The organism is Nostoc sp. UHCC 0870 (genome assembly GCF_022063185.1).
Classification (GTDB): Bacteria; Cyanobacteriota; Cyanobacteriia; order Cyanobacteriales; family Nostocaceae; genus Trichormus.
In genome coordinates, this window is the sequence record NZ_CP091913.1 from 2,335,857 (window position 1) to 2,393,527 (window position 57,671).

Annotated in this window: 49 protein-coding genes (2 of these 49 cut by a window edge); 22 read left to right on the forward strand and 27 right to left on the reverse strand. The window is 40.5% G+C overall.

Annotated features, from left to right (window positions below; translation table 11 throughout):
* From L6494_RS10160 to L6494_RS10170, 3 genes are all read left to right on the forward strand, one after another.
* Positions 1 to 216: the 3' portion of an AAA-like domain-containing protein gene (locus tag L6494_RS10160; protein ID WP_237994405.1), read on the forward strand. It extends 1,089 nt beyond the left edge of the window; 216 of the gene's 1,305 nt are visible here — the last part of the coding sequence; its start codon lies beyond the left edge, outside the window; the stop codon is at positions 214 to 216.
* Positions 217 to 239: 23 nt separating this feature from the next.
* On the forward strand, positions 240 to 3,170 hold the full coding sequence (locus L6494_RS10165; RefSeq protein WP_237994409.1) for an ABC transporter substrate-binding protein: 2,931 nt from the start codon (positions 240 to 242) through the stop codon (positions 3,168 to 3,170).
* A gap of 184 nt (positions 3,171 to 3,354) precedes the next feature.
* The gene (locus tag L6494_RS10170; protein WP_237994411.1) at positions 3,355 to 4,857 is read left to right on the forward strand and encodes an AAA-like domain-containing protein; all 1,503 of its coding nucleotides are present in this window, start codon (positions 3,355 to 3,357) and stop codon (positions 4,855 to 4,857) included.
* 3 nt (positions 4,858 to 4,860) lie between these two features.
* Here L6494_RS10170 and L6494_RS10175 read toward each other — a convergent pair whose 3' ends face one another.
* The 4 genes from L6494_RS10175 to L6494_RS10190 all read right to left on the reverse strand — a co-directional run bounded on the left by L6494_RS10175 (position 4,861) and on the right by L6494_RS10190 (position 8,614).
* The gene (locus tag L6494_RS10175; RefSeq protein WP_237994414.1) at positions 4,861 to 5,193 is read right to left on the reverse strand and encodes a DUF5615 family PIN-like protein; all 333 of its coding nucleotides are present in this window, start codon (positions 5,191 to 5,193) and stop codon (positions 4,861 to 4,863) included.
* The gene (locus L6494_RS10180; protein ID WP_237994418.1) at positions 5,190 to 5,408 is read right to left on the reverse strand and encodes a DUF433 domain-containing protein; all 219 of its coding nucleotides are present in this window, start codon (positions 5,406 to 5,408) and stop codon (positions 5,190 to 5,192) included. The genes L6494_RS10175 and L6494_RS10180 overlap by 4 nt, the downstream gene beginning before the upstream one ends.
* A gap of 57 nt (positions 5,409 to 5,465) precedes the next feature.
* Positions 5,466 to 7,805, reverse strand: coding sequence for a WD40 repeat domain-containing protein (locus L6494_RS10185; RefSeq protein ID WP_237994421.1), 2,340 nt, complete (start codon positions 7,803 to 7,805; stop codon positions 5,466 to 5,468).
* Between the two features lie 419 nt (positions 7,806 to 8,224).
* Positions 8,225 to 8,614 (reverse strand): hypothetical protein, encoded by a 390-nt coding sequence (locus L6494_RS10190; RefSeq protein ID WP_237994424.1) that lies wholly within the window; start codon positions 8,612 to 8,614, stop codon positions 8,225 to 8,227.
* 167 nt (positions 8,615 to 8,781) lie between these two features.
* Here L6494_RS10190 and L6494_RS10195 point away from each other — a divergent pair, with 167 nt between their 5' ends.
* Both L6494_RS10195 and L6494_RS10200 read left to right on the forward strand, forming a co-directional pair.
* A complete protein-coding gene (locus L6494_RS10195) occupies positions 8,782 to 11,955 on the forward strand; it encodes a DEAD/DEAH box helicase (RefSeq protein WP_237994427.1) in 3,174 nt (1,057 codons plus the stop codon).
* 4 nt (positions 11,956 to 11,959) lie between these two features.
* On the forward strand, positions 11,960 to 12,799 hold the full coding sequence (locus tag L6494_RS10200; RefSeq protein WP_237994429.1) for an SWIM zinc finger family protein: 840 nt from the start codon (positions 11,960 to 11,962) through the stop codon (positions 12,797 to 12,799).
* 191 nt (positions 12,800 to 12,990) lie between these two features.
* On the opposite strand, the gene L6494_RS10205 is transcribed toward L6494_RS10200, so the two are convergent.
* The 5 genes from L6494_RS10205 to L6494_RS10225 all read right to left on the reverse strand — a co-directional run bounded on the left by L6494_RS10205 (position 12,991) and on the right by L6494_RS10225 (position 16,655).
* Positions 12,991 to 13,413, reverse strand: coding sequence for a putative toxin-antitoxin system toxin component, PIN family (locus L6494_RS10205; RefSeq protein WP_442946991.1), 423 nt, complete (start codon positions 13,411 to 13,413; stop codon positions 12,991 to 12,993).
* Positions 13,400 to 13,621, reverse strand: a complete 222-nt coding sequence (locus tag L6494_RS10210) for a hypothetical protein (RefSeq protein WP_237994434.1) — start codon at positions 13,619 to 13,621, stop codon at positions 13,400 to 13,402. Before L6494_RS10210 ends, L6494_RS10205 begins: the two co-directional genes overlap by 14 nt.
* A 292-nt stretch (positions 13,622 to 13,913) precedes the next feature.
* Positions 13,914 to 15,209 (reverse strand): adenylosuccinate lyase, encoded by a 1,296-nt coding sequence (gene purB / locus L6494_RS10215; protein WP_237994437.1) that lies wholly within the window; start codon positions 15,207 to 15,209, stop codon positions 13,914 to 13,916.
* A gap of 139 nt (positions 15,210 to 15,348) precedes the next feature.
* Entirely contained in the window at positions 15,349 to 16,233 is an 885-nt protein-coding gene (locus L6494_RS10220) for a YihY/virulence factor BrkB family protein (RefSeq protein ID WP_237995936.1), read from the reverse strand.
* A 185-nt stretch (positions 16,234 to 16,418) separates the two neighbouring features.
* Complete coding sequence (locus tag L6494_RS10225; protein ID WP_237994439.1) at positions 16,419 to 16,655, reverse strand: hypothetical protein; 237 nt, start codon at positions 16,653 to 16,655, stop codon at positions 16,419 to 16,421.
* Positions 16,656 to 16,931: 276 nt separating this feature from the next.
* On the opposite strand from L6494_RS10225, the gene L6494_RS10230 reads away from it, so the two are divergent.
* A complete protein-coding gene (locus L6494_RS10230) occupies positions 16,932 to 17,933 on the forward strand; it encodes a cyanophycin synthetase (RefSeq protein WP_237994442.1) in 1,002 nt (333 codons plus the stop codon).
* A gap of 161 nt (positions 17,934 to 18,094) precedes the next feature.
* On the opposite strand, the gene L6494_RS10235 is transcribed toward L6494_RS10230, so the two are convergent.
* From L6494_RS10235 to L6494_RS10265, 7 genes are all read right to left on the reverse strand, one after another.
* A complete protein-coding gene (locus L6494_RS10235) occupies positions 18,095 to 18,781 on the reverse strand; it encodes a PHP domain-containing protein (RefSeq protein ID WP_237994445.1) in 687 nt (228 codons plus the stop codon).
* A gap of 339 nt (positions 18,782 to 19,120) precedes the next feature.
* Positions 19,121 to 20,143 (reverse strand): phosphoribosylformylglycinamidine cyclo-ligase, encoded by a 1,023-nt coding sequence (gene purM / locus L6494_RS10240; protein WP_237994448.1) that lies wholly within the window; start codon positions 20,141 to 20,143, stop codon positions 19,121 to 19,123.
* Positions 20,144 to 20,285: 142 nt separating this feature from the next.
* Positions 20,286 to 20,492 (reverse strand): hypothetical protein, encoded by a 207-nt coding sequence (locus L6494_RS10245; protein WP_237994450.1) that lies wholly within the window; start codon positions 20,490 to 20,492, stop codon positions 20,286 to 20,288.
* A gap of 159 nt (positions 20,493 to 20,651) precedes the next feature.
* On the reverse strand, positions 20,652 to 21,254 hold the full coding sequence (locus tag L6494_RS10250; RefSeq protein WP_237994452.1) for a superoxide dismutase: 603 nt from the start codon (positions 21,252 to 21,254) through the stop codon (positions 20,652 to 20,654).
* A 740-nt stretch (positions 21,255 to 21,994) separates the two neighbouring features.
* Positions 21,995 to 23,590 carry a bifunctional pantoate--beta-alanine ligase/(d)CMP kinase gene (locus tag L6494_RS10255; protein ID WP_237994454.1) on the reverse strand — a complete coding sequence of 532 codons (1,596 nt, stop codon included), beginning with the start codon at positions 23,588 to 23,590 and terminating at the stop codon, positions 21,995 to 21,997.
* A 74-nt stretch (positions 23,591 to 23,664) separates the two neighbouring features.
* The gene (locus tag L6494_RS10260) at positions 23,665 to 24,474 is read right to left on the reverse strand and encodes an IS5 family transposase (RefSeq protein ID WP_237994456.1); all 810 of its coding nucleotides are present in this window, start codon (positions 24,472 to 24,474) and stop codon (positions 23,665 to 23,667) included.
* Between the two features lie 302 nt (positions 24,475 to 24,776).
* Positions 24,777 to 25,889, reverse strand: coding sequence for a septal ring lytic transglycosylase RlpA family protein (locus tag L6494_RS10265; protein ID WP_237994459.1), 1,113 nt, complete (start codon positions 25,887 to 25,889; stop codon positions 24,777 to 24,779).
* A gap of 826 nt (positions 25,890 to 26,715) precedes the next feature.
* On the opposite strand from L6494_RS10265, the gene glsA reads away from it, so the two are divergent.
* The 4 genes from glsA to L6494_RS10285 all read left to right on the forward strand — a co-directional run bounded on the left by glsA (position 26,716) and on the right by L6494_RS10285 (position 30,235).
* On the forward strand, positions 26,716 to 27,690 hold the full coding sequence (gene glsA, locus L6494_RS10270) for a glutaminase A (RefSeq protein WP_237994461.1): 975 nt from the start codon (positions 26,716 to 26,718) through the stop codon (positions 27,688 to 27,690).
* Positions 27,691 to 28,037: 347 nt separating this feature from the next.
* Positions 28,038 to 28,706, forward strand: coding sequence for an AIM24 family protein (locus tag L6494_RS10275; protein WP_237994463.1), 669 nt, complete (start codon positions 28,038 to 28,040; stop codon positions 28,704 to 28,706).
* Positions 28,707 to 28,873: 167 nt separating this feature from the next.
* Positions 28,874 to 29,839 (forward strand): acetamidase/formamidase family protein, encoded by a 966-nt coding sequence (locus tag L6494_RS10280; RefSeq protein WP_237994465.1) that lies wholly within the window; start codon positions 28,874 to 28,876, stop codon positions 29,837 to 29,839.
* Between the two features lie 24 nt (positions 29,840 to 29,863).
* The gene (locus L6494_RS10285; protein ID WP_190696129.1) at positions 29,864 to 30,235 is read left to right on the forward strand and encodes a sulfite exporter TauE/SafE family protein; all 372 of its coding nucleotides are present in this window, start codon (positions 29,864 to 29,866) and stop codon (positions 30,233 to 30,235) included.
* A gap of 175 nt (positions 30,236 to 30,410) precedes the next feature.
* Here the strand turns inward: L6494_RS10285 and L6494_RS10290 are convergent, their stop codons facing one another.
* On the reverse strand, positions 30,411 to 31,652 hold the full coding sequence (locus tag L6494_RS10290; protein ID WP_237994468.1) for an HhoA/HhoB/HtrA family serine endopeptidase: 1,242 nt from the start codon (positions 31,650 to 31,652) through the stop codon (positions 30,411 to 30,413).
* A 178-nt stretch (positions 31,653 to 31,830) separates the two neighbouring features.
* Here L6494_RS10290 and menB point away from each other — a divergent pair, with 178 nt between their 5' ends.
* Positions 31,831 to 32,664, forward strand: coding sequence for a 1,4-dihydroxy-2-naphthoyl-CoA synthase (gene menB / locus L6494_RS10295; RefSeq protein WP_237994470.1), 834 nt, complete (start codon positions 31,831 to 31,833; stop codon positions 32,662 to 32,664).
* Between the two features lie 266 nt (positions 32,665 to 32,930).
* On the opposite strand, the gene L6494_RS10300 is transcribed toward menB, so the two are convergent.
* Together L6494_RS10300 and L6494_RS10305 are read right to left on the reverse strand one after the other, a co-directional pair.
* Positions 32,931 to 33,251: a hypothetical protein gene (locus tag L6494_RS10300; protein ID WP_237994472.1), complete on the reverse strand. Its 321-nt coding sequence runs from the start codon at positions 33,249 to 33,251 to the stop codon at positions 32,931 to 32,933.
* Positions 33,252 to 33,604: 353 nt separating this feature from the next.
* Entirely contained in the window at positions 33,605 to 34,162 is a 558-nt protein-coding gene (locus L6494_RS10305; RefSeq protein WP_237994474.1) for a DUF721 domain-containing protein, read from the reverse strand.
* A gap of 123 nt (positions 34,163 to 34,285) precedes the next feature.
* Here L6494_RS10305 and L6494_RS10310 point away from each other — a divergent pair, with 123 nt between their 5' ends.
* The 5 genes from L6494_RS10310 to L6494_RS10330 all read left to right on the forward strand — a co-directional run bounded on the left by L6494_RS10310 (position 34,286) and on the right by L6494_RS10330 (position 39,248).
* Positions 34,286 to 35,500 (forward strand): hypothetical protein, encoded by a 1,215-nt coding sequence (locus tag L6494_RS10310; protein ID WP_237994476.1) that lies wholly within the window; start codon positions 34,286 to 34,288, stop codon positions 35,498 to 35,500.
* Positions 35,501 to 35,735: 235 nt separating this feature from the next.
* Entirely contained in the window at positions 35,736 to 36,401 is a 666-nt protein-coding gene (locus L6494_RS10315; RefSeq protein WP_237994478.1) for a PspA/IM30 family protein, read from the forward strand.
* 172 nt (positions 36,402 to 36,573) lie between these two features.
* Entirely contained in the window at positions 36,574 to 37,353 is a 780-nt protein-coding gene (locus L6494_RS10320; protein ID WP_237994480.1) for a PspA/IM30 family protein, read from the forward strand.
* Positions 37,354 to 37,620: 267 nt separating this feature from the next.
* Positions 37,621 to 37,956 (forward strand): thioredoxin family protein, encoded by a 336-nt coding sequence (locus tag L6494_RS10325; RefSeq protein ID WP_237994482.1) that lies wholly within the window; start codon positions 37,621 to 37,623, stop codon positions 37,954 to 37,956.
* Between the two features lie 89 nt (positions 37,957 to 38,045).
* Entirely contained in the window at positions 38,046 to 39,248 is a 1,203-nt protein-coding gene (locus tag L6494_RS10330; RefSeq protein ID WP_237994485.1) for an LL-diaminopimelate aminotransferase, read from the forward strand.
* 136 nt (positions 39,249 to 39,384) lie between these two features.
* On the opposite strand, the gene L6494_RS10335 is transcribed toward L6494_RS10330, so the two are convergent.
* From L6494_RS10335 to L6494_RS10350, 4 genes are all read right to left on the reverse strand, one after another.
* Complete coding sequence (locus tag L6494_RS10335; RefSeq protein ID WP_237994487.1) at positions 39,385 to 39,813, reverse strand: hypothetical protein; 429 nt, start codon at positions 39,811 to 39,813, stop codon at positions 39,385 to 39,387.
* 20 nt (positions 39,814 to 39,833) lie between these two features.
* Positions 39,834 to 40,253: a type II toxin-antitoxin system VapC family toxin gene (locus tag L6494_RS10340; protein WP_237994489.1), complete on the reverse strand. Its 420-nt coding sequence runs from the start codon at positions 40,251 to 40,253 to the stop codon at positions 39,834 to 39,836.
* Entirely contained in the window at positions 40,250 to 40,531 is a 282-nt protein-coding gene (locus L6494_RS10345) for a hypothetical protein (protein WP_237994491.1), read from the reverse strand. Before L6494_RS10345 ends, L6494_RS10340 begins: the two co-directional genes overlap by 4 nt.
* Positions 40,532 to 41,476: 945 nt before the next feature.
* On the reverse strand, positions 41,477 to 44,011 hold the full coding sequence (locus tag L6494_RS10350) for a tetratricopeptide repeat protein (RefSeq protein ID WP_237994493.1): 2,535 nt from the start codon (positions 44,009 to 44,011) through the stop codon (positions 41,477 to 41,479).
* A 155-nt stretch (positions 44,012 to 44,166) separates the two neighbouring features.
* Between L6494_RS10350 and L6494_RS10355 the strand changes: the two genes are divergently transcribed.
* Together L6494_RS10355 and L6494_RS10360 are read left to right on the forward strand one after the other, a co-directional pair.
* The gene (locus L6494_RS10355) at positions 44,167 to 44,538 is read left to right on the forward strand and encodes a helix-turn-helix domain-containing protein (RefSeq protein WP_237989128.1); all 372 of its coding nucleotides are present in this window, start codon (positions 44,167 to 44,169) and stop codon (positions 44,536 to 44,538) included.
* A 19-nt stretch (positions 44,539 to 44,557) separates the two neighbouring features.
* The gene (locus L6494_RS10360; protein WP_237989127.1) at positions 44,558 to 45,091 is read left to right on the forward strand and encodes an HARBI1 family protein; all 534 of its coding nucleotides are present in this window, start codon (positions 44,558 to 44,560) and stop codon (positions 45,089 to 45,091) included.
* Positions 45,092 to 45,191: 100 nt separating this feature from the next.
* On the opposite strand, the gene L6494_RS10365 is transcribed toward L6494_RS10360, so the two are convergent.
* Positions 45,192 to 46,427 carry a CHAT domain-containing protein gene (locus L6494_RS10365; protein WP_237994495.1) on the reverse strand — a complete coding sequence of 412 codons (1,236 nt, stop codon included), beginning with the start codon at positions 46,425 to 46,427 and terminating at the stop codon, positions 45,192 to 45,194.
* A gap of 138 nt (positions 46,428 to 46,565) precedes the next feature.
* Here L6494_RS10365 and L6494_RS10370 point away from each other — a divergent pair, with 138 nt between their 5' ends.
* Complete coding sequence (locus L6494_RS10370) at positions 46,566 to 47,684, forward strand: succinylglutamate desuccinylase/aspartoacylase family protein (RefSeq protein ID WP_237994497.1); 1,119 nt, start codon at positions 46,566 to 46,568, stop codon at positions 47,682 to 47,684.
* A gap of 507 nt (positions 47,685 to 48,191) precedes the next feature.
* Entirely contained in the window at positions 48,192 to 49,148 is a 957-nt protein-coding gene (era, locus tag L6494_RS10375) for a GTPase Era (RefSeq protein WP_237994499.1), read from the forward strand.
* 125 nt (positions 49,149 to 49,273) lie between these two features.
* Here era and L6494_RS10380 read toward each other — a convergent pair whose 3' ends face one another.
* The gene (locus tag L6494_RS10380) at positions 49,274 to 51,892 is read right to left on the reverse strand and encodes a U32 family peptidase (protein ID WP_237994501.1); all 2,619 of its coding nucleotides are present in this window, start codon (positions 51,890 to 51,892) and stop codon (positions 49,274 to 49,276) included.
* A gap of 236 nt (positions 51,893 to 52,128) precedes the next feature.
* On the opposite strand from L6494_RS10380, the gene L6494_RS10385 reads away from it, so the two are divergent.
* Both L6494_RS10385 and L6494_RS10390 read left to right on the forward strand, forming a co-directional pair.
* Positions 52,129 to 54,549, forward strand: a complete 2,421-nt coding sequence (locus L6494_RS10385) for an ATP-dependent helicase (RefSeq protein ID WP_237994503.1) — start codon at positions 52,129 to 52,131, stop codon at positions 54,547 to 54,549.
* Between the two features lie 215 nt (positions 54,550 to 54,764).
* Positions 54,765 to 56,327, forward strand: coding sequence for an NAD(P)H-quinone oxidoreductase subunit N (locus L6494_RS10390; RefSeq protein WP_237994505.1), 1,563 nt, complete (start codon positions 54,765 to 54,767; stop codon positions 56,325 to 56,327).
* Between the two features lie 357 nt (positions 56,328 to 56,684).
* Here the strand turns inward: L6494_RS10390 and L6494_RS30950 are convergent, their stop codons facing one another.
* Entirely contained in the window at positions 56,685 to 57,314 is a 630-nt protein-coding gene (locus L6494_RS30950) for a sensor histidine kinase (RefSeq protein WP_330911073.1), read from the reverse strand.
* Between the two features lie 4 nt (positions 57,315 to 57,318).
* A protein-coding gene (locus L6494_RS30955) for a hypothetical protein (RefSeq protein WP_330911074.1) crosses the window boundary here: on the reverse strand, positions 57,319 to 57,671 show its 3' portion. The gene runs 52 nt beyond the window's last position; only the last 353 of its 405 coding nucleotides appear in the window; its start codon lies off the right edge, out of view — the gene reads right to left on this strand; it ends in the stop codon at positions 57,319 to 57,321.

Consider the following 57,671-nt stretch of genomic DNA (forward strand, 5'->3'; position numbering starts at 1 on the left):
TTAATGGAGAAATGGGTACTTCAAGAAATTTGGAATTCTAATGAAGATTCATTAAAACAAAGACAGAAGGAGTTTCTAAACCTCATGAGTCACCAGCAATCTGAAAATATGAAGAATGCTATTGTTTGGATAGGTAAAAATAAAAATGATGTCATGGCATCTCTGCAATTTGCTGGCAATATAGTTCAAAAAATAATGCAGTTTCTGGCAATTTAAATAATCCCAATAAACAAAATATCATGGCTAATAATCCTTACATATTTGGGATTCCTGTGGAAACCTCAGATAGTTTCTTTGGCAGAGAATCTCTTTTAAACAATATAAAAGATAGTTTAGTACAAAATACAAAATTTATTGTATTGCATGGACAAAGACGTATAGGTAAATCATCGGTATTAAAAATAATTCCTCTGGTAGTATCTCCAGATGAATTTTTATTTGTATATTGTGATTTGCAAGCTCACGGGCATTCTAATTTAAATGAAATTTTCTATGCGATATTTTGTGAAATATTCCATGAAATTGGACTAGATAGTAATCAATTAGATGATTTATTAAATACAGATTCAGAAAATATTCTGAAACATATCCGGCGTTTATTAGCTCTAGAAGTTTATCATTTGGTAGGACAAAAAAAATTAGTATTACTGTTAGATGAATTTGATGTTGTGACCTATGATGACACGAAACAAGCAGTCAAATTATTACAACTTTTAGAAAATTTAGTCAAACGAGAAGATGAATTATTTGTAGTTGCAGTAGTTGGTAGATATCTCAATTCTATGCCTAGTTTATTGCAAGTATTTAAAAATGCAGCCTCTCAAGAAATTGGTTTATTGGATAGTAACAGTGCTGAACAGTTGATTCGTAAACCAGCTAGTAATATTTTGGAATACCCACAAAAAACTATAGCAGAGATTTGCAAACTTTCATCAGGACATCCTTTTTATACACAGGCTTTATGTTATGCAATTTTTCAAATAGCTACAAGTTCTAAAAATGAGACTAATAAAATTTCTAATATTTTAACTGATGATGTAATTGAGGCTTTACCTCAAGCAATTGAAAGTGCTGAAGGGGGATTAGGTGGTTTTTGGGAAGGTTTGAATATTCACGAAAGGGTGGTGATGGCAACTGTTGCTGAGGCTCAAGAGTCTAACAATACAAATATCACCAACGATCCATTAAAACTACTGGAAGACTATGGGTTAGTGATCACAGATGATTTAGAAGAAGCCATCAAAACACTAACTAATAAGGGTTTTTTAGATAGTAACCCGATTAAAGTCAAAGTAGAAATAGTAAGACTTTGGCTAAGGAAACGTCACCCCTTATGGGATGAGGTTAGGAATTTAGAAGAAATAGGAGCAGATAATATTGAATCAGTTCTGAGTGTGGCTCGTAGTTTGTCAGAACAAAAGGGTAAACAAACGAATGCTTTAATTTTATATGAACAAGTTTTGCACCTAAATCCCAATCATTTTAGTAATGTAGTGGAGTTAGCAGAAAAATACTTGGAAGTAAAAGAATTTGAGCAAGCTTTAAAACTTTATGAGCGAGCTTACAAAGTAGATAGATTTAGCTATGAACAAGCACTTATCCAGGCTTTAGAAGAATATGGACATTGGTTGATAACTCAAGATAATTTTACGATTGCAAAGCAGCAGTACGAGAAAATTTTACAGATTGAGCCTGATAATAGTTTAGCTAAACAAAAATTAGTAGAAATTAAAGCCTTCCAATCGAAAAATAAAAATACAAGTGTTAATTTTAGACGTTTTGTAGTATCACCGATAGCGTTGACAATTTTAGGATTGATTAGTGGTACTGGGATTTTATTTGCTGGTTTTCGGGTGTTTAATATTTGCTTACCAATTATCTGTGTACCTCCGAATACTATACAACAGAGCAATAATATAGAAAATAGCATTAGTAGTGGCGATCGCACTTTATTCCGTCAGATACTAAACCCGGCTCGTGACAGAGGAATTAAAAGTTTTCATGAAGGTAATTACTCCAAAGCGGAGGAAGAGTTTAAAGATGCTTTCAATAATACTACACCTAAAGACCCGGAAGTGTTAATTTACCAAAACAACGCTCTGGCTCGTCAAAGGGGTAATCCTTTAACTTTAGCCGCAGTAGTACCGACTACAGGTAAAACTGACCTGTCTCAAGAAATGTTACGGGGTATTGCACAGGCGCAAGATCAGTTTAATCAACGGGGATTAAAAGGTCGATTCTTAGAGATTGTGATTGCTGATGATGCAGGACAAAAAGAGCAGGGAGCAAAAGTTGCAGAGAAACTTGTTACAGATGAATCCCTCTTAGGCGTTATCGGACATCTGTCTAGTGGAGTCACAGCTACAACCTTACCGATATACGAAAAAGCTAATTTACCGATCATCTCACCTACTAGCACTAGTACAGAGTTAAGAAGCTCTGTATTTTTCAGAACAGTACCTTCAGATAAAGCAACTGGTGAAAAGCTTGCTACATATGCTTTCAGAAATAATTTAAGAAAAGTATTAATCGTCTGGAATCCTGGTGATGGATACAGTAGAAGTATTAAATCAGCATTTAGTGAAGAATTTAGAGTCCAGTTTGCCAAAAAACAGATTGATGTAGATTCTCCTGCTGAGATTAAATTAGCTACCCCAGATAAAATGATGGAAGACTTAGCAAGTATAACTTCGGATGAATCGCCATTACAAGCGATAGTATTTTTCCCCGATACCAATAATCGTCCGAATGCTATGGAGTTTGCGAAGATGATTCAACAAGATCAGAATCTTCAAGGAGTGCAACTATTGGGAGGTGATTCTCTTTATACACGAGAAGCTCTTTCTATAGAAGGATTAGTTTTAGCTGTGCCTTGGTTTCGGAATACAAAGTCATCAAATAACTTTGCATACATAGCTGATACACAATGGAGGGGTAAGGTGAGTTGGCGTACAGCAACTAGCTTTGATGCTACCCAGGCTTTTATTAATTCTTTAAGAATATCTACTACTATCTCTAAATACACAGTCTTAGAAAACTTAAAAAATGTCAATCTTTCACTTAGAGAAACATCTGGAGAACCTCTTACATTTAACAAAAGTAGTAGAGAAGTTCAGCGAGAAGCTATTCTATTGCAGGTTAAAAAAGAAACGTTTGATGTTATACAGTAATCAAAACGGGGAAAACTTAACATGAGCATTGTCAGCTGGTTAACCATAAATGATCAATAATAAAGCTTATAGCAAAAAATGGAGTCAAGACTTCCCTTTTCTTTGCTGTGCTATGAGGGCGTATGGGTAACTGCTGCATAATGAACCACTGCTTAGTAAACCTATCGCAAATAATTATTTATTTATGATATCTCTAAAGTCTCAGAGAAATCCTTATATAATCGGTCGTCCCATCAATGAACCAGAACTGTTTTGTGGGAGACAGAAGCAATTGTCGTTTGTTGAGGAAAATCTGAGGCGAGGCGAAAAAGTAATAGTGCTGCATGGAGAAAGACGAATTGGTAAGTCATCTCTGTTGCAAAATATCCCTAAATTCGTAAAATTAGACAAATTTAAGTTTGTTAGCTTTGATTTAGAGTATCATAGCCAAGAAACACTAGAATCTCTGTTAGAGAAACTAGCAGAAGCTATTGTTGAACAGTTAAGTATAAATACTCAACAAGTTGAAATACCAAGGGCAGAAAAAATAAAAGTCCAGAAGGATATTTTCTGCAATAAATTTCTACCCCAAATTTATGCCAGATTAAAAGATACTAAATTAGTCTTGTTATTAGATGAATTTGATGCTTTAGAACCTACATATATAGGTGCAACACTCGAATCATTATTCGGGCAATTAAAAAGCGTTGTTGAAAATAATAAAAGGCTTTTCGCAGTTATCTTTGCTGGTAGAAAGTCTACAGACATAACAAATTTATTAAAAATATTTAAATCTGTACCAATTGCAGAGGTTGGTTTATTAGATGAGACAAGTGTGCAGCAGTTAATTATTGACCCCGCTTCTAACTTACTGAAATACACACCAGAGTCTATACAGGCGATTATTAAGCTATCTTCAGGACATCCCTATTTTACTCAAATTATCTGCTTTGCAATTTTTAGTAGAGCGAGAGAATTAGAAAAATGGGAAGTAAATCAAGAAGATGTAGAAGCTATTGTAGAAGCATCCGTTGAACTAGCTGAAGCTGGTTTAGCGTGGTATTGGGAGGCTTTATCTATACCAGAAAAGGTCGTATTTTCTGCTGTAGCTGAAGCCGAAAGAATAGTTAATGAAAAACACGATCAACGTCTGAGCCAAGACCCATTGATGCTACTAAAAAGTTATAATCTTTTATCTAAAAATGAATTAAAATTAGTCACTAAAGAACTAGTATCGAGAGGCTTTTTAAACGCAGAGGGTAATAAAGTAAAAATAGAATTAGTGGCGCGTTGGTTAGTGAAACGTCACCCATTATGGCAGGAAGTGAGGGAATTCGAGAAACGAGATCAACAAGAAATTAAGGAAAGTTATGAAATACTGAATCAAATACATCAAGTAAATAAAAAAGGAATTACAGCCAAGATATTTCAACATCAACAAGAAAGTAATATCTTGGAAAATCATATTTTAAATGAATCTCTTCAGAGTGTGTCTGAGGGTGTTTTCTCATTCAAAGGTAAAGATAATACAAAAGCTTTAGTAAATAAAATTTATCTGGCTACACAGGAAAATAAATTACTTATTTTAATACTCGGTTTGGGTATAGGAGCGATCGCAGCTTTTATAGCCATAATTTCCCCCATGATGAACGATCATCCCAATGACGAGCATAGCTCACCGCCGATAGAAAGCAACGGTAGTCGCTAATCTTCAAACTATGTTGTTTTCATTAACTATTATTGCCTGTCCTTGAACTACCTTTGGTAAAACAGCTAAAATGTTTGGGACTAAAGGCTTGAGATCGGCTAGACGATTCGATTTTGCTTGCAGGACTATTACCGCAATATCGAACTGTAATAGATTTTGTTGAAAAGATAAGTTGCGATCAACCGTGATGAAAATGTCAAACTCTGCTTGTGCAAGAGTAAGAAGTTGACCATTCTTAACTCCTGCCCATCCCATCTGGGAAACTGTTTTCACTTCATAGCCAACAAATTCTCTGGTAAATTTGCGGTCAATACACTCATCCACTAGCAACTTCATGCTACCATACCAAGAATTTGTTTCCCAGTTTCTTCTAAAAATGCGATAACTTGCTCTCTAGTCACAGTTGGAAATCCATCTAAAAAATCGTCAATAGATTCTCCTGCTTTGAGATAGTCTAAAAGTGTCTCCACGGGAACTCTAGTACCAGCAAAAACAGGTGTTCCGCCCATAATCTCTGGTGATGTTCTAATGATTGAGGAGTATTTAAGCATAGCTCTTTGACCTCCAGTTTCCGTACTCAATACTTTATCAATAATCTAGCTCAGATGTTAATGTATTTTATCTATCTGCCAAATCTTGATGCTTTGATCGGAACTCCCACTGGCGAGAATTTTACCATCGGGACTCAGAGCAATGGTATTAACTTTTTTGGAATGTCCAGTCAGGGTTTCTATGGCTTCACAGCTGGAAATACGCCAAATTTTGATGGTTGTATCTGTACTGCTACTAAAGAGGGTTTGTCCATCAGAACTCACGGTTAAGGATGTAATTTCGTCGGTGTGTTCTGTTAAGGTGTAAAGTAGCTTACCTGTGATTAAGTGCCAAATTTTGATGGTTGTATCTGCACTACCACTAAAAAGTAACTGTCCATCAGGACTCATAGCGATCGCTTTCACATCACCAGCATGACCGATAAGTGTGCGTAAAGGGTCGCCTGTCTGGGGATTCCACAGTCTGATTTTGGTGTCGGAACTCCCACTAGCAAGGATTTTACCATCGGGACTGATAGCTATGGCGTGAACTGCTGATGTATGCCAAAGGGTGGAAATGCGATCGCCTTTTTCTAAATTCCAGATTTTGATTTTATTGCTACCGCTTGCTAAAATCTGTCCATCTGGACTAATCACTACAACATTGACGGGTTTTTGATGTCCTAGGAGTGTATGCAGTAGTTTGCCTGTTTTTAAATCCCAGACTTTGACGTTACTTCTGGGGTGTTCGCAGCTACCCACAGCAACAAAATCACCTTTGGGACTGACGGCGACTGATGAAACTTCGCCTAAATTCCCGGCTAGAGTGCGGATGAATTTACCATTATTAATATCCCAGACATTGACATTTTGGTCTGTACACCCACTGACTAAAAATTCACCCTCTGGACTAATGGCGACAGATGTGACTTTACCGGAATGTCCTGTGAGGGTGTAACCTAGATCGGGGGCTTCTAAAGTGCGTTTGTGTTTGAGATGTGCGATCGCTGCTAATAATTTTTCCACATCTAGAACACTTTGCCTATCATTGACTGTGAGGAAATATTCCTTTAACTTCTGCACATATTCCTCATCTTCGATTTTGATGGCTGATTGCATCGCCTCTAGGGGGTTAGCCAACTCTTGGAGTGAGACTTGATGTAAATCTAACCAAGTATTTATGGAGTAGTTTACCTGTTCTTGTGACCAGGTGCGATCGGGTAAATGAGCTAAACTCTGAGCTAACTGTAAAGCTAACTCTGGTATCCAATAAAGCCGCTCTTTTTCTAAAGCTTGGTAAATTTCCTGATAGCTTGTAGCGATCGCTTGCACTGATTGTAAATCAAAAGTCTCTTTGAGTAAAGTTGATAGTAACTCTGGTAGCAAGGGAGGAACATCATGATGCACCAGATGATAGATATCTGCTACCCATGCAGCCACTAAACTATGACAGGTAATTAATACTTGAGAAAGTTGCTCAAAATCTTGATGATTAACTTGATATTTTAAGCCTAATTTACTGATATCAATTCCCTGCATTTGCCATTTTTCGGCTTTTTCTAAAATAGCTAAATTAACTACATTATCTTTGCCATATTTGTTGATTTCTTCAATATTTTCTCCCAACTCTAATAAATTATCGCGGATTTTTCGCCACTCTAAAGCCCGATTTTTAGCGGATTGCTGAATAATCTCTCTGTAAGGGATACGAGAAATAGTTTTATAGTAATAATTTGTTTGTCCTAAACCCCAATAAGCAATACGAAAATTTAAATAATCACCATCATTTTCTGTTTCTAAAATTAAAACTGGCTCTGATTTTAATGTGCCAAATAAAGCTTTGATGCTAGATTCACTATGAAACCGTTTACTATCCCAAGCACCTGCTAGAAACTCCGTTGGTCTAATGGGGTTATGTAAGGAGTAGTGGTTATTGATGAACTCCCTTAAACCTTCCGCCAACATTGTTTCTATACCAGCATTTTCTGCCTGATTCTGGTCGAATTCATCAAATTTTACTTGCGGTGGTGCTAAGAAAATCTTTAACGGTGTGCGACCATAATCTATGTGAGATTCTAATATTTGTGAAGGATATAATCTTAAAGGCCAGCTATCGAGAATTTTATTAATTTCTGGTATATTGAGAGCCGTATCTCTTGCTTGTTTAGCTACTTCTAATTGGGTTTCACGGTGATAAACTGCTAGTTGCTTTTGTAAAAGTTTTTCTTTCTCAAATCCTGTATCTCCACTTTTTTTAGGTTTGGCTGTATTAGCAATTTCAATAAATGCTTGAATTGCTTGAGGAATTGGGTATTTAGTTGTATCTAGACTTTTTTCCGTTCTCTTTTGGATGAGAGTAACAACCACAGGTGCAAACTCTATCACTAATTGAATGAGTAGCCTTAATCCTTGCTCCATAAGGAGATTCCTATTAAATCAATAACTTTAATGCTTTACTTGTAACTCCAGTATTAGCTAGCCACGGGACATAACTGATACTTTTCTTCACACTTTGTTTTATTCTGACATCTATCTAAAGATATCTCTATATATGGCCTATCCTACTACTGGACGGAATCCTTTTGCCATAAAAGTTTATTTCCCAAAAAATTAGCATCATAAAAGAAAAAAAGAGAAAGATAGAGCATTTGCTTCTTATCCTTCTCTTTTGCTAATTAAATGGTAATTTATACAGAGTTTACATGATTGACATCAAATGCAAATAGCTTGAGGAGATAAGTCTTCTCTGTGTCTTTGTGTCTCTGTGTTGAAAAAGTAATTTTTGTACCAACAAGCCACAGAGACACCAAGAAAAATTCGTATCTAGTCACGATAGATTAAAATCGGATTCCCAACTGTCCATTGACTCCCCGTACAGAATTATAACCAGCACCGATGAAGAAGCGATCGCCTGCATTTACCTGCATACCACCAGACAACGCCACGCCTTTATCTTGGGAATAGTATCCCACTCCCACATAGGGAGAAACCACTGGTAAACGCAGAAATCTCAGCACATCTACCCCTGTAGCACCATCTGCGCCTGTACCTAACTCTACACCCAAATTTAACGCTCTTGCTCCCACTGCATAAGTTGTATCCCCATCTTTAGCACCAACTGAAACCCAAGGTTGAGGGATAATTTGCGCTGCTGCGGGACTGGGAGCAAATAAAGCTAAACATCCTATTGATGTGATAATTGATTTGACGATAATTGCTCTGTTCATACTTCCTCCTCACTCCCTACCAAGTTGACACAAGAAAGTGACTAAACTAGATGTAAAAAAGTTTCTAGTTTTTGGTAAAGTAAGGGGAAGGTGTGACACTTTCTAAAAAGTCCACAGATACCAATATTCTTAATAATATTACCTAAAGGACTCCAAAGGAGGTTTAGATGAAAGTCCTGCATGGTTCGTGGATACCAAATACAGCATCGGATTTTATTCAGTCGGGTTCGTTTTACCTATGGATAGAAACTCCTATAAGTCAAAAAAAGCGTACTCACCCACAAGTTCATCCTGGACATCTATCTTCAGATGAATTAATTACTTTTTTAACTGAAAGTTTGGGTATTAAAGAACGTGAATTACTATTAAAACAACGTATATCCTCCAAATATTTTGCCCTACCCACATCTAATAATCAGCCCTTACCTTCACCAGAATTAATCAAGTATCTAGAAATCGAAGTTCCTGAAGAATATGAAGATTTTCAATATTGGGAAGTAACTTGTTATGAAACGGTTGGCTCTCTCAAATCAGTAACAGCGATTAATATTATTAAATTACTCAAAGATATTCATTTTTTAGCCCTATATAATGGTAATGAATTTCAACTAGGCTCAGATTTATTATTTTGGTATCATTACACTCAAGAATTTAGACAAATAATTCTCAAAGACCAATATATTCCGTCTCTTAAATATAGACCTATAGCGGCAGCTACAACAACTAAGAAAAAAAGTAAATCCCCACAACCACAGGAATTTGAGATATATGCTGGGTGGGAGATAATTTCTGAGCAATACGAAACAAATATTCAAAAGTATATTGAATATATGCCACTAATTTGTGTGGCAGGAAATACTATACAGAGCGATAAAATAGAATTTTTTGATCAGGAAACTCTATTACGGCACTTTTCTGAATGTCTCCTCAACAATTTAGTTACCAATACACCCTCTACAGCCGCTTTTGACAAACAAATTGCCGATTCTCTGATTTACTATTGTCTTTATCCCCAAAAGCACAATCCACTGAGAACTGATACTGCCCTCCAAGAATATCAGCAATGGTTAGCATGGAAAAATAGAATTACTCGTAGTCAAGCTGATTCACCGTTTCATCTGTGTTTTCAGTTGCATTCTCCCACGGCGGAACAAATAGACAATTGGCAGATGCAATTTTTGGTATCTAGTAAAAAAGACCCTTCTTTAAAGCTGGCTTTGGCTGATTACTGGACGATGAACCAAAAAACCAAAACTGGTGTAAACAAAGAATTTGGTAAGGATTTTGATACTAATTTGCTGCTGAATTTAGGGTATGCAGCACGAATGTATCCTAAACTTTGGCAAGGTTTGGAAACGGACTCTCCCACAGGAATGCAGCTGACTTTAGAGGAGGCGTTTGATTTCCTCAAAGACAGTGCTTGGGTATTGGAAGACTCAGGATTTAAGGTCATTGTCCCGGCTTGGTATACTCCGGCTGGTCGTCGCCGTGCGAAAGTTCGCCTCAAAGCGTCAAGTCGCAAGCAGGCTGCAACTAAAGGTGAAAGCAAAAGCTATTTTGGTTTAGACTCACTGGTGCAGTATCAGTATGAGTTAGCAATTGGTGAACAGCCTGTCACACCCCAAGAGTGGGAACAGTTAATTAATGCTAAAGCACCGCTAGTGCATTTTCGCGGTCAATGGATGGAATTAGACCGGGATAAAATGCAGCAATTACTAGAGTTTTGGCAATCCCACGGCGATGAACAGCCGGAAATGAGCTTGCTGGAGTTTATGCAACGCAGTGCGGAAGCTGGGGACGAATGGGAAATTGAATATGACGCAGGTTTATCAGAAATTATGGCGAAGTTGCAAGATAAAAGTCAGTTAGAACCGATTTCTGAAGACTTAAATCTGCAAGGCAACCTGCGAGAATATCAAAAGCGGGGTGTAGCTTGGTTACAATATTTAGAAAAATTGGGGTTAAATGGCTGTTTGGCAGACGATATGGGACTTGGTAAGTCCGTGCAGGTAATTGCGAGGTTAGTCCAGGAGAAAGATAGCCAAAATTCCCCATTACCCACATTATTAATCGCGCCGACTTCCGTTGTCGGTAACTGGCAAAGAGAAATTGCCAAGTTTGCACCCCATTTAAAAACTATGGTGCATCATGGTAGCGATCGCCTGCAAAATCCTACCGATTTTAAAGCCGCCTGTAAACAGTATGATGTGATCATTAGCTCCTTTACTCTGGCGCGCAAGGATGAAAAACTCCTGGGTAGTATTGAATGGCAACGTCTAGTTTTAGATGAGGCGCAAAATATTAAAAATCCCAAAGCGGCGCAAACTAAAGCAATTCTCAAAATCTCAGCGAAACACCGACTAGCTTTAACCGGTACACCAGTCGAGAACCGCTTACTTGATTTGTGGTCTATTTTTAATTTTCTCAATCCTGGTTACTTGGGTAAAGAAGCACAGTTTCGTAAATCCTTCGAGATTCCCATTCAGAAGGACAACGACAAAGTTAAATCAACTACCTTAAAGAAACTCGTAGAACCTTTAATTTTACGGCGCGTCAAAACAGACCAATCTATTATCAATGACTTACCAGATAAAGTTGAACAAAAGCTCTATACTAACCTGACGAAAGAACAGGCTTCATTATATGAAGTAGTAGTCAAAGATGTCGAAGAGAAATTACAAGAGACCGAGGGGATAAAACGCAAAGGCTTAATTCTCTCCACACTGATGAAATTGAAACAGATTTGCAATCATCCCAGACAGTTCCTTCAAGATAGTAGCGAATTTTTACCGGAGCGATCGCACAAACTTTCCCGCTTAGTAGAAATGGTAGATGAGGCGGTGTCTGAAGGGGAAAGTCTGCTGATATTTAGTCAATTTACAGAAGTCTGCGAACAAATAGAAAAATATATCAAACACAATCTACATTGTAATACTTATTACCTACACGGTGGTACAAGTCGCCAACGTCGGGAACAAATGATTCATGACTTCCAAAATCCTGATACAGAACCATCTGTATTTGTTCTCTCCTTAAAAGCAGGCGGTGTGGGTATCACTTTAACGAAAGCTAATCATGTCTTCCATTTTGACCGTTGGTGGAATCCAGCCGTGGAAGACCAAGCTACAGACCGCGCTTTTCGGATTGGTCAAAAAAAGAATGTCTTCGTCCATAAATTTGTGGCGATTGGAACTTTAGAAGAAAAAATCGACCAAATGATTGAAGATAAGAAAAAACTCTCTTCCGCAGTTGTGGGAAGTGATGAATCATGGCTAACAGAATTAGATAATGAAGCCTTTAAACAACTAATTGCCCTGAATAAAAGCACAATTTTGGAGTAAATATATGAATAAGTTTAGCAGAACTTGGTGGGGCGATCGCTTTATCAAAGCACTAGAAGATTTTACCGATGACAGCCGCTTGCAAAGAGGACGTTCTTATGCTCGTGGTGGTAAAGTTAAAAGTTTTGCAATTGATAAAAATATTATCACGGCTAAAGTTAGAGGTTCAGTTAATCCCTACTTTGGAGTTTACAAAGAACCTACATATAATATAGTCATTGAAATTACCCCAATTGCCAAAACTCGCTGGAATGAAGCGATAAAAAGCCTTTCGTCTAAAGCTAGCATTGTTTCACGGTTGTTATTAAACGAAGTTCCCGAAAATATTGAAGAAAATTTTTCCCAAATGGGGTTACATTTATTACCCCATAGTAGTAAAGACTTCAAAACTAAATGTTCTTGTCCAGATTATGCTAATCCTTGCAAGCACATTGCTGGAGTTTATTATTTAGTAGCTTCTCAACTGGATAACAACCCATTTTTATTATTTGAATTACGGGGACTCTCGAAAGTAGAACTACAAGCAAAGCTAGCGGATTCTCCTTTGGGTAAAGCACTATCTACAGTATTAGATTCTCAAGAGTTAACTATTGAACCTAGCGAATCTTTTTATCCAAAGTTAGAAAAACAATCTGTGAGTGAAAAGCCAAATTTAAGAGAGTTTTGGTTAGGGACAAAGCGATTACCTTCTACTATTGAAGTCGCCAATGATAGCGGCGTGTCAGCAATTTTGGTGAAGAAAGAAGGTGATTTTCCAGCTTTTTGGCGAAAAGATAATTCTTTTCTTGAGACAATGGAGGAACTTTATCAACGAGTGAAAACTAAAAATCAAAATTTAATGTAAGAGGTTGTTTAAACACACATTCCACACTTCATAATGTAGCATTAATTGCTACACAATGACTCTTTGGCACTGAGTCGTTGTGAATACCGAGAAGTGTTTCTCTATGCTATTAAAAAAGCTAATGTGCAACAAAGTATCGCGGTTTTTGTAAATAGGATTACACAAAATTTTTTATTTCATAGTTTGGGCGTTTAATTTGAAGATACACTATCTAAAAACTGGCTCGGTGTAACAATCAAGATATCTCGAAAAGGATGCAGTTCTAATAAATCTTTGTCTCCTGTGATAATATGAGTGGCTTTTCCAGAAATGGCTAATTCTAAGAATTTATTATCTTTAGGATCTCGACAAATATCTATTGTTTCATTAATTGTGATTAATTCTGTTTCTCTGGCTAAACTGGCTAAAAAGTCTTCACGAATTTCTCTCAATAGATAGCGGTCAAATTTTTGACGACTGAGTACATCAATTAATTCTGATAAAATTTCCACAGAAATTAAGATTAATCCGTTTTGTTTGGCTTCTCTAAAAGCTTGCATTGTGGTAGATTTAGAGAAGATTAATGCACTAACAATTACATTTGTATCAATTACGATACGGTTAGTTTTCATCATTGAGAATTGATTCTAAAATTTCTGGGGTCATTCCGTTAGCAATTGCTTGTTGACTCGCTTCTTCCATGATATCTAAGAGTGGTTTTTGACTGACTACTTTTTGCAGCATTATGTTCAGAAATATTTGGATTTTTTGCTGTTTTTCTGGTTCTGCTTCTCGGTACGCTTTGGCAATTTCTGGGTCAACTTGAATGGTAATATTTTCCATGATAAATTAAACATTAATTAGTCTATGTTTATTATAGCAATTGCTAGTTTTTTCTGTTTTACACTATCTTCAATTATCGTAAATTCAAGGGTTTAAGACCCCTACCTCTACACTTAGTATCAGTTGAGTTGGGGTTTAAATCCCCGACTCCAACTGTCTTTAATTTTGAATTTTGTTAGCGCAGCGTAAAGCCTTCGGCATAGCTTCGCTTAGAGCGAGTCCGCGAGCGTCATTTTGAATTTTCAAACAACTTCTTAGAGGCTAACACATGTTAACCTCTCATAGTTTTTGCCTAAATTCCTAACCTTTGGTAAACCTCATCTAAATGACGCAGATGTTGCTGGGGGTCAAAACATACAGCAATTTCTGCTGGTGATAGCTTTTGAGTTACACGGGGGTCTTGGGTAATTAAGTCGTGGAAGTTTCCTTCTGGCTTGTTCCAAGCGTTGTGGGCGTTTTGTTGGACGATCGCATATGCTTCTTCTCGACTCATTCCTTTGTCTACTAAAGCCAATAGCACTTTTTGGCTGAATACCACCCCACCATAGCAGTTGAGATTCCGCGCCATGTTTTCTGGGTAGACTAGCAAGTTTTTCACCAATTCGGTGATTTCCTTAAGCATGAAGTGCGTCAAAATACAAGCATCTGGGAGAACTACCCGTTCTACAGAACTGTGGGAAATGTCCCGTTCATGCCACAAAGCGACGTTTTCTAAAACTGCACCAGCATGACTTCTAACTAATCTCGCCATCCCCGTCAATCGTTCAGAACGGATGGGGTTGCGCTTATGTGGCATAGCACTAGAGCCTTTTTGACCTTTCGAGAAGAACTCTTCCACTTCCAGAACGTCTGTTTTTTGCAGATTGCGAATTTCTACAGCAAAGCGTTCAATGGAGGCGGCGACTAAGGCTAATTGCTGCACATAATCGGCGTGGCGATCGCGCGAAATAACTTGTGTCGAAGCGGTATCCGGTTGGAGTCCCAATTTTTGACAAGCGATCGCTTCTACTCTCGGCTCAATATTGGCATAAGTTCCCACCGCGCCAGAAATCTTCCCGACTGCAATGGTTTCGCGGAGAATTTGCAGGCGTTGTTGATGACGCAACACTTCCGCCAACCACCCAGCCAGCTTAAACCCAAAGGTAATGGGTTCAGCATGAATCCCGTGCGATCGGCCAGCCATGACTGTATAACGATGTTCCCGTGCTTTTTCGCGAATTACCTGAATTAAATCTTCCAGGCGTTGCGCTAAAACATCCAGACTAGCAACCATTTGCAATGCTAAAGCCGTATCTAATACATCTGAACTGGTTAATCCCAGGTGAATGTAACGTCCTGCATCACCTACGTATTCATTGACATTCGTCAAAAAAGCAATCACATCATGGCGGACTTCCGCCTCTATCTCTAACACCCGTTGCGGATCAAAATTTGCCTTAGCTTTAATTTCCTCAACAGCCGCAGACGGAATATAGCCCAATTCAGCTTGGGCTTCACAAACTGCAATCTCTACCTGAAGCCAGGTTGTTAACTTATAAGATTCAGTCCACAGGTTGCCCATTTCGGGCAAAGTATAACGCTCAATCAACGTTCGCGGCAGAATACAACTGTCATATTCTACATTCTATTTACCCCATCTCAATCGCCTTTTTGTAGTGCGATGGCATTGAACATTGGGCATTAGTTACTCTTTACCCTGTCCCCTATCCCCTGTCCCCTGTCCCCTATCACCTGTCACCTTTTATAGACACAGCGTTATGATTCGGAACAATGCGTCTACCGTACTTCCTAGCATAAACCTGGGTAAATTCAGCCCCAAAAAACAAAATTTGGGCAGTATAGTAAACCCAAATCAGAAGAACTACCAGTGAACCAGCCGCACCATAAGCCGAGTCAAAGCTGCTACTACCTAAATATTTTCCTAATAAAAAATTACCGATAGAAAATAACAGTGAGGTCAAACTAGCACCGATTAACACATCACTCCAAGCTAGTCTCACATCAGGTAGGACTTTAAAAATTAGCCCAAACATGATTGTAGCGATCGCAAAGGAAATAACAAAGCTCAGTATCTGCCAGAGATAACCAATCCCTGGTAATACGCCACTAAAATAATTCACGACTGCTGCTAATACTGCACTAATTACCAAAGAAGCTAACAGCAGAAAGCCAATCACCAAGATCATGGCAAAGGATAAAAGACGTTTGCGAATGATGTTCTTCACACCACGTCCTGGTTTTGTTTTTACTTCCCAAATTGTGTTAAGAGAATCTTGTAACTCAGTAAACACACCAGTCGCACCCAATAGCAGCACTACCAAACTAATCACAGAGGCGATTGTTCCAGCCTGTGGCCTACTGGCATTTTGAATGGCTATCTCGATGAATTCTGCCCCTTGTCTACCAACTACACTTTGAATTTGGTTAACAATCTCACCCCTGGCGGCCTCTTCACCAAATATTGCACCTGCGATCGCAATTATAATAATTAGCAACGGTGCGATCGAAAAAACCGTATAGTAAGCCAAAGCAGCAGCCAAGCGCGAAGCCTGATCCTCATTCCATTCTCTAAATGCTTCCTGAAAAAGTTGCCAAATCGCCTGCAAGTTCATTAAATCAGTCTCCCTGGAATAAGATGCCACTTTTTGCCCTGATATATTGGATACTGATTTACTCAGTAATGGCATCTTCCCCAAGGTACTTATAAAGCTTTCTTAAGGCATAATTTAGACTCATTTAACCCAGAAATAGAAGCACCCCCATACCCTTTACTCTTAGCTTTTAACCTCATCACACTCTAAATCGCTGCTTCTTGAGGCTGACAATCAAAAACCACCATGAAGGAAGCATTTGGGACTACTTGATTCAGATGCTGTATATAACCATCGGCATCATAACGACTACGAAAACGCGCCACAATCTCACGACTGGCATCAGGAAGTAACCGTGCGATCGCCCACGAATTTAGGCGTTGTTTGTAATCCTTGGCTGGAGTTTCAGAGCTTGGTGCTTTGTATTCAGTATTTTGTGGCATGATTATCTTAACCGTATTAAGTTTCAGTAAAGTTGTTAGTGAATCTTCTTACAGAAATTCACTAGCTCCTTTTTTATAGTGCTGCCACCTTGTTATTCGATTATTTATAAATTGTCAACACCGAGGGCTATATTTTAGACTAACTAATTTGAAAATCCCAATTCAGTATGAAATTCAAAATCTCGGCTTGTAGAGGTTGGAAGGATCACCAATTAGTTGACCAATAGTTCTAGGTTAGTTAAAATCTGAGCAACAAATTATACTTTAAAAACATAAATGCCATTAGTAACATCAATAATTCAAAAAATTGCACCCCAAATAGGTGCAGTAGTTGTCATAGATCCAGAATATCAATTGGTGGGACATATTACTTTTAAAAATGGGCATAAAACATTTTTTAGCACGACGAAATTAAATATTAATGGTTTTGGATCAGCCGAGATAGCAAAAGATAAAGGTTATTCTAATTTTTTTCTCAAACATTTTGGATATAAAGTTACTGAAGGCAAAACATTTTTTAGCCATAAGTTGTGTGAAAAGATTAGTAATGATAGAAATATAGATGTCGGATTTGAATATGCTCAAACTTTAGGATTTCCTGTAATAGTTAAACCAATTAATCTCAGCCAGGGAAAACTAGTTACTAAAGTTCATAATAAAACAGAGTACTATCAAGTAGTTAGAAAAATATTGCAAATTAATTCAGGGCTAATTGTAGAAAAATTTTATGTGGGTAAAGATTACAGAATTGTAGTCATAGATAATGAAGTAATTGCAGCATATCAAAGACTGCCTTTATCCGTGATCGGTGATGGTGAATCTACTATTTTAGAGCTACTTCACCAAAAGCAAGAAAATTTTATGCAAAGTGGTAGAAAAAAAATAATAGATTTTGATGATTTCCGCATCAAACGTAAACTAAAAAGACAGAATCTCAATTTCAGCAGTATTATTCCTAATGGTAAAATTATCTACATTTTAGACAACGCTAATTTATCTAGTGGTGGAGAAGCAGTAGATGTCACCGAAAGTATCCACCCTGACTTTCAAAAACTAGCTTTAAATGTCGCCAAAGATATGGGCTTGAGATTAATAGGTTTGGATATCATTACCCATGATCTAACCAGACCAATGGTAGATTATGTCATCATAGAAGTTAACGGTTCGCCTAGCTTAACTCACTATGCCTCAATAGGAGATGTCCAAATTCAAAGAGTTGAACAGCTATATCTCAAGATTCTTCAGGCATTAGAAAAAGATTATCACAGCCAGAATTGAGTAGCGACTGGGGACTAGTACCGCTACGCGGAAGTCAAAAATCAAAAGTCAAAAGTCAAAATGAGTGATGACTATAAAATTAACGGAAACATCATCATTTCCTTAATCCCTACACCCCTACACCCCCACACCCCTACACCCCTACACCCCTACACCCTAGTTTACAGCCGTTGCAGGAGGTTTAAACCGTGAGTGTCAGTACCACAAGTATTTAACAGCCCATATTCTTGAGCTAGTTGTTGTACCTGCTGTGATTCTTTGACGCTGGGTTTCCAGGGGTTGGGGTTGTTGTAAGCGTAGAATGTTTCTACACCATCAATCCCATATTCTACGGCTGCGGGAATTAAGTCAAAGTGCGATCGCTTGTAACGTGCTGGATGGGCTAATACAGCCAATCCCCCAGCCGAATGAATCGCCGCAATCACATTACCTGCTTCATATTCTTGATCAGTAGTTACCTTTCTTTGTAAATAAGGTCTCATACTTAGGTGTGCTGGCTGAAAATCATATGCCAAAATATGAACTTCCACATTCAATAAATTGGCGTTCACTTCTACACCACTCCATAGGTGCGGAGTAGTTACGCCGGGATTTGTCCACTTCCAGTCTTCTAGCCAAGCTTTTGCCGCTTCGTAGCCACCGATAGTATGATGGTCGGTAATCGCCAAGCCATTTAAGCCAATAGCGATCGCTTGCTCCATCAACACACTAGGCTGTAATCTACCGTCTGAGTAGACCGTGTGCATATGAAAGTTAAATAATTTCGGACAACTTTGGGCATCTATATTCTGGAAAACTTCCTGTAGGAGTTCCCTAGAAGCAGATGTCCGGGCAAAATTTACTACCATAACCCTCTCTGAATAAAAATACGTGATTCCTGACACACCAACACGCCAAATCCAGAAATGAGCATTTAACAGCACCTTTAATTAGTGCTGAAAGCTATTTTCTCAGTTTTATCAGTCAGATTTTTTCAATATGTTAAGACTACGTTAGCAAATCTAAATGCTTACGGTCATGAGTATATCCAATTGCCTTCATAAGTATCAGTAACAAATATTTGAATATCGTGTTTTAGATACTTAGATAAATACTGAGTTAATTATCTCCAAATCCTCGATTTGGTAGAACTATTCCGCCCTACCAATCTAGAAACCTCTTTGATTATTGTATCAAAATTAACTTTTTTACAATCCTACCAATATACCTTCACCAGCAATCACTTCACCAACCACACAAGCTGGAATCTTCTCTGCGTCAAAGAATTTAATAGTCTGTTCTACTTCATGGGGTGGGATGAGCAAGACAAAACCAATACCCATGTTGAAAGTGTTATACATGGCTTCCGTACTGACAGAACCGGCTTCAGCTAGCCATTGAAAAATCGGGGGAATAGTCCAACTGTTGGGGTCAATTTTCAGGGATTGACCTTTGCCCAAACACCTAGGTAAATTTTCCGGCAAGCCACCGCCTGTAATATGTGCCATCCCGTGAATTTCTATGCCGGCTTTTCGTGCAGCCAAAACAGATTTGACATAGATGCGTGTAGGTTGCAGAAATGCTTCGCCGATAGTTGCACCACCTAATAATTCTGGTGTGTCATCCCAACTAAAGCCCCCATCACTGACAACCTTACGAACTAAGCTTAAACCATTACTGTGTACCCCAGAACTAGCAAGTGCGATCGCTACATCGCCAACTTCTACCTGAGAACCGTTGAGCATTTGGCTTTTTTCCACAATTCCCACACAGAAACCAGCCAAATCATACTCACCAACTTGGTAGAAACCAGGCATTTCTGCTGTTTCTCCTCCCAACAAAGCACAACCCGCCAGCTTACACCCAGAGGCGATACCCGCCACTACTTGAGTTAGCTGCTCTTTATCTAGTTTGCCCGTGGCGACATAATCTAAAAAGAACAATGGTTCAGCCCCTGATGTCAACACATCATTAACACACATAGCGACTAAATCAATGCCAACAGTGTCATGACGGTTGAGAATGTGAGCAATTTTCAGCTTTGTCCCCACACCATCAGTTCCAGAAACCAATACAGGTTGTTTGTAACCGCCTGGAAGTTCAAAACAACCACCAAAACCACCCAATCCGCCCAGAACTTCTGGTCTAAAAGTGCTGTGAACCAAATTGCGAATTTGATCTACAAAAGCTCGACCAGCTTCTACATCAACCCCTGCATCCCGATAATCCATAAGAGTTAGTTATTAGTCATTAGTCATTAGTCATTAGTCCATAGTCCATAGTCCATAGTCAATAGTCTATAGAACTAATGACTAAACCCTTCTTAATCAAGTAGATTCCGCCTGTCACCTGTCACCTGTCACCTGTCACCTATTAAAAAACTTCTTCTTCAATACCGCGCCACCATTCACCTAAATTCATTAAATCTTGGTGGATATCTGCTAATTCATTAGCATAGGTATCTTCAGAAATAGTAGCTTTGCGTTCTTGGAGTTTTTTCAGCCGCAACTGTACCAATAGCCAGGGTTTGGCAATACCATTGGTTGCTTCCATGAATTGTGCGAGTTCTTTGCTATTCATTGGTAATAATTGTTGCACTAGTTATTTAACATAATATTAAATTATAGGAGGATGCGATCGCTACCCATGCTAATGAGATAACAAAACAGCCACGATTTGAGCCGTGACTGTTGATTTATGGAAATATTGGCAACATCTCAAAAGATGATTAACTACAAATTAGGCTTTAGCTAGATTTGCAGCCACAAAGTCCCAGTTTACTAATTGATCTAAGAAGTTTTTGATAAATCCTGGACGAGCATTTCTGAAGTCAATGTAGTAGGCGTGTTCCCAAACATCTATGGTTAGGAGTGCCTTCTTACCATGAGCTAGGGGGTTTTCTGCGTTTGGTGTTTTCATTACTTTTAGTGTCCCACCATCATCAACCAACCAAGCCCAGCCACTACCGAACTGAGTTGCAGCCGCATTAGAAAACTCTTCTTTGAATTTGTCAAAGCTACCAAAATCTTTCTCAATCTTAGCTGCCAGTTCACCAGTAGGTGCGCCACCGCCTGCGGGTTTCAAACAATTCCAGAAGAAGGTATGATTCCAAACTTGGGCGGCGTTGTTGAATATTCCAGCTTTAGAAGAGTCTTTAAAGGAGATTTGAATGACTTCTTCTAAGGATTTGTCAGCCAATTCTGTACCGTCGGTCAGCTTGTTGAGGTTATCTACATAAGCTTTATGATGCTTGCCATAGTGATACTCAAAGGTTTCAGCTTTCATGCCATAGTTCTCTAAAGCATTAAAGTCGTAAGGTAACGCTGGTTGTGTGAATGCCATTTTGTCAAGTCCTCTCTTTACTGTGTTCTAGTTAAAACCTATTGCGGCAGCTTACAAAGTTACAGGTTTTGCGCCTAGCCATTTTATATCCCTAATACTTAGGATATAAAACTTAACATCGTCATTCTACTACCAAAGTGAATATTCAGCCCAAGTAATTTCTCAATCAGTTAAATTACTAGGAATTCATGATGATAAATAAAAACAGCTAATACTTGCTAGATGTAGCTATTTGAAGTAGGAGGCATGAGAGAGGGGCAGCCGGCCAGAGCATAATCTGAACCTTAAGTGGCAAAGTGCCATTTATCTATTGTTACTAATTTTTTATTAGAGGCATCTATCTATAGTTTAAATATATTTAACTCAATGGAAGAAATCAGCATTGGTGATGATGAGTTTTATTTCTACTAATTTAAAAAGTAGTAATAGAAGTCAGAATTGATTCCGAAGCGGGATTGATACTAGTGCGTTAAGTTTAAATTGATGGATAAGCAAGTTCGTAGTAAGGACTTTAGTCCTGATTTTTCTAAGGACTAAAGTCCTTACTACGAACCGTCAAGCCTAACTTGACCAGTAATAAGCTGTAAACGGTGAGGGGTACAATGCCTGTAGGAATCATAACTAATTAACAGGACTTGATATTAGTATTTTTACTCGGCATCGGCTAAACGCCGCGCTACCGCTAACAGCACTCATTACTCATTACTCATTACTCATTACTCAGCACTCATTACTCAGCACTAAGATAAGCGTTGCTGATAGTAGTTAACAATTTCTTGTGTAACGTCAGATATGGTGAGACCATCGGTTTGCAGTTCAATGGCATCTGCTGCTTTTTGCAAGGGGGAGACTTTGCGAGTGCTATCTTTCCAGTCACGTTCGGCAATATCTCGTTCCAGTTGTTCTAGATTGACTTCTGGTTGTCCTTGTTTTTGAAAGTCTTCTTGACGACGACGGGCGCGTTCACCAACGGAGGCGGTTAAAAAGATTTTGATTTCTGCATCGGGGAATACATGAGTACCAATGTCTCGACCTTCAGCGACTAAACCACCTTTTTTGCCCCAGATTTGCTGTTGTTTTACCAAGGCTTCCCGAACAGCACCTTGGGCAGCGATCGCAGATACTTGAGATGTGACTGCAATAGAACGAATAGCTTGAGTCACATCAGTTTCATTAATCCAAACCCGCACGGGAGACTGTAAATCTGGGCTGGGAGTCAGTTCAATTTTACATTCATTAGCTAATTGGGCGATCGCACACTCATCATCAATGGCAATACCTTGTTCTAGCACTAACCAAGTCATAGCACGGTACATCGCGCCTGTATCTAGATACACTAGACCTAACTTTGCTGCCACCTGTCGGGCTACTGTGGATTTTCCAGCCCCGGCTGGCCCATCAATAGCGATGATAGGTTGGCGATCGCGCAAGATGGTATTATCAATCAACCGTGTAGACCCAAGACGAGCTGCGATCGCAAGCATTCCTTCCTCCGTAACTTTATCTAAAAACATCAATGTAGTCGGTTCAACTAATTCAATATATTCCACTGAGACTGTACTGACCTTGGCTAATTCCTGTTGGACGGCGGCTATCAATTGATGGCGATCGCTTACACCTGCACGAAAAGCCTTTTCAGCTTGTTGCAGACCGCAATACAATACTGCTGCTTGCTGTTTTTCTTCGGCAGTCAAATACTGATTACGAGAACTCAAGGCCAGACCCGAAGCTTCCCGCACTATCGGACAAGCAATAATCTCTACCGGCAAATTTAAATCAGCCACTAACTGTTTAATAATAGCTAGCTGCTGACCATCCTTTTGACCAAAGTAGGCTCGGTCAGGTTGTACTAAGTTCAAAAGCTTAGTCACAATCGTCGCCACACCTTGAAAGTGACCTAACCGAGAACGACCACACAAGCCAGATATCATAGCAGATGGAGGGATTACTTGTGTTACCTTATATTCTTGTATATTCTTGTAAATTCCCATTTCTTCCGGAGTAGGCGCAAAAATGGCATCTACCCCAGCTTGTTCACACAATTTTCGGTCTTCTGCCAAAGTTCGAGGATAGCGTTCAAAATCCTCATTAGGGCCAAATTGCAGGGGATTAACGAAAATACTGACAATTACCGTCGAATTTTCTTGTCGCGCCCGTGCAATCAAGCTTAAATGCCCTTGATGTAAACTGCCCATAGTGGGTACTAGACCAATGGCTGTCTGATACCAACCGCTCATTCCATCCAGGACTAGATCATCTGTTCCTGTAAGCTGAGTTTCCCAGCGATGTTTATTTAAATAGCAACGTAAAGCTGCAACTTTTGTCAGCAGGCGCACAAAAAAAATACCCCTAGTTCTTCTTTAGCCTCTCCTCCGTTAGTTTATCTAAGAGGGTGTTTATAAAATAATTCTTAAGCGGTTGAGCGACTATGATTACGGGCTAATCGACGTAACATTAAATGCGTCATAGCGGCGTATATCATGGTTTCACTTGTTTGGGGATGATACTCGTAATCTTTACTGAGACGACGATAACGACCTAACCATGCAAGTGTACGTTCCACAACCCAACGTCGAGGTAATACTTTAAAGCCTGAAGTGTCATCAGAGCGTTTAACAATCTCAATTGCACAGCCAATAAAATACCTGACCCAATCAACTAGTTTTCCAGCATATCCAGCATCTGCCCAAATTAAATGCAGTTTGGGGAATGAGTATTGAATTTTATCTAGTACCAGTTTTGCTCCGTCACGGTCTTGAATTGAAGCTGTATGTACAACAACCATCAAAATTAAACCCATCGTATCAACAAGGATATGGCGTTTGCGACCATTAATCTTTTTTCCGGCATCATAGCCCTTCACCCCTCCTTTCTCAGTTGTTTTCACTGTTTGTGAGTCTATAATTCCTGCGGATGGTTCTACATCTCGTCCTTCGAGTTGCCTGAGTTGCGCTCGCAGAACTGAATGAATTTTTTGCCATATACCTTTGCGCTGCCAACGTTGAAAATATGAGTATACAGTTTGCCATGCTGGTAAATCGTGAGGCATCATTCGCCATGAGCAGCCAGCGCGCAAGATGTAAAAAATCGCATTTACCACTTCCCGCATCTCGATTTCACGCTTTTTTCCACGTTTGTGCTTACGTTCTGCTGGAATCATTGATTTAATCAAATCCCATTCGGTATCGGAAATGTCTGTGGGATAAGGTTTTCGACTCATGGCATCCGATTCAAATATGACGACTGTCTTTTTTAAAATACCTGTCCTGCGAAATGACTGCGATCCTCTTTATTTTTTATTTATAAACACCCTCTAAGGACAAGAGAAAGAACTAGGGGCGATTGGGGATTGGGGATTGGGGATTGGGGATTGGGGATTGGGGACTGGGGACTGGGGACTGGGGACTGGGGACTGGGGACTGGGGATTAGTTTGAATCCAAAATCCCCCTGTCACCTGTAACCTGTAACCTGTAACCTGTCACCTGTAACCTGTAACCTGTAACCCGTCACCTTCCCCCAAACTACCGACCCAGAACTTCAATTTTCACTGGTGCAACACCACTACCGATCATGCCTATCATTCTGGCTGCACCGGTCGATAAGTCAATCACTCTACCCCGAATGTATGGGCCTCTGTCGTTGATTCGCACTACAACAGAACGACCGTTGCGGGTATTGGTTACACGCACTCTTGTACCAAAGGGTAAGCTACGATGAGCGGCGGTCATGGCTTCTGAGTTGAATCTCTCGCCTGTTGCAGTGGGTCTACCATGAAAACCCCGACCGTAAAAGGAAGCTATCCCTTGGAAGCTAAGTCTAATATTGCTAGCAATTTGTTGGGGCAAATTGGCTACAGGCTGTGATGAACGTGAACGTGATGGTAAGTTAGCAATCTCTGTGAGAGGAGAGGCGTTGCCGATTAGTCTCCGTAGGCGGTTTGTGGCTTGCAACGCGTCTTTTGCTAGGTCATTGGTGGTATCTGCCAGGCGGGTATTTTGATTAATTTCCACCAATTCTTGATTGTTGATTTTGATGGTGTAGCGATCGCCTGGCTGTTGTTGGACTGAGACACCTTTGTTCTGAGATGGATTGGCAACTCTCGCTTCGCCTTGTCCCTTCCAACTGACGCTGATTTGATCAGCCTTCACATTATTTCGGATCATCTGGTTGATCTTGGCTGCTATCAGACCGGCTTTATGCACTGGGTCATCTTGCAGCGAGCCAGTGGGAATCTTGGCATTTGCTATATTGCCTAGACTCGCCACCTGAAATGAGTTTTCAGTATTAAGGGCGTACAATTGCACGCCCTGATCATTTGCTCCTATGACACCTACTTTCTTTTCGGTGCTAGCAATTGGTTTAGAACTCAAAAATGTAATAACTGGAATGTTTCGGATATAAAGGGTCGCCGCCCTCCGACCGCCAACCTTGTGAGGATGAATGCTCGTATTCACAGCATCAGAGGTATTTCCCCCTGTTGAAGTTTTCAACTCCCCTACCTTAACTACATCACCAGCTGCTGCTTTTGGTGCAGCTGGTGTATTTAGCTTGGTGGTTTGAGTACGACCAACTGAGGGTGTCCCCATAACGGTCAGAGATAAGGCAACAATAGTCCAAAAATGTCTTTGATTCATGCGTCCGATTTTAAAGCGACTATAGAACAGCAGTTTCTTAGTAATTGGGAGCGTGTAACAAATTTTAGTTATTAGCAAACTCTCCTAAGATGCGAACTCGTTCCGCTTCTACTTTCTGTTTATAACTGCAACAGACTAACATGAAGTTCTCAGCTTGGGGATCAGGGTTTTAGCGTAGGAATTTCCATGATTTTCTAATTTAAGTTCTGAGGACAAGGGCAAAACCTTGTTCGTATGCGGATTTCGCCTATGTAACGTTTTTTTCAAACTACTAACATTTTCTTATCAAAACTTAAGATTTCCCGGATTTGAAAATGCTGGGATGAATAATAAATATATCAGGGTTTTTACCGGGAAATTTTGTAATATTTTAGACTAATAAAGTTTAGTAATATTAGTAATCATAATCAAATATAATACAAAAAAACATCAATAATTTTACTGTATTTAATTTAGTTTATATTTTTTTTACATTATCTTACAAGCTAGTCACATAAAGATTTATAGCCAGAATAGTTTTATATTCCACTGCAATAGTGATTCATATTTATATGTTTTTTATAATGTAGAATATGTAATAATACTTTGTAAGTAGCCTCAAGATGTAGTAGCAGTGACATAACACTACAGTAATCATGAGTAAAAAAAAGTGCTTGTTACTGTAGCAGATATTTTATTTAATCAAAATAAAGTTGTTCAGGGAAAAATCAAAAATTATCCTCAAGAGTGTGTAGACTATTTTTCGTATGTATTAAAAATTACATCCAAATAGTGATTTTTAACTCAGTTGATCAATTAAGTTTTTAAATATCAAGCTATTAGCCTCATGTCCAACCCAGAAAATCAAGAAAAGATAGAAATAAATTCCTCTCCACTGTTAAAGGTGATTAATGAATTGCACCTTAAATACAAATCATTGACGGAAGGAACATTAGCAAACTACATTCCCGAACTAGCAAAAGTCAACCCAGATTTATTTAGTATTTGTATTGTTACCGTAGACGGTCAGATTTACGAAGTTGGGGATTCTCAACAGCTATTTACTATCCAATCAATTTCTAAAGTATTTGCTTACGGACTGGCCTTAGAGGATCATGGACGGGATTATGTACTGACTAGAGTGGGAGTAGAACCAACTGGTGAGGCATTTAATGCGATTATCCTGGATGAGCAATCAAAGCGACCGTATAACCCAATGGTAAATGCTGGCGCGATCGCCACTACCAGTTTAATTAAAGGAGCGGGAGCAACAGAACGCCTTAATCGGTTACTAGATATGTTTCGACGCTACATTGGTCATGATGTATTTGTTGATATTTCCGTCTTTACCTCCGAACGCAGCACCGGACATCGCAACCGCGCAATGGCGCATCTAATGCTTAACTTTGGCATGATTAACCAAAATATTGAAGAAGCCTTAGACCTATATTTTCAACAATGCGCCGTAATGATGAACTGTCGTGACTTAGCCGTGATGGCTGCGACTTTAGCCAACAGAGGTGCAAACCCAATTACAGGCGAACAAGCTGTAGATAAGCGTTACATCAAAGATATTCTCAGCGTCATGTATACCTGCGGGATGTATAACTTTGCCGGTGAGTGGGCTTACAAAATTGGTATCCCTGCCAAAAGTGGTGTTTGTGGCGGTATTATGGCTGTTGTCCCCCATCAAATGGGAATTGCTGTGTTTTCACCACCTTTAGATAGCCGTGGTAACAGTGTTAGGGGAGTAAAAGTCTGTGAAGAACTATCTCAGCGTTTAGGCTTACATCTATTTGATTGTTCCGGTTCACAAATTTGAAGGATACCCTCTTAGAGAAGCTATATCTATATATATAGGGGTGTAAGGGTGTAAGGGTGTAAGGGTGTAAGGGTGTAAGGGTGTAAGGGTGTAAGGGTGTAAGGGTGTAAGGGTGTAAGGGTGTAAGGGTGTAAGGGTGTTGGATGGGGATTGAAAAAGAACCCAACACGTCAGAACTCAGCACTCAGCACTCAGAACTCAGCACCGGCTAAACGCCGCGCTACCGCTAACAGCACTCAGAACTCAGCACTCAGCACTCAGCACTAAATGTCTGACTTGCCATCTAGAAAAAGAGATGCCAAAACTATAGGTAAATTCTGCGACTTGGGTAAAGTCAGGAAAGTACAATGGCAAATTTTGAAATTATTGAGCGCGAAAGTTTACGTTTAGTGAAAGTAACATTGCAAAACGAAACAGTGCGTACTGAATCTGGGGCAATGTATTATATGCGTGGCAATATTACCATGCAATCTAAAGCACCTTCAGCCGGGGGATTTTTAAAATCTCTAGCCACAGGAGAAAACATTTTTCGCCCCACGTACACAGGTACAGGTGAATTATATTTAGAGCCTTCTTTGTCTGGATATCACATTTTAGAATTAGACGGTAATGAATGGATATTAGACAGTGGTGCTTATTGGGCTAGTGATGGCAATATTGAAGTCGGAATTGAGCGCAATAAATTAGTATCTGGTTTAATTGGTGGCGAAGGTTTGTTTCAAACCAAAGTCAAAGGTAGAGGGACAGTAGTGATGGTGACGCAAGGGCCTGTAGAGGTGGTAAACTTACGCAATGAGCGATTAGTAGTGGATGGTAATTTTGCGATCGCCCGAACAAATACAATAAATTATCGCGTTGAAAAAGCTACTAAATCTATCTTAGGTTCAATGACCTCTGGTGAGTTTCTAGTCAATACCTTTGAGGGAACTGGTACTGTCTTACTTGCTCCTATACCTTATTGGCAAGTAATGATGTTACGCCAAATTACAGCAGCAATTCCCAACACTTCGCGGTAATAATTATTTATTTGTTGGTTGCACCAACAAGGAATTAAATTTTGAGCATTTCCGATGAGATGATTTTTGACTTAAAATTTTAATTCCTTTTATCAGCTAAAGATATTTATAACCGTTACAAAACCGCTATTCTAACCAATAATACTGAGCAACTAAACATAGCGGTAATGACCCACCACATTTTAAAAGCCACCAAATCAACTGTGCATCTAGGGGGTTTCTCTCACCTACTAGACCCTGTACTGACTATTGATTCTGGCGACACAATTGACGTAGAAACCTATACAGGTTACTACATTTACGATAAAGCACCACCAGAATTTATTACATCTGAATTTTTAGATATCTGCAAAAACTTACCCCCAGAACGCAAAATTGCCGCAGGGCCGCATTTACTCACAGGGCCAATTTACATTCGAGAGGCAAAACCGGGGGATGTTTTAGAAGTAGAATTAGAAGCGATCGCACCTAGTTTACCAGTCGGGTTTAATGCCATTCGTTCAGGTTGGGGAGCATTACCCAATCAGTTTACTCAACCTGCTTTGCGATTTATCCCCCTAGATTTAGTCAACAACACCGCCGAATTTCCTTTTAATAGCGGGATTAAAATTCCCCTGAGACCTTTTTTTGGGATTCTTGGTGTCGCCACCCCAGAAAACGAGCGATCGTCTGTTCCTCCTGGCTGTTATGGTGGTAATATCGACAACCGCGAACTACAAGCCGGCTCACGTATATTTTTACCGGTTTTCGTTCCTGGGGGATTATTTTCCCTTGGTGATGGACATTCTGCACAGGGAGATGGGGAAGTAAATGTCACCGCCATCGAAACTTCCATGAACGGCCGCATCAAAATTACACTCCGTCAGAATTTACCAATTAAAACACCCATTGCAGAAACACCGACTGATATTATCACAATGGGTTTTGCTCCCACATTAGATGCAGCTTTAGAAATGGCTCTGAAAAATATGATTGATTTTCTAGAGCATTTTGTCAATTTGTCCCCAGAAGATGCTTATGTTTTGTGTAGTTTAGCAGTCAATTTCCGCATTACCCAAGTTGTTAATAGTCCCAACAAAGGTGTACATGGTATGCTTCCCAAAGCGATATTGTCATCTAAAATCAGTTTATAGTTACAACAAAACTCACAGTTTTCTATGTCTAATTTACTCATTCAACTGTTGCTAATTGGTTTAGCTGCTGGCGTTGCTGGTGGAATGTTTGGCATCGGTGGCGGTGCAATTATGGTACCGGCAATGGTGTTATTGATGGGGATGGATCAAAAATTTGCTACTGGTACATCCATCGCCGCCCAAGTATTACCAATTGGGATTTTAGGAGCAGCAGTTTACTATCGTAGCGGCAAAATTGATATTAAATATGCAGTGATTATAGCTATTGGGCTAGTAATTGGTAATCTGTTTGGAGCAATGTTTGCTAATCAGCCATTTATTAGCAGTGCAATAATGAAAAAGCTTTACGGCATATTTTTGTTAGCTATTGGTATACGGTATTTATTCATACGTTAGGGGATTGGGATCATCAGTTATCATTTACCAGTCACTTGATAACTGATAACTGATAACTGATTTAACACCCCTTATAGCAATTCTCTATGAAGTTGCACGAAATAAATGATGTAGAGACGTTGCATACAACGTCTCTACAGTCCAGAATAAAGCGCATCTTCATTAAGAAACGGTATTACTGCACTTTCTGAGTGGGGAAAGCACCCGGTCTGATAGCTATGTTGACATTTTGCCCTTTACGTTTTAATGCTAATTGCAACTGTCCGCCGACTTGTGTATTTTCTACCGCTCTTTGAACACTACTAGCATCGGTGACTGATTGACCATTCAGTGATTGTATGACATCACCTGCTCGTATTCCGGCTTGAGCAGCTGGTGAATTTGGCATAACTCTGACAATTAAGACACCTTTATCTTCATCGATAGTCAAACCACTGTTAGGGTCAGAGTTGATATTTTCCCTGATTTGCGGTGTTAACCCGACCATTTGAATACCCAAGTAAGGGTGTTGTACTTTACCTGTAGCGATTAATTGGTTAGAAATTCGTTGTACTGTTTTAATCGGGATAGCAAAACCTAGTCCTTGTGCGCCTTGGATGATGGCTGTGTTCATCCCAATCACCTCACCACGCGCATTGAGTAATGGACCGCCAGAGTTACCGGGGTTAATGGCTGCGTCAGTTTGAATATATTCTACGCGCTTATCGGGTGCGCCAATTTGATTACTAGAGCGTCCAGTTGCGCTGATGATACCTGTAGTTACTGTATTATCTAAACCTAAAGGATTACCGATCGCGATCGCCCATTCTCCTGGTTGTAGTTGGTCAGAGTTACCCAATTTTACTGTTGGTAAATTCTCAGCCTGAATTTTGATTACCGCTACATCCGTTAATTCGTCTTTGCCTAAAACCTTACCTTGAAAGCTACGCCCATCTTTGAGTATGACTCTCACTGTATCAGCACCATTAACTACGTGAGCGTTGGTGAGAATACTACCGTCTGCACTAATGATAAAGCCAGAACCAGTACCCCGTTGTACTCTCTCTTGGCGTTGTGGTAGTTGAGAACCAAAGAACTCGCGGAAAAATGGGTTGTTAAATTGTTCAGGTAAGGAAGTTCTCACAGTGCGAGACGCTTCAATTCTTACCACAGCCGGCCCCACTGTCTGCACTACCTGAGTCACAAAGTTAGCACCTGTCAAAGTGGGTAAAGGTGGTGCTGCATCAACTCGACTCACCGCTAAGTTAGATGCACTCTTGGTTAACTGCTGATGGTTTCCAGCTATATAACCACCCGCTAAAGTCATCCCCGAACCCAAAAACACTAATGATAGAGAAGCGGCTGTTTTTTTCCAAGGTGCGTAATTATGACGTTTATTATTTAATGGGTGAGAATCGTCTTGTACTTGGTTTTGCATGGCTATCTTAAACAATATCAATATGTATTACTAATGTAGCTATGCTTTATTACAGTTATGTTGCGCTGGTATTGCGGCGTTATGAAGCCAATATTAATAATAGAAGTTTTTCGTTAGCGATCGCAACACCCTACGTCCGCGATAAAATTCTCAAGCACCAGAGCGGACTTCATTACCCATGCAAATCAACTGGCAACCTGTGAAAGCCTATGAAGATATCCTATATCACAAAACCGACGGTATCGCTAAAATCACCATCAACCGTCCCCATAAACGTAATGCTTTTCGACCGAAAACTGTCTTTGAACTCTATGATGCTTTCTGCGATGCCCGCGAAGATACTACTATTGGCGTAGTTTTATTTACGGGTGCGGGACCTCATACTGATGGCAAATATGCCTTCTGTTCAGGTGGCGACCAAAGTGTGCGAGGACAAGCAGGTTATGTAGATGATGCTGGCGTTCCCCGCTTGAATGTGCTGGATTTACAACGCCTGATACGTTCCATGCCGAAAGTCGTGATTGCCCTTGTCGCTGGATATGCGATCGGGGGTGGACACGTTCTTCACTTAATTTGTGACTTAACTATTGCCGCAGATAATGCAATTTTCGGTCAGACTGGCCCGAAAGTTGGTAGCTTTGATGGAGGCTTTGGTGCTAGTTATATGGCCCGGATAGTTGGACAAAAAAAAGCACGAGAGATTTGGTTTCTTTGTCGTCAATATGATGCCCAACAAGCTTTAGATATGGGTTTGGTAAATTCTGTTGTCCCAGTCGATGAATTAGAAACAGAAGGAATTAAATGGGCGGAAGAAATTTTAGAAAAAAGTCCGATTGCTATTCGTTGTTTAAAAGCTGCATTTAACGCCGATTGTGATGGACAAGCTGGTTTGCAAGAACTGGCTGGGAATGCCACCTTGTTATATTACATGACCGAAGAAGGCTCTGAAGGTAAGCAAGCTTTTCTAGAAAAACGCCCGCCGAATTTCCGCAGTTTTCCTTGGCTACCTTAAGCCAATTCCGATAAAACACATCGCTGCATAAGCAAAAGAAGCAGGAGGGAACAAAGAAAATAGAGGAAATATAGGAATAAAACTATGATTATCCCCTGCGTTCTCAAAATTGGATAATTTAATTTTAGGCATTCCTGAAACTAAAAAATCGCACCTTGCCTAGAGGTGCGATTTTCTAAATGGTGAACTTGACAGCACTAAAAATTTAAAAATCAAATTTTAATTCAACACCGACTGCACATAGAGTCAGGTACTATTAAGGTTGGTTAGATAAATACTGTCTCAACTTTTGTTTGTTCAGAAGTGGCGGCAGTCTTTTCCTCAGCAGAAACAAAAGTATCATTATCTAAATCTAAAGTTGATATTTGACAATCAGATTTATTTAAAATTGGTGTGGCATCCGGTAAGCTCCAAGCATCTTCCAAAGTTTCCCAAGAAGGGGCAAAAGGTGGTAGTGCTAAAGAACAAGCCTTCCAACTAGCTTGGACTGGTGCGCCCAACTGTTGGCAATTTCCACCACGACGGCCTTCTGGCTTGTAGTGGCGGCAATATCGACAGGCAGATGTCAAATAATTAATAGGTTTCATTTGGGTTCATCTTTAACGCCGTCTAGGGCTAATTTCTGTCCTCTTATTTTCCTTCTACATATAAATACGTAATGAACCCATAACACGTGATTATATCTAGGTCATAGCCTTTTTACGCTAAAATAAACTTTAGATTGTTTTTAGATTTGTGTTATATTTTTCAATGTTTGTTGTAGTGTTTGCATATAAATTATTGCCTATAACTGATTGGGGATCAACGGTAAAAACAAAGTTTTAAATGTTGTACAAATTTTCAAGTAATGTGTAAAATGTACCTTTTGAGCTAGTTACTACCATATTTATATTATATACAAGTAAATTTAAATACTAAAAGTGTTTTTTGACTCAAGCACTCAAATATTGGTTGATGACTGTTTAACACTACATAAGGCACATACACCCCAACGCTGAAGTTCACCGGGTGGTGTGGGAGATTGACATTGAGGACAGAGGGGTAAGCCTTGCGATCGCGCCTGCCTGATCCTAGACCAAGACGCAAAAGCTTGATTGGCATTTTGCTCAGTATTATTACTAATAGTTGAATAATTATTGATGTCACCCAAATAACTAGGATGTTCACGGGGTGAGAAGCTAGGTTGTGACTGCGATCGCTCTGGGGACTTTTGCCAGCCAGCAGTAGAAAAGCGAATATCTGCCAAAGACATAGACAACTTTGCATTTAACTTTACAAGTAATGTCTGACGGCTAAATGTCAAATTTTGCGCCCAAGCCGCGCTAGAAGTTGCTACGCGCAACACATCACGCTGCATTGATAATGGGCGAGAATGTTTAGCAGCCGCACTACCAACAACTTCTGCCCAGGACTGGAGTAGAAGCTGGAATGGGTCTTCCCGCCATTTAGCTTGCTGTTCCAGAACGCCTAAAATATCATTAATTGGTTTCAAGGACATCTTGTCAAAGAGTAGCAAAAATAAAGATTAGTTCTAGGATCTATACTAATCAACAATTTTCGTTACGATTGGCACAAAGTTATCTAAAGTTAATCCAGCAGCCCACGTTGGAGGCATGAGGCAATGAGTCAAAATCCCCTGATGGATTCCGGTACGCGATCGCCTAAAACACCTAGTTTGAAGCCAGCATTAGCAGCAGCACTAGGGAGTTTAGAAGTACAGTTAGACCAAGAATTAGCCCGTTACCGCCGCTCACGTATGGGAATAAGGGCAACTAGCCAGCCCTCAGTGCATAGTTATGTCAGCAGTCCGCCTCAAGATATGACTCCAAAAACTACCACAGTGGGCAATACTCAGCCACCAACAGTAGAAATTAGAAACTATACAACCCCTATTCCTGAAACCCCACCAGAACAAGCAGCACTAACTACTACCAAGATAGAAATACCAGAACATACATCGGTGTCTACTCACACCGAATCCAACACCCAAATTCCTCTACCTCCACCCAAGGTTTCTAGTAGCATAGTTCCAGCCAGTACCGAGACGAATCAAAATGACAAGCTTTTAGCTAATGACACTCCTACCCAGCCAGATGACTATCTAGAATCTAGTGAAGCATTGCTACGTAGTTTAACGGATGAACAGTCACCAGCCGACAACCAGCCAAGCAATTCTAGTGAGAGTCTGCTATCACCCTTGGGTATAGGTTCTATGCTGCTGTTACTATTAGCAAGTCTGACATTGGGCTACGTCGTATTTAACCCGAAAAGTTTACCCCAATTGAATCTGAGTAAATTATTCAACAGTAACTCATCTCCCAGTGCCGAAACTCCCGAAGCAGTTGGTACGAACACCCAGCCCCAAGCCCAGCCAGAACTCACACTCATACCCAAATATCCCAACCTAGCCGCCCAAGAATTTCCCCAAGTCAGAGATCCCAATGATGTAGTTGGCTTGCAACCTAAAGTTCAACCAGCACCCATAGCACCATTAAACCCCCTTGCCATCCCCACACCGGTTATTCCTCCTTTAACTCAGGTACAGCCTTTACCACCTTTGGATATATCCCCAACACCCTTACAACCCCTACCTCAACCCACAGCAAACACAGCCAACACAGAAATCAAACCCGCAGCAGATGGACGATACTACATAGTGACCGACAATCAAGAAGCAAGTTCTTTGGCGGCTGCACGAAAAGTAGTTCCTGATGCTTACTTATCGAGTGGTAATAAATTAATTTACTTAGGCGCACTCAATAGCAAAGAAGAAGCGCAACAAAGGCTAAAACAGCTACAAGCCAAGGGAATTAAAGCCAGAGTACAGCAGCCATGAGCAGTGATAATTTGCGATAGGATGGGTAAGACATAGAGAAAATTGCCTGTGTCTTAACCATCGCTACGCTCAATTCAAAATTAGTTTTTTGAATTTTGTTCGCCCTTCTCTCCGTTCCCGGAGCGTGTCGTAGACAGAGGCTGCGCCAAGGCGTTCCCATTCGCGTAGCGTCGCCGACAGGAGAAGAGTATTTTGAATTTTGAATTCCCCAAAAGGGTCTGAATGGAGAGCCGACATGGAATTGATCAAGCGTATCGTGCGAGTGATAAACGCTAATCTGAATAGTTTCTTGGGTAGTACCGAAGATCCAGAAAAAATTCTGGAGCAAACTGTCATGGAAATGCAGGAAAATTTAGTGTTGTTGCGACAGGGAGTAGCCCAAGCGATCGCCACCCAAAAACGCACTGAACGCCAAGCTGCATCTGCCCAATCAACAGCAGAAGAATGGTATCGTCGCGCCCAATTGGCTCTCAATCAAGGTAATGAACCCCTAGCGAGAGAAGCTTTAACTAAACGCCACGCCTACCTAGAAACGGCCACAGCCCTAACTAACCAAATACAGCAGCAAAATGATTTAGTAGCTAGACTCAAGCAGGATATGCGGACACTAGAATTAAAAATTTCTGAAGCCAAAACGAAAAAAGATATGTATATTGCCCGCGCTCGTGCGGCGGAGGCATCCTATAAACTGCAAGATATGCTGAGTACAGCGTCTGCAACCAGTAGCTTGAGTGCTTTTGAGCGTATGGAAGAAAAAGTTTTACAAATAGAAGCTCAATCAGAGGCCATTTCTCAACTCGGTGGCGATGACTTAGAAAAAAGATTCGCCTCTTTAGAAGCCACTAAAGACGTTGATAGCGAACTAGCCGCGATGAAATCCCAGCAATTGCCCCCAAGTTAAGAATCTAAAAAATTGGGCAATCTTCAAATCTAGGAGATATCTTAGCAATTATATAGGTGTCGGGATGTACCGAACCAAACCGGAAAGATTACATTAAAAATGGAAGTTATTAAATAGTAAAAAAGCTAACCACCTAACCCAGCGCGTAAACTTCACAAGGAAAAACAAAGTTATGGGATTATTTGATCGGATTAAGCGCGTCGTCAGTGCTAACCTCAACGATTTAGTCAATAAAGCCGAAGATCCAGAAAAAATGCTGGAACAAGCCATCCTGGAAATGCAGGAAGACTTAGTACAGTTACGCCAAGGAGTAGCCCAAACGATCGCGGCTCAAAAACGCTCAGAGAAACAGTATAATGACGCTCAAAACGAAATTAATAAGTGGCAACGCAATGCTCAACTAGCACTGCAAAAAGGTGACGAGAACCTAGCAAGACAAGCCCTAGAACGTAAAAAAACTTATACCGAAACTAGTACAGCCCTAAAAAGTAGCCTAGATCAACAAAGCACTCAAGTAGAAACCCTCAAACGCAACTTAATCCAGCTAGAAAGCAAAATTTCTGAAGCCAAAACCAAGAAAGAAATGCTCAAAGCCCGGATTACCACCGCTAAAGCCCAAGAACAACTCCAAAACATGGTAAGCGGTATGAATACCAGCAGTGCCATGTCAGCTTTTGAGCGGATGGAAGAAAAAGTCTTAATGCAAGAAGCTCGCGCCCAATCATCCGCCGAACTTGCAAGTGCAGACTTAGAAACCCAATTTGCACAATTAGAAGCCGGTAGCGACGTTGATGATGAATTAGCAGCAATGAAGGCATCTTTAGCACCTGCAACCCCAGTCAACCAAGCCCAACTACCTCCCCAACAAGAACAACAATCCACAGCACCTAAATCCAATGATGTGATTGACAGTGACTTGGAAGCCCTACGCAAGCAATTGGATCAAATGTAATACTTGCAAAATCATAAGTATACTTAATCCCACGCCTCTTGGTTGTGGGATTTTGTTATTAATATTTCTGTTCTCCTCCCCTGCTTCTTCCCTATCACCTGTCCCCTGTCCCCTGTCCCCTGTCCCCTGTCCCCTGTCCCCTGTCACCTGTCCCCAATCGTTAACATCAGAAAATATCTATGCAATATAGACTATGGAGTGTTGACAACTTTGGGATAGAGTAATTTGTGTGCCAACTTTGATCGATGCCAACTAATGGAGACTGCAATGAGTAAGGGTGTAATCACCATCAGCGATGCTGAGTTTGAAACTGAAGTGTTGCAAGCCGAGCAACCTGTATTAGTTTACTTTTGGGCTTCCTGGTGTGGGCCTTGTCAACTGATGTCGCCACTGATGAATTTTGTTGCTAAAACTTATAGCGATCGCCTGAAAGTTGTCAAACTAGAAATAGATCCTAATCCTGTCACCGTGAAACAATACCAAGTAGAAGGTGTCCCAGCCCTCCGACTGGTTCAAGGCGAGAAACTCTTAGTATCTGCTGAAGGGGCGATCGGCAAAGATAAATTAATCGATCTCTTGGATAAGCACTTAAATAATAATTAGTCCCCTAGTCAATAGTCTTTAGTCTATAGTAACGACGGTTGACCATTGACTAATGACTATTGACTGATGACCATTGACTAATCACTAATATGCAATTTGCCCAACGTTTACAACCCCTGCAATCTAATGTATTTGCTGATATGGATAGAGCCAAGTCCTTGGCTCTCGCCGCAGGGAAAGAGTTAATTGATTTGTCCCTGGGGTCTTCTGATTTGCCAGCCGAAGCCCATGTGATTGAAGCGATCGCCCAATCTCTCTATGACCCTAGTACCCACGGCTACTTGCTGTTTAACGGTACACGGGGGTTTCGGCAAGCGGCTGCTAATTGGTATGAACAAAAGTTTGGGATCAAAGTTGATCCTGAAACTGAGGTACTACCTTTAATCGGTTCTCAGGAAGGTACAGCCCATTTACCATTGGCTTTGCTTAATCCTGGGGATTTTGCCTTACTGCTTGATCCAGGCTACCCTTCCCATATGGGCGGAGTCTATTTAGCTAGTGGGCAAATTTACCCTATGCCCTTGAAGGCAGAAAATGATTTTTTGCCTGTGTTGAGCGATATTCCCGCTAATGTTTTAGCCCAGTCGCGGATGATGGTATTGAGCTATCCTCATAATCCCACAGCCGCGATCGCACCCTTATCTTTCTTTAAAGAAGCCGTCGCCTTTTGTCAGCAGCATAATATCGCCTTAGTTCACGATTTTCCCTATGTGGATTTGGTATTTGAGGGTAATGGGGACTGGGGACTGGGGACTGGGGACTGGGAAAAAGCCCTTGTGCCTTCGATTTTGCAGGCTGATCCAGATAAAAGCGTTTCTATAGAGTTTTTCACCCTTTCTAAGTCTTATAATATGGGCGGTTTCCGTATTGGTTACGCCATTGGGAATGCCCAATTAATTCAGGCTTTACGGCAAGTCAAAGCAGCAGTTGATTTTAATCAGTATCGCGGAATTTTAAATGGAGCGATCGCAGCTCTCACAGGCCCCCAAGCCGGAGTGCAAACGGCTGTGAATAGATTCCGTCAACGTCGTGATGCTTTTGTGAATGCCTTACACCAGATAGGTTGGTATGTTCCCACCCCCAAAGCCACAATGTACATTTGGGCGCAATTACCATCACCTTGGAATCAAAAATCTGTAGAGTTTTGTACCGAGTTAGTGAAACAAACTGGTGTAGCTGCTTCCCCTGGCGCTGGCTTCGGCAAATCTGGCGAAGGATACGTTCGTTTTGCCTTAGTCCATGAACCAGCTTTGTTAGAAACCGCCGTGGAGAGAATGGCTAAGTTTCTCTAGTTAGGTGTGTAAGGGTGTAGGGGAGCGCACCCATTTAGATAATACTTTGAGAAATTCACCAGGAACTTGAACAATTGAAAATTTAAATTACAAATTACGAATTACGAATTACGAATTACGAATTACGAATTACGAATTACGAATTATTATCTTGTTCTGTATATTTGCAGAAAACATTTACACCAATTTTCAGAATATATAACACAACAATTGTAGCGATCGCAGCATCAAGAGGTATACCATTCACAGCAGCTACAGCTACCAATGAGCCAATAATACTGTTGAGCAAAGAAGCACTACCGGGGTTTTTAGTGTACTCTTTAATCTTGCCTTGTAAACCATCATCACCACATATTTCAGCGCGGATTTCATTCAGGGTTAACTGTAACAGCGACTTGTTTTTACCGTAATCTTTTCTGCCAAATTTCTCTTGCCATAGTTCATCAAAACTAGCTTCTAAATCACCATTATGATGTTCTAAAGTTGTTAGTGCTTTCCGTTCTAGTTCGTCTTGGAGGATTTGTTGCAATTGTTGAATTTCAGTAGGAGATAATTGAGTAGACATATATTCTTGATTGCAATATTTTAAGGTGTATTCGTTAATTCTTGAATTAATTGCTCAGGCGTAAGAATCCGAGGAGTGGATACAGGAAAATCTCCAGGATTACGAGTAATAATAGCATCTAATTGATTTATCGCCGCCGTGCTGTCTTGAATAGCGTCTTCAAAGTCTTTAAAGTTAATATTTAACGCCATGTTAATTGTATTGCTATCTACATTAGCAATACGGCAAAAATTAGCTAACTGTTTTAAATAAGTAGCAGGCCACTCTCGACCCCTTGGGCGGCGGATTATGTAATATAAATCACTGAAACTTGAGGCAGAAACATAACCTTCAATTGCTCCTTCCTCAACCATTACCAAAACTTGTTCGCTGGCTGCTAGGAAAGGCTCTCGTTCAAGAGCATCATCAAGAATTACATTAGTATCTAACAGAACTCTCACAGGTTATGCTTCTCCTTTAATGCTTCCCATCTGGCTGCATCAGCATCAAAGTCAGGTGAGACAGGAGGAGCATTTTCAAATAAACCTGCAAATGCTTTCACTTTAGATTTCCGTTTTGGCTTGTTTGGTTGTGGTTGGCTAGAAACTTCTGTAGAAGTTACTTCAGATGGAATTTGCAAAATAATAACTTCCACTTCGCCAGGAGCAATATTTAAAGGCTCGTCAATAATCAAATTGCCTGATTCATCAATTGTGGCGTTCACTTTGTAGGCTTGCATACTGCTACTCCTTTTTATTTTTAGAATAGAACAATATGGCTGCAAACAGGCTGATGTGTATGTGCTTACCTATTACTAAAATTATGACCTTGGTTTAGTGAATCTGGAAAACCCCTCTCCATAGCTTGCTTCCCGCAGGGTACTTCTCCCCTACCAATGTAGAGACGTTTCATGAAACGTCTCTACATATTCCCCCTTCCCTAGTAGCTACGGTGTACACACAAGTTCTACCCACATACATTTCAAAACTTTGAGAAAATTCTCAACTGTCATGTTGAATGTAGCGATAGCGAAATGAAACATCTAGAGACTACGGTGCAAGTCCGAGATTCTTCCTTCCGCTCCGCTCCACTCAGAATGACATTGAAGGGCTATAAAGTAGGCTGTTGACTCTGTGGCTTTTTTGGGGTGTGGTTCATGCAGTTTTTTGCACATCTCCACTATGGCTGAAACCTTGTAATGACTGGGCTTTTAACGAAATACAAAGTACATGGTACATATTTACTAAAAACCAACAAAGTCAACACCCTAGCTATAAAGCAAGTGGTGACTGGGATTTTAAGACTTGTGTGTACACGGTAGTTCCCTAGTAGGGAAGGGGGTTAAAGGGTTAGGGGGTTAGGTTTCACGTTAACTTTTACACATAACGTGAAAACTCACGGTCAAAACATCACAACGTTGGTTCAAAACATCACAATGTTAATTCACAACATCGCAATGTTAATTCAAAACATCACAATGTTAGTTCAAAACATCGCAATGTTAGTTCAAAACATCACGATGTTAGTTCAAAACATTACAATATTTGTGGCAAATGCTTATATGTTCGCAACCAACACTTAAAAAAAAACTTATAACTGTAATCAGAGAGATTAGAACATCAAGCCTGATAACAAAAGGCTTTCAAATCTGTTAACTGTCAAATATTAAGGACTGAAGTCCTTACTACGAACTATCTCGCGCTTGCCAAATTGCCTCACGCACCTCACCCACGCACTCTTCACCCGTCACCTCACGCCAAATGGCTTGAAACTCGCTTTCTCCTATGTGCTTGAGCAATCCTCCTAAATAGTTAATGAGCAAATCAAACCATTCCTGATCATGCTGTAAATCTATAACTAAGGCTTGCAGATAACTTTTTACTGCTTCATTTGAACTTGATTGTGCTTCTAAAACATTGCCCAAGCTCATCAATGCTAATGAAATTTTATACCAATCTTGAAATTCCTGAAAAATTTCAAGTGCTTTCTTGTAATAATTAAATGCAACATGAAGGTTTTCTTGTCTCTGTGCTATCATTCCCAACAAATAATAGCCATCTGCTGCTTTATACCAATCTTGATTATCTTCTCTAATTTTCAAAGCTGCTTGGCAATAACGAATTGCTTCATTAAAAATATTTTGACGCTGTGCCAAAATAGCTAACTGATGATAGACAGTAGCAGCTTTATCTGTGTTTTTGACATTTTCAAAAATTCTTAATGCTTTTGTATAATAGGCAAAGGCTTCATCATAGTTCTGTTGTATTTCAGCGACCTGACCCAATTGTAAATACTCATCGGCTGAGTTATACCAATCTTCAGTATCTTCGTAAATTTTTAAAGCTTCTTTGTAATAATTGCTGGCTTCTGCAAATTGCCCTTGTAGATATTTGACACTTCCCAGTTGATGATATGCAGCCGCAACTTTATCTAAACCTCCATAATTTTTGTAAATATTTAGAGCTGTTTTAGAAAAATTAATAGCTTCTTTATATTGTCGCTGCTTTAGTGCTATTTCACCTAATTGGTAGTATGCCTCTCCTGACTTGTATAAGTCTTGAGCGTCTTTGTATATTCTTAAAGCTTGTTGTGAATAATTTGTCGCTTTTTGGAATTGCCTTTGTATTTGGTAAATTCTACTCAAGTTTAGATAAATACTAGCTGCTTTATAAGATTCTCCAGAGTTTTTACGAATATTCAAGGCTATTTCGTAAGCAACAATAGCTTTGTTTAAATCACCCTGCTCCACAGCTACACCCGCTAAATTATTATTTAAAGTTGCGATGCCATCATTTACGGAAGAAATTTTTAATCCTATCAATTCATCTAAAATCTCTTGATATATTGCTCTTGCTTTTTCCAAATCATGAATAGCCAAAGCTTCATTAGCTTCGCTATTACGCAAATACATCCACATATCGAAGGCTGCGTTACCTTTTTCCTTTACCTGTTTCAAGTTTGTACCAATCTGCTTACATATCCTCTGCCGCAGGTAGTTAAACTGCTGTTTACGACTCCATCGCTTATATACTTCTCCTAATACTGTCAAAATTGACTGAGCATTACGCCAATCTTGTTGTTGTTCAGCAAAGCGTAGGTTGTGCAAAAAATTCGGTTCTTCTATTCGCAACATGAGACTCGCACTTTCAGCATTGCTAATTAGCTGTTCATCATAGTGTTCTGCCAATGCTGTATAAAAAATCAGTAAATTTTTTTCAAGTTCCAAAATGTCTGCTTGAGTGCTTTGTTCATTTAGGCGTTCGCGTAGATACCAAGGTAATGTCGGATGAATTGTATAAATTTTTGAACCGAGATGTTCCAATATACCTACTTCTGTTGATTCTTCAAGAATCAATTGCCAATAGCTAGGTTGAACATTTTCACCAAAAACATCTCTGTATAACTTTCCAAAATCACTATCTGGATTTGCTAAGAATATACTAAACCAATGAGCATAAACCCGTTCCGAAAACAAGGCTAAAAACGGTAAATGTCGCCGCGTTTTCTCCGACAACCTCGCAAAAGAATAATCCAAAGACACCGTTAACGACTTATCCCTACCCTCCTCCTCTACACCCTGAAAAGTATCTAAACCACGCCGCAACGCTTCAATTAACTTAGTTGGTGTCTGGTTTTTCAAATGTGGTAATACCACCCGCAAAGACAAGGGATGTCCACCCAGCAATTTCAATAACTCCAAATATTCTTTTGGTAGGTTCTTTCTCTCCACACCCACGGTTTGCAAAATCTTCGCCGCCAATTCTTCCGCATCGGCTGACGATAAACCGCCCACATTAATTAACCTATATCCACAATCAAGCCAAGGTTCTTCGCGGCGACTGGTAATTAATACCCAAGATTTCCCACCCCGCAATTCTTTGAGAAACCGTTTCAGGTTGTTTCTTTCTTCTTCACTCACCAATGGTTCATTCCCCGTGGGGAAACCGTTCACGGGTTCAAAGTTATCCCAAATCAATAAACAAGGATTGGTTTGCAGATATTGCCGCACTACCGCCTCTTGTTGTTCTGTCATCAATTGGGAAAATTTATCTCCACCCAACGCCTTGCCAATTTGGTTAATTACCTGAATTAACCCCGCACCCTGTTCAAAGGAGGTGAAGAAAATTCCGCCTGTGCGTTCTTGGGTATCATATAACCACCGGGCAAAACCTGCGGCTAACTCAGTCTTACCAACGCCGCCCATTCCCTGGACTAACACTACATGATTTTGCCAACATGCTCTCTCTAAGCATTGAATCTCATAATCTCGCCCAATAAAACCATAGGCACTTTCATCAGGTAAACCATAGACATCTCCAAAATAGTATTATTCTGTGATAAAAGAACATTAAAGCGTTATTTTGACACAGAAGCATGAGCAATATACTGAATTACATTGAAGAGAATCCTAAACAAACCCAAAGGTTAATAGGTCTGGAATATGAACAGTTACAACAATTAATCATAAATGGGGAAAGATTATATCATGAAAAAAAAGCTTTACTGGAATCTAAGAAAGTGAGAATTATTGCTGGTGGAGGAGGTCGGAAACCAAAATTATCTATTTCTGAACAAATCATTTTAACTTTAGTGTATCTCCGACATCTGACAACCTTTCAACTTCTAGGTATTCAGTTTGAAGTAAGTGAGTCTACAGCCAACGATACGTTTAACTATTGGTTGCCTAACTTGCGAGAATTACTGCCATCAAGTTTGCTTGAACAAGTAAAAAAAAAACGCTTCTGACTATGAAGTAGTAAAAGAAATGCTCACAGAATATGAATTAATAGTAGATAGCTATGAACAAGTCAGAGAAAGACCTAGAGACAATGATGAACAAAAGAAATATTTTTCAGGTAAGAAGAGTAATCATACATTTAAAACTCAAATGATTATTTTACCTGATGCTAGTGATATCGTTGATGTTGTGGCAGGTGAACCTGGTCCAAAAAGCGATATAACTTTGTTCCGAGAATATCGTTCAGAGTTTGATGCCAAACAAAGATTTAAAGGAGATAAGGCATATCTTGGAGAAGATTTAATTACAACTCCAATTAAGAAACCAAGAAATCAAGAACTAACAACTGAACAGAAAGAACAGAACAAAATATTTTCATCTAAACGAATCTTTGTTGAACATCGAATACGGTCAGTCAAAATCTTTCGAGTTGTCCAAGAGAGATTTAGGTTAAATACCCGCAAATATAAGCAAGTAATTTTGACGATTTGTGGGCTAGTAAGGTTACGGATTCGAGGGCTAATATTACCATTAGAAATATCAGCTATATCATCAGGTTAAAATTATCGCATATAACTAGATATTTTTGCCTAATTATCAACAGCAAATATCTCAAAGTCTTATTTCATCGTACAGAATAGCTAATTTAAGATGATTGCATTTAGTGGCTACAGCCTAGCCAAACAAAGGCTTTGACTGTTTTCGGAGATGTCTCATGTAGAGACGTTTTATTCAACGTCTCTACATTATTCATTAATTCTAAAAAACTCGGTGCTTGCTGTTTGGGAACAAATGGTGTGTAGGGTTCTTGCTGATATAAAACTGGCACTAGCCAATCTTGTAAAGGTAAATCCACATTGAGAGCAGGGCGCAATTTTTCAATACACATTGACTTTCGCCCAGCTGCGACTGCTGCGGCAATACACTCTCCCCTTACCAGTTCCCGATAAAACCGCCCAATAAAGTGTTCTGCACCTTTGGCTTGGACTTTATACGCCATTGCTACTACACCCTTCGCCCCCAATTTCACTAACTGTCCCGCGACTGAGGAAAAAGCTTCTTCGCCTACTTGTCCAGATTTGCAAGCGTTTAAGACGAAAATTGGCACGCGACAATCTCTTAAATATTGGGCAATTTCTCTAGCGTTGACTGTTTGGGGGTTGCCTTCGTCGTCTTCAAACACTAAAACGCCTTGGGTTTCGTTGTCAAAATCCCCATGTCCATCAAAATGGACAATATGGTAAAAACCCTTATGCGCCTGTAATTCTGCTTCAAACTCTCTGAGGCTAGGGGGACGCAATACTTTCAGATTGACTTGTTGGCGGATGGGTTGCAACGCTGTCAACAGGGGACGGGCTATGGTTTTAAAATTTATGTCTCGTTCGCCGTAAGGACGGGCAATTACTAATAAAATATTTAACTGGTCATCGGGCATTGGTGGTAAAGCTGCCCTAACTCCCTGACTGCTAAGGCTGCGATACATCCCAGCTAATGATGGGGCGAGAAATTGATAGTCGGGGGAATACAGCAATTCCCAAGGTAAATTCAGCACGTTGGCGTTATCAGAAATTATGCCCAGTTCACAGTTGTCGAGTCCTTCCCTTGTGGCTTCTTGAAAAAATTCTTTGCCCTTCTCGGTGCTGCGAAATACTAGCTCAAATAACTCTTGTCCCCAGTGCTGCAACTGTTGTTCGATTTTTGCGGCGTTATCTGGGAATATCCCGTAGGGGAAGGTGAGATATTCTTCTAAATACCAGCGTAAATCAGTTAGCTTTTCTTGATCGAAAGGTTGATGGAATGGGACTTGTGGCGCAAGGCGTTGGGTTTCATATCCCCGTTGCCAGGATAGTTGTATGGTTTCACTGTGATAGGTAATTCTTAACCAGTTTCTTACCATCTGTGCTGGGTTGTTGCTTTGAGTGATTTGATTCTAGCTTATGTGGGTTATCACGCAGAGGCGCGGAGACGCGGAGAGGGAGGTGGAGTGTTTTTAGTTGGTATGATTTGGGTTTAATTAGGTTATTTCTGGTTTTTTATGTTCCCTCAGATTGAAACTATATTTTTGCGTCAAATGGCTTCGGGCGATCGCCTGTTTTTACAACTTTACAAGTTCATCGGTTCTCAACCTGGGAAAAAGGTCTATATTCAATCAAATCTCCACGGTGCGGAAATATCTGGTAATGCGGTTATTCATCAATTGATTGAGTTTTTATTGTCGGTTGATGCGGCTGATTTAATGGGGGAGGTTTGGTTAGTTCCTGTGTGCAATCCAATGGGAGTTAATGAACGCGCTCAACATTTTTCTCCTGGCCGTCATTGTGCCTATGAATCTAAAGACTGGAATCGCATTTTTTGGGATTATGAGAAACACAATAATCATTTGTTGGCTTTTGCTAAGTCTCAAATTCATGAAGATTTAGCAACTATTCGCCAGAATTATTTAAATATTATCAAACAGAAATTTGCTCGGAATTTAGATGAAATTAGTTCACCTCATAGCGTCCCCTACAGTGAAAGATTTCGGTATGAATTACAATCTATTAGTCTCGATGCTGACTATTTAATTGATTTACATAGTTCTAATAATCAAGGTTTAGATTATGTTTATTATTTCCGTAATCGTGAAGATAGCGCAAAATATTTTTTGCTGGATTTTGGTATATTGCTAGATAAATATGATGGTGATGCTTTCGATGAAGCGTTTATTAAACCTTGGTTGGCTTTAGAAGATTGTTTTCAGCAGTTGGGTAGACAAATTCAATTTGACATCGAAGCTTGGACTTTAGAACTAGGTGCAGGTATGCAAATGAATCCTGATTCGGTGGCGAAAGGTGTGGAGGGTATAAAAAATTATTTAATTCAAAAAAATGTGTTGCAAAATCTACCCTCTACTCAAGGTCATGAAATTTATTTTGCTAAGAGTAGCAACCGGGAAAAATATTATGCGATCGCAGGCGGGATGATTCAGTCTAGAGTCGCTTTAGGTACAAATATCAAAGCTGGCGAAAAACTATATCAAATTCTCAGCTTTAATAAGGAAAATCAGCTACCTACAGTTATTGATATCTGTGCGGCTGAAGATGGCTTAGTTTACGATGTCTCCACAAATCAAGCTGTAAATCAAGGTGAATTTGTGCTTGGGATAATTCATTAGTTGATAATTGTTCATAAGAACTGAAGTTTAAATCTCTAATATATTAAGATAAATATATATAATAAATAACTTATGATTTAATGGTAATTATAGAAAAAATCACAAGATTGCACTAAAAGCAATCATCTTGAGGAAAGATAATTCTTGAGAAGATTTGTGTTTCTATCTCATTTTTTTGAGATGATAGCTAAATATATTTGGTAGTAGACTAAACTAAAATTAAAGACTAGTACAGCACGGCGTAAATAAGAGCAAAGTTGAGCCACTGCGTTGCCGGGTTTCCTCCGGTTGTAGCAAGAGGCGTGGCGGTGTCGGTTTCCGTCCCGCCAAACTTTGTAAGAGAAGCTACCATTCTCAATCTTTTGACTTTGAACTTTTAACTTTTGACTTCCGCGCAAGCGGTGCTAGTTCCCCGCACCTCTCAGAGTGAATTGGTGTTTTTTTGAGTGTTTTTGTAAAAAAAACTGATAGCAACTATATCCGAACTATAAAACGGTGGAACTGACAGTGACTAGTATTGATAATCACATTTTATCTTTTTCAGAAGGGGTATCAATTCCTCAAGCTCCTCCTGAATTTAAATCAGGTTTTATCGGCATTATTGGCCGTCCTAATGTTGGTAAATCTACGTTGATGAATCAATTAGTCGGGCAAAAAATCGCTATTACCTCACCAGTAGCACAAACTACACGCAATCGTTTAAGAGGGATCGTCACAACCCCAGACGCACAATTAATATTTGTCGATACGCCAGGAATACATAAACCTCATCATCAATTGGGTGAAGTATTGGTGCGGAATGCCACAATAGCGATTGACTCGGTGGATGTAGTGCTGTTTGTGGTGGATGGAACAGTAGCTTGTGGTGCAGGCGATCGCTTCATTGCTGATCTACTAATTAATAGTAAAACACCAGTGATTGCGGGTATCAATAAAATTGATCAACAGCCTGCAAATCCCCAAAACATCAATGAAAGTTATCAACAGATGGCGGATGCACATCAATGGCCGACAGTCAAGTTTTCTGCTATGACTGGTGCAGAATTACCCCAACTGCAAACATTATTAATTGAAAATTTGGATCATGGTCCGTTCTACTATCCGCCTGACTTGGTAACAGACCAACCAGAACGGTTTATTATGGGCGAGTTAATTCGAGAACAGATTTTGCTGTTAACTCGTGAAGAAGTTCCTCATTCTGTGGCGATCGCAATTGATAAAGTAGAAGAAACACCAGCTATTACCCGCGTCATGGCTACCATCCACGTTGAACGCGATTCCCAAAAAGGGATTCTCATCGGTAAAGGTGGCTCAATGCTCAAAGCCATAGGTAGTGCAGCGCGGGAGCAAATTCAAAAACTAATATCTGGTAAAGTTTATCTAGAGTTATTTGTCAAAGTCCAACCCAAATGGCGACACTCCCGCGTCAGGTTAGCAGAATTGGGCTACCGCGTGGAAGAATAGCAAAAATCAATATTTCTTCCGTAACGCACCAGATATATCGGTGCGTTACGCTGCGCTTGAACGCACCCTACAAAATTACGAATTACGTTAGCGTAGCGGGGCGGAGCATCGTTACGAATTACGAATTATTTTAACGGCCCACGAGTTACACCTAATTGGCTCTGTAATTTCAACTCGCGCCAAAGTTGAGAACCTGTAATTTCACCTTTTAATAAATGATCGTATTGCTGTATTGTTTTCGTCACCTGTTCTGGTGTTTCATTGACAAATTCAATGCGGAAGTGTTGTAAACCTAAATCTATGAGACGCTGTACGTACTCTGCTCCGGTTTGGGCAGTACCATTAAATACAGTGTTACGACAACCTGCATCGGCTTGTAGAATGTGTTCACTACCGACGCGATGTTTACCGACAAGCCGCTCCGTATCTACGCGCAATTTCACTTCATGTTTGTCGCAAGGTCTGCCACAATTAGTATAGTCTGTCCCCTCAGAGAGAAACGCACAAAAAACGCAATGCTCCATATGGAACATTGGCATATGTTGATGAATTGTCACCTCAAACCATTCACTAGGACAAGTTTTCAGCAAATCTTCCAGTTGGGTAATATTCAAGTCATAGGATGCTGTTAACCGTTCCCAACCAAAACGCTGTTTGAAGTAGTCGGCTGTTAGAGGATTAGCAACATTAAAAGAGAAATCGCCAATACAACGGTCTGCGGCAAAAAATTCGAGTTGGTCGTAATTCCGCACCAAATAGCCATCAGCTTCGGAAGCGCGTACTTGTTGCAAAATCCAGTTTTCCCCCGGTTTGGTAATGCGGGGAGGGGCGACCCAGATGGAGGGGACAGGGGACAGGTGACAGGTGACAGAATCTAATTGTTTTTCCTTTTGGCTTTCACGGAATAATTGCACGGCTTCCCGATAAGCGCGGGGGTCTTCAAATTCACAGTAAAGTGTCTCAACGCCTGCTTTGAGAGCGGCTTGGAGTTGTTTGAGGTTGCGGACTAGGACGATGAGTGAGGGAGATGTGGGGGATGGGGGAGATGTGGGGGGGAGTAGGTCTTGGAAGGAAGCTTGAGGATTTAGTTCCCAGCGTTTGGGTTGACTGCGTAACTCCTCTAACTGGGTGACGATTTCGCGCCGCATCCGGTTTAATTCACTCACAGGTATCATCACATTACCACTGAGATGATTCGTTAATGTTCCCAAACGGAAGGGGGTGTTACCAAGACGACCAAACTGTTCTTTAATGCGTTCTATATGTAGAGGTTTGGTGTGTGCTTCCACCACGGGAATTTCTGATTTTACCTGTACAATGTTACCGAATTCATCGCGGGCGATCGCAATTAATAACTCACCAATCTCTCCATAAATTTCCACGTCAATCGGACGCTGAAATTGGGGGTTATCCCCGGCGAAAGTCTGGCGTAATTGTTTATCTAATTCTGGGTCACTGGTTTTCCATAGCTTATCGCCTACATGAACACGCTGAAAGTTGACATTACCTCGGCCAAATGTGATCACCGCTTCCTGTCCCTGCTGTACCACCCCATAGACTCGACCGCCTTCTTCCTTAGTTTCTGGATGACCACAATCAAATACCACACCGTCCCCAGGTTTCAGGGGTGCTGCTAATTTAAGTGTCACCTGTTCATTACGAATGCGGGTAACTTCGCCTAAATAAACCCCCCGCTTCTTTCCGAACCGCGCATGAACCAATTCTTGATTATTAATCCCCGCAAACCAACCCGTGTAAAGTCCGCGAGAAAATGCCATCTCTAGGTTGTAGCGTTCTTGACCTCTCCCGTTGTTCGATGTAGACAGGGAAGCTTTTATTCCCCCTTCCCTACTAGGGAAGGAGGTTAGGGGGTTAGGTCTTGCCAATTTCCTCATCACCTGGTCTAATGCTTGGCGATAAACACGGGTGACATTAGCAACATACTCCGGTGCTTTTAAACGACCTTCAATTTTGAGACTAGTTACCCCAGACGTAACTAAATCAGGTAATACTTCCAAGCCGGCTAAATCTTGGGGACTAAGTAAATATTTGCGTTCGTCTAAGTTTACAATTTCCCCATCAACAATTAAATCATAGGGCATCCGACAAGCTTGAGCGCATTCACCCCGGTTCGCTGAACGTCCGCCTAAAGCTTCACTAGTTAAACACTGACCAGAGTAAGCCACACACAACGCACCATGCACAAACACCTCAAGTGGTAGCGAAACGGCCTGTTGTGCAATTTGCTGCTGAATTTTGTTAATCTCTTTTAAAGAACATTCACGAGCTAACACCACTAACTGACAACCGAGAGATTTAGCAAACTCCACCCCAGCCGCACTAGTAACAGTCATTTGAGTAGACGCGTGGATGGGGAAATCTGGCGATAGATGACGAATCAGGCGACAAATACCTACATCTTGAACAATCATCGCATCTACGCCAGCCGCAATAATTGTGCGGAGATATTGTTGCGCTTCTGCCAACTCTTGCGGGAAAATCAATGTATTGACAGTGACATAACCTTTCACACCCCGATGGTGCAAAAATGTCATCAATTCCGGTAAATCAGCCTCAGTAAAATTTTGCGCCCGCATTCTGGCGTTAAACCGATCTAAACCAAAATAAATTGCATCCGCCCCATTTTCCACAGCAGCTTTAGCACACTCCCAATTACCAGCAGGTGCAAGGATTTCAGGACGTTGTAAAGAAGATTGGGGATGGTGAGAACTAGCAATTTCCATTAGATTTAAATTAGGTTTATATGGCTGACACGGATTTTTGATTTTAACTCAATATATCAAGTGGCGTTGCCTAATTGTGGGGTGATTTATCGCTAGATGCAGCAATGCTTATCCAGTTTGATCGATCTAAAAAATTAGATAACCTCATCATCAAAGATAATAATAAAGCAATCATATATAGTTAGCTTGCTAGAGGCGATCGCAATTAATTACGAATTACGAATTACGAATTATAAATGTCAGACACTAACTTTACTGCTATTGCACCACCAGCATCTCAAGCCTCATCTATGGAAGTTTTACAGGAGAAAGTTTTAGCCATTCGCAAGACACTGCGCCCTGGACAACAGCAAATGGCTGATTGGCAATCAGGCCCACTGGCTGTTTCTGCTGTTCCTGGTGCGGGTAAATCTACGGGGATGGCGGCGGCGGCGGCGATCGCAATTGCTAGGCAATATCAAAATACAATACAGTCACGCCCATCTAATCGTCGTCAGTTGGTGGTAGTAACTTTTACGCGATCGGCGGCTGCGAATATTAAAATAAAAATCCGCGAATACCTCAAACAATTATCTTTACCTCAAACAGGTTTCACTGTTTATACCCTGCATAGTTTGGCGTTAAATATTGCCAGCCGTCACCCAAATTTATCTGGTTTAGAGTTAGAAAACGTCACCCTGATCACACCCAACCAAAGCCACCGCTTCATTCGCACCGCCGTAGAACAATGGGTGGCTAATCATCCCCGACTATATTTGCAGTTATTAGAAGGACAGCAATTTGACGGTGAAGAAACAGAAAGGTTACGTCGTCAGTCGGTGTTAAGAACAGAAGTTTTACCAGATTTAGCAACTACCGTCATTCACGAAGCCAAAAGTTCCGGTATTTCCCCAGCCAAACTACGGGAATGGAGTCAACAAACCATAGATGCGTATGAAATTTTAACTATAGCGTCAGGATTGTATGAAGAGTACCAGAACCTGATGCGATCGCGTGACTTTATTGACTACGACGACATGATTTTAGCCGCCCTCCGCGTCCTAGAAAACGACAGCGCACGCCGCATTGAGCAGAACCAAGTTTTTGCTGTATTTGAAGACGAAGCCCAGGATTCCAGCCCATTACAGACCAAGCTATTAGAGATTTTGGCAAGTGATGGGGACTGGGGATTAGGAAGTAAGGGAGCAGGGGAGCAGGGGAGCAGGGGAGCAGGGGAGAATACTAATAATTTCACACTCAGCACTCAGCACTCAGCACTCAGCACTCAAAATTTCCCACTCCACTTAATCAGAGTTGGCGACCCCAACCAAGCGATTAACTCGACCTTTACCCCGGCTGATCCAATTTACTTTCGGGAATTTTGCCAAGAGTGCGATCGCTCTGGCAAACTAGCAACAATGGATCAAGCTGGTCGCAGTACCCAGATGATTATCGATGCGGCTAATTTTGCGCTGCAATGGGTGAATAGCTTTTATGGGGCTAAAAATCAAAAATCTCCCCATCTTCCTAGTCCATTTAGTTTGCAAATGATTCGTCCTGTCAATCAAGCTGATGTCAACCCAGCCGCAGTAGGTGGAGGATTAGAGCTATATACGCCCCGTGATATTCATCACACAGCCGAATTGTTAGGTAACAGGGTAATTGAGCTATTAACAGCAGACCCAACTAAAAGCGTGGCGGTATTAGTACGTGAAAATCGTCAGGGACGTTGGTTATCACAGGCACTAGAACCACTGTGTAAAGAGCATAAAATTACTATATTTGATGTCGGAGAAAGCGATCGCCGTTCCCATGTTCCCCAGGAAATTTTAACACTGCTGCAATTTTGCGATCGCCCCCATTCTCCCGACTACCTCAAAACCGCCTTAGAAGTATTGGTAAAGCGTCAATTAATTCCCACCCAAGACCTCAACGCCCTAGCCAGTCTCCCAGAAGAATTTCTCTATCCCGGCCCCTTAGCTACACCCCAAGCAGAGACAGTACAAAAAGCCTCTCACATATGCCGTAGTTTACTCCGCGCCCGCTTGGAACTGCCTTTATATCAGCTAATTTCTTTTTTAGCTTTAACTTTAAATTACGACCAAGCCGAACTAGCCACAGCTGATAAACTCTCCGAACGAGTCAACAAGCAAATCGCTGGTAATAACTCAATGGGGTCAATGCTGTCAGTTTTAAGTGAAATTGTCAGTTCTGAACGCTTTGAACCAGTGGAAACAGAGGATGTAGAAGCCCGTTACACCCGTGCTGGTCAACTAACAATTATCACCATGCACAAAGCCAAAGGGTTAGATTGGAACTATGTATTTCTACCCTTCCTCCATGAAAACCTCATTCCTGGGCGGTTTTGGGTCCCTCCCCAAAGCCAATTTTTAGGTGACTTTACCTTATCAGAAGTCGCCCGCGCCCAGATTCGGGCTGCACTCCACGGCGAAGTCAGTATTCCAGAAGTCACCCCAGCATGGGAACAAGCCAAACACCTCAAAACAGCCGAAGAGTATCGTTTACTATATGTGGCGATGACCAGAGCCAAGCAATTATTATGGATGTCTGCGGCAAAAAAAGCCCCCTTTACCTGGAGTAAACCAGACAACTTACAAGAACAAGCTCCCTGTCCAGTGTTCTCAGCCTTGAAACGGCAGTTTCCTGATTGTAGTTAGGGAGAAATAGGACGTGCTGGTTCTGAGATAATATTTGTATCAAGTAAATATTTCAGACTCATAGATCAACTTCTCTGCCCACACTGCGATCTCGTAAGTCAGCAAAATCAAGCCTGATTCAAAAGACAGTAAGTTTAATGCAACTTTGGGCAGGAAAAATTGCTAGAGTGAACACAGTTAGCCTTGATGTCTAATCGCCAAAACCTATATATCTCATGGATTTTGCTAATCTTGCATCCCAGTTAAATGCCGGGACGATTTTACCAGAGGGAATTGTCATTATCACCCTCATGGCGGTTTTGATTGTTGATTTGATTTTAGGGCGCACATCCTCACGCTGGATTGGATATCTAGCGATCGCAGGTTTACTAGCTGCGATTGTCGCCCTATGTTTAAAATGGGATGCTATCAATCCCATCGCCTTTAGCGGTAGTTTTAATGGTGACGACCTCAGTATTGTCTTTCGCGGTATCATTGCCTTGTCTGCCGTTGTGACTATACTGATGTCAATTCGCTACATTGAGCAGAGTGGCACTGCTTTAGCAGAATTCATCGCGATTTTATTGACCGCTACTCTAGGAGGGATGTTTCTCTCTGGGGCTAGTGAGTTGGTGATGATTTTCATCTCACTAGAAACACTGAGTATCTCCTCTTATTTACTCACAGGTTATACCAAGCGTGACCCCCGTTCTAATGAAGCGGCTCTCAAATACTTGTTGATTGGAGCTTCCAGTACAGCAGTATTCTTGTACGGTGTATCATTACTGTATGGTCTATCTGGTGGACAAACAGAATTAGGTGCGATCGCTAATGGTATTGCTCAAGCAAATGTTGGTCAATCCTTGGGTTTGGTGATTGCCCTAGTATTTGTGATTGCAGGTATTGGCTTCAAAATCTCTGCTGCACCCTTCCACCAATGGACACCAGACGTTTATGAAGGCGCACCTACCCCAGTTATCGCCTTTTTGTCTGTTGGTTCTAAAGCCGCCGGATTTGCCCTAGCTATCCGTTTGTTGACCACAGCTTTCCCCCTCGTCGCCGAGGAGTGGCGGTTTGTCTTCACAGCCCTGGCTGTTCTCAGCATGATTTTGGGTAACGTCGTCGCCCTTGCCCAAACCAGCATGAAACGAATGTTGGCTTATTCATCCATCGCCCAAGCTGGGTTTGTGATGATTGGCTTAATTGCTGGGACTGACGCAGGCTACGCCAGCATGATTTTTTATCTGCTGGTTTACCTGTTCATGAACCTGTGTGGTTTTACCTGCGTGATTCTGTTCTCCCTACGGACAGGAACAGACCAAATCACCGAATACTCAGGGTTATATCAAAAAGACCCCCTACTAACCTTGGCTTTAAGCCTATCCCTCCTTTCTTTAGGTGGTATTCCGCCTCTAGCTGGGTTTTTTGGGAAAATTTACCTCTTCTGGGCTGGTTGGCAAGCAGGTCTTTACTGGCTAGTTTTACTTGGTCTAGTTACCAGTGTTGTTTCCATCTACTACTACATTCGTGTCGTGAAGATGATGGTGGTCAAAGAACCCCAAGAAATGTCCGACGTAGTGAAAAATTACCCCGAAATACGTTGGAACTTACCAGGGTTTAGACCTTTGCAAGTAGGATTAATAGTCACGTTAATTGCTACTACCCTCGCCGGAATTTTGTCGAATCCTCTGTTTACCTTGGCAAATAATTCTGTTACTCATACTGCTATTTTGCAAACAGCAGCAGTTGTTAGTAATCAGGTAAGTGCTATTCCTCCTGAGCAATCAGAAGGTTTGTAGATTAATAATTTTTAACCAGCTAAAGGCTAATAGTTTAAAAGCTATTAGCCTTTTTTGTTTGTAGTGAAAACTTTAGTTCTTGCTTCTCCGCAATAGGCTACGCCAACAAGAAACTATAGCGTTTCCTAATCAGATGAGATATATCATAGCCCAATACCGTTCAGTTAGCGTCAAAAACCTTAAAATGCGTAGGTTGGGTTGAGGAACAAAACCTACAATTTATCCTTAACTGAACCGTATTGTATCATAGCCCCCTCCTTGCTTGCGGGGAGGGGGTTGGGGGTGGGGTTCTTTTACCTTACTAAAGCGAGAACCGCTATACTACGAACTTCTGCTATTTACTTAATCTCGAAATTATTACCAATTAATAGGTAAGGTAATGATAAACTCCGCACCCTCTCCCAATGTAGATTCAACTTCTATCGTACCACCATGTTTCTGTACAATAATTTGATGAGCAATGGATAATCCTAAACCCGTACCTTTGCCTACAGGTTTAGTAGTAAACGAATTTTCAAAAATTTTTGTTTGCACTGCTTTTGGTATACCTAAAGCATTATCTTTAATGCGAACCACTACAGAATTACTATAAGAATTTAAGGATGTTTGAATAATAATTATATTAGGTTTTTCTTCAATCGTTGCAAAACTTAGCCCATGATTAGACTCTTCTAAAGCATCAATAGCATTAGCACAAATATTCATAAATACCTGATTCAATTGCCCAGGGAAACAATCTATTACAGGAATATCTCCAAATTTTTTAATCACCTGGATTTCTGGACGATTCTGATTAGCTTTTAAACGATGTTTAAGAATAAATAAAGTGCTATTAATCCCTTCATGAATATTAAAAGGTAATTTAGATTCTGTATCAGACCGCGCAAAAGTTCGCAAGCTAGAACTAAGATTACTAATGCGATCAGTACCTTCTTTCATCGACATAATGAGTTTTGGTAGATCCTCACTCACATACTCCAAATCCATGACTTTAATTTGTTTTTTTGATTTCTTTAGTTGGCTCAGGATAATACTGTTGATAAAGTTTGATGAGATATAACAAGTCATGAATATATTCGATCGCCGGGGTGATATTCCCCATAATAAAACCGACAGGATTGTTAATTTCGTGAGCTACATCTGCAACTAATCCACCTAAAACAGACATTTTATCTTGCATTGTCTGAAGGTTTATTAATGTCTGTTCTAGCTCTAGAGTCCTTTGTTTTAATTGTGTTTGTGACTCTTGCAGTTCATTAATAACCTTTTTGAGCAATGATTCCTTTTTTTTATTAGTTTCCTCTAACTGTATGCGGTCTATTGCAGCACGTTCTAACTTTTTTT

What these genes read in the sequence shown, in the direction of transcription:
- L6494_RS10170 (WP_237994411.1), top strand. Translation starts at nt 3,355, where the DNA reads ATGATATCTCTAAAGTCTCAGAGAAATCCTTATATAATCGGTCGTCCC.
- L6494_RS10230 (WP_237994442.1), top strand. Translation starts at nt 16,932, where the DNA reads ATGCCATTAGTAACATCAATAATTCAAAAAATTGCACCCCAAATAGGT.
- L6494_RS10285 (WP_190696129.1), top strand. Translation starts at nt 29,864, where the DNA reads ATGTCTAATTTACTCATTCAACTGTTGCTAATTGGTTTAGCTGCTGGC.
- L6494_RS30950 (WP_330911073.1), bottom strand. Translation starts at nt 57,314, where the DNA reads ATGGATTTGGAGTATGTGAGTGAGGATCTACCAAAACTCATTATGTCG.
- L6494_RS10390 (WP_237994505.1), top strand. Translation starts at nt 54,765, where the DNA reads ATGGATTTTGCTAATCTTGCATCCCAGTTAAATGCCGGGACGATTTTA.
- L6494_RS10380 (WP_237994501.1), bottom strand. Translation starts at nt 51,892, where the DNA reads ATGGAAATTGCTAGTTCTCACCATCCCCAATCTTCTTTACAACGTCCT.
- L6494_RS10320 (WP_237994480.1), top strand. Translation starts at nt 36,574, where the DNA reads ATGGGATTATTTGATCGGATTAAGCGCGTCGTCAGTGCTAACCTCAAC.
- L6494_RS10250 (WP_237994452.1), bottom strand. Translation starts at nt 21,254, where the DNA reads ATGGCATTCACACAACCAGCGTTACCTTACGACTTTAATGCTTTAGAG.
- L6494_RS10245 (WP_237994450.1), bottom strand. Translation starts at nt 20,492, where the DNA reads ATGAATAGCAAAGAACTCGCACAATTCATGGAAGCAACCAATGGTATT.
- L6494_RS10195 (WP_237994427.1), top strand. Translation starts at nt 8,782, where the DNA reads ATGAAAGTCCTGCATGGTTCGTGGATACCAAATACAGCATCGGATTTT.
- L6494_RS10200 (WP_237994429.1), top strand. Translation starts at nt 11,960, where the DNA reads ATGAATAAGTTTAGCAGAACTTGGTGGGGCGATCGCTTTATCAAAGCA.
- L6494_RS10165 (WP_237994409.1), top strand. Translation starts at nt 240, where the DNA reads ATGGCTAATAATCCTTACATATTTGGGATTCCTGTGGAAACCTCAGAT.
- glsA (WP_237994461.1), top strand. Translation starts at nt 26,716, where the DNA reads ATGTCCAACCCAGAAAATCAAGAAAAGATAGAAATAAATTCCTCTCCA.
- L6494_RS10235 (WP_237994445.1), bottom strand. Translation starts at nt 18,781, where the DNA reads ATGGTAGTAAATTTTGCCCGGACATCTGCTTCTAGGGAACTCCTACAG.
- L6494_RS10355 (WP_237989128.1), top strand. Translation starts at nt 44,167, where the DNA reads ATGAGCAATATACTGAATTACATTGAAGAGAATCCTAAACAAACCCAA.
- L6494_RS10185 (WP_237994421.1), bottom strand. Translation starts at nt 7,805, where the DNA reads ATGGAGCAAGGATTAAGGCTACTCATTCAATTAGTGATAGAGTTTGCA.
- L6494_RS10310 (WP_237994476.1), top strand. Translation starts at nt 34,286, where the DNA reads ATGAGTCAAAATCCCCTGATGGATTCCGGTACGCGATCGCCTAAAACA.
- L6494_RS10275 (WP_237994463.1), top strand. Translation starts at nt 28,038, where the DNA reads ATGGCAAATTTTGAAATTATTGAGCGCGAAAGTTTACGTTTAGTGAAA.
- L6494_RS10260 (WP_237994456.1), bottom strand. Translation starts at nt 24,474, where the DNA reads ATGAGTCGAAAACCTTATCCCACAGACATTTCCGATACCGAATGGGAT.
- menB (WP_237994470.1), top strand. Translation starts at nt 31,831, where the DNA reads ATGCAAATCAACTGGCAACCTGTGAAAGCCTATGAAGATATCCTATAT.
- L6494_RS10360 (WP_237989127.1), top strand. Translation starts at nt 44,558, where the DNA reads ATGCTCACAGAATATGAATTAATAGTAGATAGCTATGAACAAGTCAGA.
- purM (WP_237994448.1), bottom strand. Translation starts at nt 20,143, where the DNA reads ATGGATTATCGGGATGCAGGGGTTGATGTAGAAGCTGGTCGAGCTTTT.
- L6494_RS10345 (WP_237994491.1), bottom strand. Translation starts at nt 40,531, where the DNA reads ATGCAAGCCTACAAAGTGAACGCCACAATTGATGAATCAGGCAATTTG.
- L6494_RS10190 (WP_237994424.1), bottom strand. Translation starts at nt 8,614, where the DNA reads ATGAACAGAGCAATTATCGTCAAATCAATTATCACATCAATAGGATGT.
- L6494_RS10365 (WP_237994495.1), bottom strand. Translation starts at nt 46,427, where the DNA reads ATGGTAAGAAACTGGTTAAGAATTACCTATCACAGTGAAACCATACAA.
- L6494_RS10385 (WP_237994503.1), top strand. Translation starts at nt 52,129, where the DNA reads ATGTCAGACACTAACTTTACTGCTATTGCACCACCAGCATCTCAAGCC.
- L6494_RS10265 (WP_237994459.1), bottom strand. Translation starts at nt 25,889, where the DNA reads ATGAATCAAAGACATTTTTGGACTATTGTTGCCTTATCTCTGACCGTT.
- L6494_RS10210 (WP_237994434.1), bottom strand. Translation starts at nt 13,621, where the DNA reads ATGGAAAATATTACCATTCAAGTTGACCCAGAAATTGCCAAAGCGTAC.
- L6494_RS10290 (WP_237994468.1), bottom strand. Translation starts at nt 31,652, where the DNA reads ATGCAAAACCAAGTACAAGACGATTCTCACCCATTAAATAATAAACGT.
- L6494_RS10330 (WP_237994485.1), top strand. Translation starts at nt 38,046, where the DNA reads ATGCAATTTGCCCAACGTTTACAACCCCTGCAATCTAATGTATTTGCT.
- L6494_RS10225 (WP_237994439.1), bottom strand. Translation starts at nt 16,655, where the DNA reads ATGCCACAAAATACTGAATACAAAGCACCAAGCTCTGAAACTCCAGCC.
- L6494_RS10180 (WP_237994418.1), bottom strand. Translation starts at nt 5,408, where the DNA reads ATGCTTAAATACTCCTCAATCATTAGAACATCACCAGAGATTATGGGC.
- L6494_RS10220 (WP_237995936.1), bottom strand. Translation starts at nt 16,233, where the DNA reads ATGAACTTGCAGGCGATTTGGCAACTTTTTCAGGAAGCATTTAGAGAA.
- L6494_RS10305 (WP_237994474.1), bottom strand. Translation starts at nt 34,162, where the DNA reads ATGTCCTTGAAACCAATTAATGATATTTTAGGCGTTCTGGAACAGCAA.
- L6494_RS10205 (WP_442946991.1), bottom strand. Translation starts at nt 13,413, where the DNA reads ATGATGAAAACTAACCGTATCGTAATTGATACAAATGTAATTGTTAGT.
- L6494_RS10175 (WP_237994414.1), bottom strand. Translation starts at nt 5,193, where the DNA reads ATGAAGTTGCTAGTGGATGAGTGTATTGACCGCAAATTTACCAGAGAA.
- L6494_RS10335 (WP_237994487.1), bottom strand. Translation starts at nt 39,813, where the DNA reads ATGTCTACTCAATTATCTCCTACTGAAATTCAACAATTGCAACAAATC.
- L6494_RS10370 (WP_237994497.1), top strand. Translation starts at nt 46,566, where the DNA reads ATGTTCCCTCAGATTGAAACTATATTTTTGCGTCAAATGGCTTCGGGC.
- L6494_RS10280 (WP_237994465.1), top strand. Translation starts at nt 28,874, where the DNA reads ATGACCCACCACATTTTAAAAGCCACCAAATCAACTGTGCATCTAGGG.
- L6494_RS10315 (WP_237994478.1), top strand. Translation starts at nt 35,736, where the DNA reads ATGGAATTGATCAAGCGTATCGTGCGAGTGATAAACGCTAATCTGAAT.
- L6494_RS10300 (WP_237994472.1), bottom strand. Translation starts at nt 33,251, where the DNA reads ATGAAACCTATTAATTATTTGACATCTGCCTGTCGATATTGCCGCCAC.
- L6494_RS10325 (WP_237994482.1), top strand. Translation starts at nt 37,621, where the DNA reads ATGAGTAAGGGTGTAATCACCATCAGCGATGCTGAGTTTGAAACTGAA.